This is a genomic window from Patescibacteria group bacterium, assembly GCA_028716665.1.
Classification (GTDB): Bacteria; Patescibacteriota; Patescibacteriia; order UBA2591; family JAQUPP01; genus JAQUPP01.
In genome coordinates this window covers 461,372-519,042 of sequence record JAQUPP010000001.1, presented here as the reverse complement: position 1 = coordinate 519,042, position 57,671 = coordinate 461,372, and the positions used below count along the sequence as shown (strand labels likewise).

Genomic DNA, 57,671 nt, shown 5'->3' with positions numbered 1-57,671 from the left:
CTGTATTCTTCGTCCAATTCCAATAACGCATCCACATCAGCTTTTTGCGGATCCATTTTCCGATTAATAATATTCTGCTTGATTTTTTCTTTATTTTCTCTGATGAATTTAATATCTAACATAATGAATTAAATTACTCAATTAACGGATTATTTTTCCGACTTAGGTCGCAAAATTGGAAACAAAATTACTTCCCGAATGTTGCAAGTATTGGTTAAAATAAGAGCTAAACGATCAATGCCAATTCCTTCGCCGGCTGTAGGCGGCATGCCGTATTTTAAAGCTTTAACAAAATCTTCATCAAGACCTTGTGCTTCTTGATCCCCTTTTTCGCGTAATTTATCTTGCTCATTAAATCTTGATTCTTGATCCAAAGGATCGTTTAATTCGGAAAAAGCATTGCAAATTTCCATTCCGGCCACCAATAATTGAAATCTTTCCACATAATTCGGATTATCCGGACATTTTTTGGCCAAGGGTGAAAGTTCAATCGGGTGATGAATTAAAAAAGTTGGATTAATGAGTTTTGGCCTGACGCGCTCTTTAAAAAGTTCGTCCAAAATTTTGCCTCTATCCCATGATTTTTCAACTGTTATGCCAAGTTTTTTCACTTGTTCAATCAATCCTTTTAAATCTCGATATTCTTCAATATCAAGACCTGTTTCATTTTTAATCGCTTGTCTGAATTCCAATCGCGGATAAGGCGATTTGAAATTCAAAGTATTATTTTGATATTCAATGGTTAATTTTCCTTCCAAATTTGATAATAAATATTCAAATAATTCTTCGGTTAGTCTCATCAGAACATTATAATCGGCATATGATTGATAAAATTCTATTTGAGTAAATTCGGGATTATGAGAAGCATCAATGCCCTCATTGCGAAAACATTTGGCAATTTCATAAACTCTTTCAAATCCGCCGATAATCAATCTTTTTAAATAAAGTTCGGGCGCAATTCTTAAATATAAATCAATATCCAAAGCGTGATTATGAGTGACAAACGGTCGGGCAATTGCTCCGCCGGCTATTCCTTGGAGAACAGGCGTGCTGACTTCCATATAATCTCGGAGATTGAAAAAATCTCTGATTAATTTTATCATTTTTGTCCGTTTAACGAAAATATCTTTTACTTCTTGATTGGCGATTAAATCCAAATATCTTTGGCGATATCTGGTTTCCACATCAGACAAACCGTGCCATTTTTCCGGAAGCGGTAGAAGAGCCTTGGATAAAAGTTTCCAACTTGTCGCTTTAATGGTTTTTTCGCCTCTTTTGGTAATAAAAAGATGACCCTTTATTTCCAAAAAATCTCCGACATCAATATTTTCCGTAAAGAATTGATATTCTTTTTCTCCAACATTGTCTTGGGCGAAAAAAATCTGAAAACGGCCCGTTCCATCTTCCAAATTGGCAAAACACGCCTTACCATGCAGACGCAATAAAACCAAACGTCCAACCAAGATTACCAAAGTTTCTTTTTCCGATAATTTATCAAAATCATCAATCGCTTGTTTTACAGTATGAGACCTCTCGGATAAAGCCGGATATGGATTGACTTGGCTTGATTTGATTTTTTCTAATTTTTCTATTCTTGATTGTTCTTCGTTAATCATAGATTTGCGACTAAATTTAATAAAATAATTATAACATTATTTTAAAAATAAACAATCCCCTAATATTGTTGTTAAATTAATAGGGCTCTGTTTTTACAGAAGCCCTATTTTAGGAACCCCAGATTAAAATGTTAACATACCAATAAGCAAACCAGATTGCCAAAACCACACATACTGCCAAATCGCCAACCAACATCGGCATAAAACAACTCATTATCTCAAATCCGAGACATTGAGTTACTATGCTTGGGATAACTGCAATTTGGCAAAGTCCAAAACCGATAAGGTAAAATACTCCCATCAATATTGTTACCCCGAATATGATTATTATCATACTCGAAAAGTAATTAAATCTCAATGGTTCCTTCATTTTTCACCTCCTTTTTATCACTTATATCATTATAGCATATTTATAAAATGTTATCCACAATTAAAAAAGACCTTTTGAGAAGGTCTTTTTTATTGATAAATAATTATTTTATTTAATTTCAATAATCGTAAAAGTTGTAGAACCGCTTGGAACCTGAAATTCAATTTTTTCATTAAGTCTCTTATTTAAAAGAGCTTGTCCCATAGGAGATTCATAGGAAATTCTGCCTTGCGCCGGATCAGATTCTTCGCTGTCCACAATCATAAAGGTCTTAAAATCATCTTTAATTTTAATTTTAACCGTTGAACCTATTCTGACCACATCTTTATTTTTCTGGTGGTTATCTATAATTTCAACATTTCTCAATAAATTTTCCAATCTTATTATTTCATTTTCAATCCATCCCTGTTCTTCTTTGGCTGTCGTATATTCCGCATTTTCACTTAAATCCCCCAATTCTTTGGCAGCACGAATCCGGTCCGCAACTTGCGGCCTTCTTACGCTTCTTAATTCTTCCAATTCTTGTTCAATTTTTTTTCGCCCTTCAGGCGTTAAGAAAAATGTCATAAATAAATTAAAAAAACACCGAGTTAATTGGTATTAGTTCATATCATTGTAGCAGGTATTTAGTAAAAGTCAAATCCCCTTGTGGAAAACTTTCCAAGGTTATCAAAAATTGCGAGTTCAAAAAAATGAAGCAATTTTTGCTATAACCTTGAGAATCCCGCTTCAAATCTCTGAATAAAATCAATTTAAAATTAGAAGAAGCCGAAGTCCCGAGCTTGTCGAGGAACGAAGGCGCTTCCGTGAACTAAACTATTTTTTTATACAAACCCTCTTCGGATTTGAGGCGTGGATAAAATTTATATTCCGGATAGTTATCTATTTAATTATTTTAGTATATTGGCTCATTATCCAGCCTGTTTTATTAACACTATAATTTATTTTATACCAACCGGTTTGTTCTTCAATCACTTGATATTCTTTTCCGCTCTTAACTGAAGTAATAATTTTTCCACTCGCATTAGGTAAACTTCTGACTCGCAAACTTGGGACATTAATCTTTATTTTAATACCTTGATTTTTTGGCACTATATTTATTGCTTCTGAAATTGTTAATTCTGAGCCCGTAGGATAAACATTTAATATATTCGCATCAACGTCAATTATATTTTTCCATTTATAACCTCTGCCCAGAAATACCGCAGCGCTCTTAATGGGGCGTTTTTGGTTATTATAGATTAAATAAACACCGGCCGTACCTTTTATTCTGGCCAATGTTCCGTCCGAAAGTGAACCGATATTTTCTTGTTTTTCTGGCGATGTATAAATACATGATTGTGTAGTTGCAGGCGACAATACGCCTCCATCGCAATTTAAAATTTTATTGCATATTCTAGTTTGAGTACCATTTGAAGAACAACTAGACCAATTACCACAAGACCAATTATTAGCTATACAGGTAGGAATATAAGTACAGGTTTGATTTAATATGGGATTTCCACCTATACAATTTGCTGGAGAAGAAGAAAATACTGTCCTTGATTGCACACCGCTTAAACCGCACGCACTCCAATCATTGTATATGAAATCAGTACAAGTAAGTGCTTGATAATTACAACTAATTGTTTCTGTAGATGGATGAGTAACCCCTTCTTGGCATTGTCCTATTTTATACCATGTTTTTGTTTGTTGACTGTTATTTGGACAGGCCGTTGGAGTTAGAATAGACGTCCAGTCGTTTTCTGAACAGGCTGGTGTAAGACTACAAGTTTGTATTAATATAGGATTACCGCCAATACAGCTTGTAGGCTGTGACGATATCATTGTTCTGCTTTGTTGATTATTAATACAAGCACTCCAATTAGAATATGTCCACGAAGTACAAGTTGGTGGAGTATAAATATATGTGCAAGATTGAGTCAATATTGGATTTCCATTAGAGCAACCACTTGGAGAAGAATAAATTATAGACCTATTTTGCATATTATTAGATTGACAAACAGACCAATCGGAATAAATCCATGAAATACAGGTTGACGGAATATAAATACAAGACTGAGTTAATATAGGATTACCGCCAATACAGTCGAGAGGGAAAGAAGAAACAACTGTTCTTCTTTGTTGGCCATCAGTGGAGCAGGTGCTCCAGTCTGAGTATGTCCAAGAAGTACAAGTCGGCGAAGTATATGTGCAGGATTGTGTCAACACTGGATTACCGCCTGTACAACTAGAGGGGGAAGATGAAATTACGGTTCTGGTTTGTATGCCATTAGATTGGCAAGTAGACCAGTCGCTATATACAAAAGATGTACAAGCGACTATAGGTGCGGAACTAAATGCATCTGTTCCGTCGAATTTTAGTTCAGATAGGCCATAAGGTTCATAATTTACTTTACCCAAAGAAATATCATCATAATAATCATAAATTTTTGAATTAATAGAAGAAATGTCTGTTGTCCCCCACCAATTTTTAGTCATGTCTATCTCGCTGAATACACCACAATTTTGTAAAAAAATATTATAATTATTGCTAAAAATATTATTATTATTTATCTTTGGTGGATTGGGATATAAACAAGTAGAAATCCCATAATTATTGTCGTATATACTGTTTGAAGTAATAATAGGATTTGCTCCATTATAAAAATGGATTCCTGAGTTATTATTGCTAAATATTTTATTATTTTTGATTGTGGGCGAATCATAAATAATGGTTATCCCAGCCGTATTATTGCTAATAACATTATTTGTAATTTGAGCAAAAGAATGCATAGCCCAAATAGCTTCAGAGAGATTGTCGACTATTGTATTTTTGCTAATAAAGGGGGAAGCACTATCAATATCAATAGCATACCTCTTCCCAACTACAGTAGAATAATATCCTGCTTTTTCTATATTGCTATATTCTATAATACTTCCGTTTTTATAATTTCCATTTTCGTCAAAAACAGCGTCTATACTTGAGTCTAAAAATTTAACTCCACCCCAATTTAGACTTTGATTGGGCATAAAATTAATAATATTTATTTGAGTTCCTCTCGCTATTAACTCTCCGCCAACATTTAACCCCGTACCTTCATTAAACTTAATCGTAGCCCCTGGTTCAATCGTAAGCCTAACGCCTCCCAAAACCTGCGCAGTGGCAGTTACAATATAAGGACTATTTGCCAACGTCCAAGTAGTATCCGTCGTGATATTACCCGAAACTTCAGTTTCAGCACAAGCTTGTTTAATTAATACAAAATTTAATATCACACAAATAGCTAGAATTGATAAAATTTTAAATTGTTTTTTCATATAATTCAAATTAAAATATTAAAACTAACTTGAGATAAATATTTCTGGTCCCTTATTAAGTTCGTAGTCACATAAATCCGGAAGACCTTTTAAATTATCAACTTGGGACTTATAGATATCGTGGATGATATCTCTTTTTATTTTTAATATTGCATTATTTAATTCAATATTTTCTCTTTTTTTGTAGGTGATTTTATTTTCATTGTGCTTAGGATAAAAAAAATCCCAAACATTAGAAAATAAACTTTTTATAATTAAATGTAGCTCTTTATGATCTATATGACCATATTCGCCTCTTTCGTTGTGAGTTATTACAATGTCTGGATTAAAATTACATTGTTCAATTTCGGTTTTCCATTTTAATCTTAGGGTATTGTTTCCTGATTCTATAACCCTTTTTTCTGCTTCGCTCATTTCCTTTTTTGTTTTCTTAAATTTTTCCTGCCCAAGCCATAAGTATGAAATAATATTGACTCCTAATTTTTTAAATTTTTCTATGGCCTTTTCGAATTCTTCACGCGGAGCATTTCCTGGTCCATCGGTCATACAAACCACCGCCCATTGGCAATAGGGATAAAGAAGCATTGTACCGCCACAAAAAATAGTTTCATCATCGGGATGAGCTACTAACAGAAGAACTCTTGTATTTTTATTTGATAAAATATCAAAACCCATATTTATTTTAAATTATATCACATTTTACAAAAATATTATTTTTTCTTTTGCTCTGCCCACCAGGATAAAATTTCTTTGGCTGCCGGCGCGGCAAAAGATGAGCCCTCGCCTCCATTTTCCACTAAAATAGTTAGAGCTATTTCCGGATTTTCATAAGGCGCGAAACAAGTAAACCAAGCGTGATTGCCTTTTCCTTCCACCTGGGCTGTGCCTGTTTTACCGGCTACTTGAATCGGCAAAGTATTTAAACTGCGCGCGCTGCCCACAGTTATTGTTTGACGCATTCCTTCTCTGACTAATTCCAAATATTTTGGATCAATAAAATTTTCTCTGATAATTTGCGGCTGAATTATTATTTTTTGGCCGGTTTCCGAATTGTCAATTTCCTTGACCAAACGAGGTTGAAAAAGAGTTTTGCCATTGGCAATGGCCGCCGTATAATTCGCCACTTGAATCGGCGTTACTAAAATATTGCTCTGGCCGATGGATAAATGATAAGTATCACCGATATACCACGGCTGTTTTTGAACATTTTCTTTGTAAGCAGGTGTTAATAAAAAACCCGATGACTCGCCTTTTAAATCAACCCCTGTTTTGCTGTTTAAACCGAAAAGTTCGGCATACTGAATAATTTTTTCCGGTCCAAGGCCTTTAAAATTTCCAAATCCTCCGCCGATATAATAAAAAAAAGTATTTACCGATTCGGCCAAAGCTTTTCTAAAATCAGTAATACCATGTCCTTCTGTTTTCCAATCACCGAAAAACCATTGTCCGATTCTCACTCCTCCGGTTGAAAGAATTGTTGTTTTCTCGTTAATAATGCCTTCGGCAAAAGCGGCAGCTATTTCAATCGGCTTAAAAATTGAACCTGACGGATATTGACCGCTGATTGCCCTGAAGAATAATGGTTTGAAAGAATCTTCTATTAAAGTTTTAAAATCACTGGCGCTTGCTTGAATAAAAATATTATTATCAAAAGTCGGCCAACTGACAATGGCCAGAATCTCGCCGTTTCGTGGATCTATTGCTACGGCTGATCCGGCGCGAGCGCCGGCCGCTTTAATATAATGACTCAAAACGTCAGTAACTTTTTTTTGCAAACCAGCGTCAATGGTTAAAATCAAATCTTGTCCGGTTTGAGGTGTTTTTTGACTGGCGATTCTTTTTTCTCTTCCAAGCGAATCAACTTCAATATTTGTTTCTCCATTTTCTCCTTTTAAAATATTTTCATAATTTAATTCCAATCCGGTTTTACCAAGAGAATCTGTTCTTGAATATCCTTTATTATCAGTCAATTCTTCGGGTGTAATTTTACCCATATAACCGATAACGTGCGAAAAATAAGTAGGATCCAAATATTGCCTTTTTGGTTCTACAATTACGGAGATGCCTGGTATTTCTTCCAATTTTAACTTCATCGCTTCTTCATAACTCAAACTATCTTTTAAAACAACGGGGTATACTGATTGATTGGGCTGATCAGCCGTAAGCTTAGACAATTCCTCTTTAATTGAATCTTCTAATGATTTCCCCAAAAAAGATGAAATTTTATTAACAATTTCTATCCTTGTTTCTTTATTTTTAGGCAAATCCACAGGTATTATTATTAAAGAAAAATTTGGCATATTTTTAACAAGCGGAGTCTGATAGCGATCATAGATAAGCCCTCTATCCGCCTTAATCGTTTCAACACGGATTCTATTGCCCTCGGCCATATTCCTAAATTCCTGTCCGGAAAAAACTTGAAGCCAAAAAATTCTGCCGAATACAATCGTCAAAACCGCGATCATTAAAAAAATAAAAACATTAAGAGATTTTTTCTCCATAGGCAAAACTATCGGCCCGGCCCAATTTTCTTCCGGCGGCCAATAATTTCCCGTATATCGTCGCTGATTAAATCCTTCTAAATTTCCATCTCTGATATTCTTATCTTCTTGTTGAATTTTAAATGGATCGTCCATAAGAAATATTTCTTATCATTGTTTTATTTTTGACGTAAAGTTTTAATAATTGAATATCCCATGATTATTGCCATGCTGTTTACTAAAACAGACCAGCCAAAATTAAACCAATAGAATCTGTCTGTCACCACCATAAAATCTTGAAAATTTAAAAAATAAGCAAGCCAAACAATAATTAAAATAATAATTTGATAAACTATATTACTTAAAATAGCCACAATTAAAACACTGTTCGTCGACATCTGACTGAATTCTTTGATAATTTTATAAGAGATAATCAAAGTCAATAAAAATGTCAGAAAAAAAACTCCCGGCTTAAAAATAGAGTATAAATCCAATAGAACACCGCTCGTTAACACAGCCAAAATAGCAAATTTAAATTTATTAAAAATTAGCAAAAGAATTATTAAAATCAGAGCAAGATTCAAATACCTTAGAACCGAAGATTTAAATAAAAAAGAAATCTGTAAAATATTTAAACAGATTATTGAAAAAAATAATAATATAAGTTTCAATTTGGCCATATTAGAATACAAAAATCTAAAAATTTAAAAATCATTTTTATATTTTAAAACTTTATGGGGTATTTTTTAAAATTATTGACGCGATTCTTAAATCCAAGAGAGACTTAGGTGATTTAATAGTTGCTTCCTGAAAAACTGCATTTGGTTTTTTGCTAATCTCCGCCACCTCGCCAATTATCAATCCCCTCCTGATATTTTCTTCCAATCCCGAAGTAATGATAATATCTCCGGTTTTTATCGGTTTATCAAGCGGGATATAATTCATTTTCATAGTCAAGCCGTATTCTCCCTGCACTATCCCTGAGACAGAATTAGGGCTCTCTCCCTTTATGATAATATCAGCGGTAATTTGCGAATGACTGTCAAAAACCGGCTGTAAAAATGAAATATAATCTTCAACTTTTATTATCGTGCCAACCAATATTCCATTTTCATCAACAACTGCCAGATCAATATTCACACCGTCTTTTTTACCTTTATCAAGTAAAAACCAAGTATAACCTGCTTCTATTCTTTTACCTATAACATTAGTTATGACAAATGAATCCTTGGAGGTTTCTAAAAAATTTAAATGATTTTTTAAAACTTGATTTTCCGTTTGATATATTTGAAATTTGGTATTTTCGGTTTTAAGATTATTTATTTCTTTTTCCAACGCCAATTTATCATTTTGCCAATTTTGACATTCAATATAATTTTTCGGATGACCCGAAATTTTATAAGATAATTTTTCGAAAGGTTTCAATAAAAAAAATAGAGTATTTTTTCCTCCATTGGAAAAAGCAAAAAAAAGTAAAACTATTACTATAAAAAAAATAACCACTCTTTTTTTAATGATTAAATCAGCCGTTGACATATATTATATTTAAAGATTATTATTATGATTCATTTTCATCAATGATAGAACCATCCAAAAAAGTTTCATCCGCTGAAATTTCTATCACATTTTCCCATTTATAACCTAATTTTTCAAAAATTTCTCCTGATTTAAAAACTCTTTTACTGCCGTTTTCAATCAAATAAACCATGGCGCTGTCCGGATATTTTATTAAAGTTCCATCAGGCCTTGATGAAACGGGTGAGGACGGAATGATGAATTGAAAGCTGTTAATTAACATTTTAAAAGTAGCCTTGAAATTCGCCTCTTTTTCAGTGCCGACATTATATGAAACCGTATAGACATTTTCATCTTTGGCAATATAAATTGTCAAATGATCCGAACTCCAAAGAGCAGGTTGATTATTAACCGTAATATTAGTCAATAAATTTCTTTCTGTTGTCGGCGATTGTTTTAAATACCAATCAATCAAAGACAATTGGTCGGGATTTTTTTCCACCGTCGCGCTGAAAAATTCTCCGGTATTGGTAATCACCAAAACTTCTTCGTTGTTAGTTTCCGGAATCGCCCTGGTTATCCAAGAAGATGGATAGAAAAAACTGTAGGAAAAAGTGGAGTTGGTATAAATATTAACCAAACCGGCGGCCGAAAGCTTATTCTCCCCCGCTTGCAACGGATCGGTTAAATTAACTATTTCTTGACCGTCACTTATGCCATCGCCATCAGTATCAGGATTATTAATACCCGTACGATAAATCGTTTCTTCAGTGTCGGTTAGACTGTCTTGATCAGAATCAATCGTGGAAGAAATTTGCGGAGCCACTTGAAATGTTTCTATTTTAGGCGTTGCTTTATTTTTTGAAACAATCAAAGCAAATGTATCGGAGGGCAGAAGGTCTAATTGAACAGTGACTAAATTATTTTCCGCATCTTGCGTGCTTGATAAGGGAGTCCAAATATTATCTTTTAAATAACCCAAGGCAATATCGCTTTCCCAATTGCTTTCAATAATTTTATTATGATAAAAAGCTCTTAAGGTTGCGGATTTTTGCAAAACAAGATTAGTGGATTGAATTTTATAAATTCCTCCAATAACCTTATAATCATTATATGTATCATTATTGGTTGTCGGTTCTGAAGTTAATTCAATTTTTAAATTTGAATCGACCGCTCCGGCAGGTAAATAGAATTCCAACCAAGAGACAGATTCTCCTGATTGATCTTTTATTTCCGCTTTTAGAGTCTGTTCAATTGAAGTATTTGCGACCGGGACAGAAGAAGAATTATTTTCATCCGGTTGAGTAATGGCCGGAATTTGAGTGATAACCGGAATATTCGGATGATAATTTTTTATCCAAAAATAAAATCCCAATCCTCCGCCGATAATAATAATTAAAAGACACAAAATTAAAATAAGAGATTTATTTTTATCTTTTTTTGATAGCTTGCGCTGAGCTTTACGAAATTTTTCCGGCATAACGTAAATCATCTCTCCGGTAGTCCCGTATTGAGTCACTTCTTCTGTAATCTCCCTTTTCGCCGCCGCCGGAGGATTAGAAAAAATATCCTGCACCGCGGAAGTATTTGTTTTTTGTGGTTCCGGTTGAATTGGTGTTTCTTCTGGCATATACCAAATTTTTTAAAATTTTTAAGTTATTTATAAAGATTATTAAATCTGTGTTGCCTGCGCTTGCTCGAAAAAGAAAATAAATTTTCTTTTCCCTCGCTCGCTTGGCAATAACGCGAAAAATTTTATTAATAATTTGAGTACCCCCTCCTTTTAGATGCTTTTGATTATTTTTTTAGATTTGCGAAAAACCAATATATGGTTTTTTTGTAATTTTATGAAATAGAACGTAATACATAAATTTAAAAGCACTCAAAAGGAGGGGGTAAAGGTTTTGTAATGATAATTTATTCGGCTTTCAGCCTCTAAATTTTCAACAAAACTCTTTACTTTAATTTATCAATTTCTTTTTGTAAATCCAATAATTTGGCGTTTGGGTTTGAATTATTCGGATCAGTATTATTTTTAATTTCCTGACTGTCTTTAATGCCGTCTCCGTCAGTATCAAGTTTTAAGGGATTTGTTAAATAAACTTTAACTTCTTCTCGGTCGGAAAGACCATCGTTATCAGTGTCAGATTTATTTTTATCAGTGCCCAGTGTGATTTCTTCTTCATCCGTCAAGCCGTCACCATCCGCATCAGGAGCCATTTCAATCGGCTTAATAATGATTATCGGCGCCGTCTTGTCTTCCGAATTTGCTTGAGGCTGCCCGGTCTGATTGAGTTTTTTTATTTTTGCCTGTTCCATTAAATTTTTTATTTTCGGCAAAGCGTAATAATAAACTCCCGCCCCGACAATCGCGATAATGATAATAATAAAAACAACACGGACAAAATTCTTATTGAATTTCTTGCGATTTGACGATGAATTGTCGGAATTTTTATTTTCATCAGAAATAAAATTCTTACGCTCAACATCCTCAAAAATATCTTCCACTCCCCCATCTTGATTGGCAAAATCCGCATCTAAATTTTTTATTTCATCTGGCATAATTATATTTTATCAATTTATAAAATTTATTATTGCTGATAATTAGTATTCATTCCGCTAATAGATCCATATGAATCTATTATTGTTTTCCCAATAACCGGACCATAGACAGAATCAAAACATTTGTAAATATCTGAGCTATAACCGAATAATTTTGACTGACATTTATTGGCCGCCCAACCGCATAAATAATGAATTTCACAGTTGGATTGATCCATGCCGCTGCAACTTTTCTGCCATTTCAAAGAATCTGTCTCAAAATTCAAATACAAACTATAATCCGCCCCTCCATCTTTAACCATGTATTGATAAACGTGCGAACCGACCGGACACTCGTATTTACTCGTACTTTGATTATAACATGTTCCATCGCATTGGCTAGCATTATTGCAACCGGCGCAATAACCGCTTGTCGGGTTTAAGAATTGATTAATCGGATCATTCGGCATACTGGAAATAAATTGCCCTTGAGGATTTTTCCAAGAAGGCCATTTGGAATCGGTTATTCCTTTCATAAAACTGCCCGACTCAAGTTTTGGATAATAATCATAATTTGATTTATAATCCGCCAATTTTTGGCTCATTGTTCTTAAATCATAAAGTCGGAACAAATCCCGTTGGATCAGTTGTTTATCAACAGTTTTATTTGTATTAAATTGCCAATCTTCAACTAATTTATTAAAAATATCAATTGTTTCCGGCTTGGCGTTATCAGAATATGAGATGAGATAAATCAGACCTTCAATTATTTCATTATTATCAACATTTGTCGCGCCGACATAAACCGTTCTTCCTTCTTTAACCGCCTGATAACCATTAACAATTAATGAAGTCGGTGAACCGGGATTGGGTACATTTTTCTTATACCATTCAAAAGGAGTGAGATAATCAGGATTTTTTAAAACCTTGAGACCAATCACGTCATTATTAACACTATTGGTAAAAATAAATTCTTTAACTACGCTTGATTTCGTAGTCTCGGTTGCGACAAGATACGGTAAGGATGGAAAATCCTGATATTCACTTGGTTGTTTACCTTCTTCCAATTGGAGATTATCGAACCAAACTACGCGCGGACACGCACTGGCATCACAAGGTTTTCCTGAAGAATTTCCACAATTACAAGCTTGGGCCGGGTTGCAAACGCCTCCCACGCCTTGGAGGGATATATATTGAATTTTATCATTCGATCCGGAATTAAAAGTAAAATAAATTCGTTTGTAACTATCTTTATCCAAAACACCGGAAAAACTGCAATTTATATCAGCCTTATCTACTCCACCATTATACCAAGCGCAATTATTGGAAAATTGATGAGGATCTTCGGAAATATCATGATAAAATCTTATATCTATGCGCGGCGCATATATATTTTCACCCTTAACATAAGCTGAAAACGTATAAAAAGTATTTGGTTTTATAGTAATGTCATATTGCATAACAGATGAATCACTGGGTTGGCACCATGAATAACCCGGCTTGATAGCCGCTTTACCGGAATAACTATTTTTACCATCAGTACTATATTCTTTACCATGATTTAACCAATTATCGGGAATGCCATCTTTGGTTTTATCTATTTCAAAACTTCCATTAGAAACCAAATTTTTCTTTAAATCTCCCTGGCAATATTGCAATCTGAAATTAGTATAAGGCTCTTTCGTCTCCGCTTGACCGAGTTTATCTTCAAAAATCCATGGAACTTCACAAAGGAAAACTTTAATTGACGCACTATTGGAAATTTTTTCTTTCCCCCCCGTTATTTCAGCCGTGGCCGTAATTTGGGCTGAACCATTTTTATTTTTCACCGTAGCAACAGCATTATTAACTGTGTTAGAAATAGTCGCCACATTTGTATCAGAAGATTTCCATGACCAAGCCAACTGATAACCGGTCACGCTTTGAATTTCTTCTCCTCTATTATTTTTGGCAATAGCTTTAAAATTAACTGTTGAATTTTCCTTGGAACATTCTGCCGATTTTTTATCCGCGCCAACCGTACATTTTTCAGAATTGCCGGTTATGGATGTTTTTACCTCACTCAATTTACAAATTTCCTTGCCGGTGATAAACGTCCAAGATTTATCTGCTGTCATCCCAATGCCATATTTACTTTTTACGCCATTCTCTCCCCCAAGAATTTCTATTTTATAAGTACTCTTTTCATCTAATAAATCAATGTTTAAATAAACTTTAGTTTGTTTTGCATCATCAACCACGGAAATATTAATTTTTTCCGCCGCTTCAGTTTTCTTTAGAAAAACATTTTTTAAATTATTAAAAAATCTAACCAAAATATTTTTATTAATATTTTGGTTAAATGAAAGCGGAGATCCTTCTTCTTCTTCATCCAAATCGGGAACTACTTTATAAAATTTAATTGTCTTTGAATTAAGCGTGGATCCATCCATTAATTGGTCAAAAGTAGCGGAGATTGAAGTATTAAGACAAATATTAGTACTGCCAACCGCTGGATAATTTATTGCTGTTGGCCTAGTAGCAACAATCAAATGGGTCTTATTTGATAATTTAATTTCTTTAGTGGCATCAGAAGGATCCGGCTGAGTTGTTGTTACGGTTATATCTGTTTCTCCCAAATCAACTCCTGTCGCAGTTGTCTGATTGTTAACCGAACTGCCGACTGTGGCAAATTCAGATTTTGTCGAGGTCCAAGTCCATGAAAAACTGGCGGATTTTAGAATTTGACAATTTGGACCAAAAGCTTGAGCAAAATAATTTCTAGTTCCTGGTTTAATAATTATTCCCGCTTTTTCACCGACTAGTACTGTTTCAGATATTTTAACTTTCTCGGGCGAACAAAGATTTGATCCTGTTTTAAAATGCCAAAAATAATTATCCTCGCCGTCTTGAATATTATTTTTATTGCCATCCAAAGAATAATTATTAAGATTTTTAATTCCGGTGGAACCGCTTTTTAACGTAATCTGATACCAATAATTCGCGTCTAAATTATTAGTTGGCGTAAAAATAAAACCTTGACTATTAAAACTGTCTAAAGAAATACTACCTGCCACGTCGGCAGTACAATTTTGAGAGTTAAAATTATCTGAACCATTATTGCATTTTTGAACTAGAATATTTAAAGGAGTCAAACCGCTCACTTTTTGATTAAAACGCGCACTGATAACGGCATTAGAGCAAACAGCGGATAGATCCGCAGCCGGTGAAGGACTCGGAAGATTAGTTTCGCAATTGGCATCTCCAATTACTTGAGGTAAGCCCAACTGACCTGCTCCCTGGCAAGCATAACGATAAATATAAGCCGGAGTGCAATGACAATAGCCCGAACATTGGTCGCACTTATTATCGGCATTCCTACGGTCAACCAAGTCGCCCAACCAAACTTTATTATTAACCCAATCATATTGTCCGGAAATAATATCCGTATTTTTACCTTGCGGATTATTAAGTTGTTTTTGTTCACTCGTCCACTCGGCAATTACTTTACCGGTTAGAGCCTCCATCTTTCTAATCAGATAACCTCCGCCTCCTGCGGTGCCCCATTGAATCGCATAAATATAGTCTCCGTCAGCAATAATACCGTCAGTATAAAAAGATGGAATATAACTGCCCGAACCAATTGAAGTCCATTCTTTCACTAATTGCCAATTTTTATTCGGGTCAAAAATTTTAACTCTAAAACCATTATAATAAGAGCCATTAATACCATGAGCTAAATTATAAACATATTTCCCGTCAGAAGTGATTAAAAGATCTTCATATAATTCAGTTAAATCTCGTCCGGTTTCCCGATTCATTAAAGGCGTTGACGATGGAATCTCAACATAATCAACCGCACCAGTGATCACATTCACTCTTTCTAAATTATGTCCATTATTAGTATAACCGTTATAAAGCCAATCATCAGGAAAATAAGTCATTGTAAGACTGTGATTGACTGTTGCCAAATCTTTTTTATAAATTTTACCGGACACAGTTCCTTGATAACCGGTACCGATTTTACTAATCATATTATCTTCACAGCCGCTGCCATTAGTACATCCGTAAACTCCATTTGGCCATTGATCATAACCTGACCAACTTTTTGTGTAAAGATATTTTCCGTCAGTAGCGAGCGTTCCTACACTTTGGCTGTCAAAAGGATTAACAGGCGGATATTCATTCTCTTTTTCGCCAACTAAAATCGGATCCCTGTCTCGAGTATCCAAAGTGCCGAAAATACCGCAACCACCCAAAGGAACAATATTAAAATGAAGAGGATTACTGGTCATTTTAATTTCATCCCAAACCGTTTGCTTTTTACCAAAACACTTTCCGCCAAAAGAAATACCGATACATTTTTGACGGCTGTTGGTCTGAATTGTTTTTGTGACCACTACATTGCCGCTGGTTGCGTCTTGCGGAACAGCGATATTGTTTATCGCGCCATCAGTTGACCAAGTTAAAATTGCCGCTTCCTTGTCTTTATTAAAGACAAGACTTCGGGCGGATTCGCCACTGGCTAAATTAAATCTTTCACCCTGAATCGTAACCGGACTAAATCCCGGCCAGCCATTGGACGGATTAATCGAGCAAAGCGCCGGACCCAATAATTTTTTATTAAGTGTCCATTTAACCGACTGACTGGCTATTCCATAATCGGTATCAACCTCAATTTGAAGATTATAAGAATCTTGATCAGTCGCCACGTCCGGCAAAATTTGCGGCGCTTCAACTATAATTTGCGTATCGCTCCAAGACGATCCGCAGTAAGTTGGTAAATCAGCAGCTGAATAATTAGTATTATTATATTTAAAAGAAACTACACCCTTCACAGAGCCGAAATTATAACCATGAATTGTTATCCATGTTTTTTTCGGACCATCACCGGGCGTAATACTCGTAATTATCGGGGCTTTGTGAAATGTTACGGGATTGCTAATTTTTAAAGGATTACCGGCTTCAATCGGCGAAGGAACCGAGACAGTCACCTCAGCTTCATTTTGAGCAACTTCAGGCATTTTTATTTTTATTTCCTGATTAGACCAAGATAAAATATTAGGATTAGATTTATTATTTACCGTTTTCACTAATTCTACTCCCCCATTTAAAGGATCTCCAATAATAATTTTACCGTTATTAGCCATCGTATCTCCAAAATTTTTTCCATTTATAGAAACAATGTCGCCCGTTTTACCGAAATTCGGTTGAAGCTTGCAAATCGCCGGATGAAAAGAATCTTGCACCTTAAAACCCACCTGATTACTCGCTCCCTGATCTGATTGAAAAATTGTCACTTGATTTAACCCTTTATCTAAACTTGGCGGCACAATGGCGACAATACTCTTGTCAGACCAATTCTGACAAGCAATATCCGCAGTCACATTACCAAACATTATTTTACTTTCGCCTTGACTTGAACCAAAATTTATTCCGGTAATTGTCACATAAGTTGGAATAATTGGATTATTAGTGCCTTCCTCCGGACTAATACTCGTAATCACCGGTGAAATTAAATCAACTTCAAGATTTGCCAAGCCATTTTTTCCGGCAGTAAACGCAGAAACTCCGGTTGCTCCTTCAGCTTGCGCCTGAACGTTTGCTTCAATAGCAGGATTCATTAAAACCTTTTTTAGATTTCTAGCGCAACTGGGTCCTTGAGAATTAATACAATCACAATTAGCAGGACTGCATGATTCTATATAATTTGCCACATTTATATCATCGGGAAAACCCCAAATAAATCCAGGAACACAAATTGAATTATTTTCTGTATCTTTGGCCTGAGCAGTAAATTTTTTTATTTCTTTAAAACTCTTAATTATAGTTGAAACTGGTGAAACCTTAATTTGATCCACGTCGCAAAAATTATATTTATTTCCGGTAGTAAACGTAAATTCCTTGTCCTTTATGGAAACACCTGATTTGCTTATTATTCCTTTTCCGTTAATCCCCCCTCTGATTGTCACTTTATAAAGAGTCTCTTCTTCCAGCCTACACTCTGATGGATAAAAAACAGTTTCAGTATGATCAGAAACATAATAAGCACAAGAATCTTTATCTTTTTTTACCGTGCAAACTATTTTATTACCATTTTTGCAGTCACATCCTTTGTCTTTATCACAATTCAAAGTAGCCAATTTACATATTTCTTCTCTCTGAACATCTGAATTAATAATTCTTCCCTGAACAGGAATATGCTCATAATTACACTCTTTATTATTTTTATTGACTGTGCATACTGTCGCATTCTTAACTTGACAATTACAACTTGTTTCTTGTTCGCAAATTTTATCAAGTTTGCAAATTCCCGCTGTTTCTTCAAAAATTTTAATATTTTCTTCTTTTAAACTTCCATAATTCATTAGATCACTGAAAATTATGGAAATAGCCGTATTGTTGCCAATCTTTTTTGAAGGATTTTGAGGATTAGAGCAGGCAGAAATCTTAACAGTTGGCTGATTATAGCAGCAACGATTTGAGTCAAGCATCCCGCAACCGGCGCCGGCGCCGCATTGATCATCTCCCGTACAACCGCAACAAAGACCACGTGGATTGATTGCGCTAGTGCTGTTACAACTACCTTGATCAGCTAAACAATGAAGTGGTGAAGCGCATAAATCATTTTTTGGATCACAACAACAGCGGCAAGTGTCAGTACTTTCATTTTTACATTGATATGGAGCCGTACAAGTATTCAATGGATTAGAAGGACACTCGCTGGCTCGACATAAAGATCCTGCCGATCCGACATGCGGTAAAACTGTAAAGGGTATTCCATTACTGGTACCTGCATCATTAATAATCGCGACATTACCGGTCACAGCATCCGTTGGAACCAAAGTTTTTTCTATCAGGTTATCTGACCAAGTTTTAAAAGAAGCTGATTGATTATTATAAAATTTAACTTGTTGCGTGGTTTGACCTGAAGCAGGGCCAAAACGCAAACCGCTTAAATTAACTGAAGTTTCACTTGGATAACCGCTGGAAGGATTAATTGACCAAAGACAAGGACCGGTAGCTGTTTCATCGCTATCAACAGTAAATTCGGATGGATTGCTAACTAATTCTTCTCCTCCAGTTCTATATTTAATTGTCACTTGAACTTGGGGTTGATCGCTTTTTATATAATCTGAGGGGACAACGGTAGTAATATAATTTTTATCTTTTCCGCCAATTGTTGCCGGTTTAGAAACACTATTTAAGATAAATTCAATTTTCGGATCAGCAGATTGTAAATCAGTACCAGTAAAACAGGCGCCGCTAATAGTCAAACATTGGCCATTTGAACCTTGTTCGGGATTCAAAGAAGAAATCCAAGGAGAACACAAACAAGTTTCCGGCGTAGCGGTCGTAAAATTCCATTCGCGAGCTAAAAGAGCGCCTTTTTGGTCAATTACCAAATCAGTATTAATTTTTATCGTATACTTCGTATTGCTTTTTAAATTATTAGTCGGCTCAAAAGTAAAAATCCTAAATCCGTTATCAATCGGATCTTTAGGATTGTCCACTTTAAAAATTCCGCCTGTAATCACTTTTTGATATGGCACCCCGATAACGCTTGGCGTCATATTCGTAGTAAAAGTATCGACACCATCACTAATTTCTATGTCTATATTATTGTCATACATTTGAGTATTGAAGACAATACTAATATTAGAATCAAGACAAACTTTATTACCTTCCGGATAGACAGATGATATTCCGGGTGCCCGATCATTGGTTTGGAACTCCCATTCCATTGCCGCGGCCATTTTATTTGAACAAAGGTCTTTAATATCGCTGACATGAATTCTATACCATGTAAACGGTTTTAATAAATTTGCATCGCTTAAATTTAATCTAAATCCATTATCACTCATATTTACTGTAAATTCTTCGGGGAGTAAAGTTTCTTTAATTATGCCACCTTGTTTGTCTATTTCAGCCAGCCAAATATTATCTGAAATCGGATTAACACTATCTTCTTCTATAACTGTAGTGGCGTCAATCGCTTCCGAAAAATTCACTTCAATCGCCGGCTTAAGGGAGACATTTTGATCCGGATAATGTTTATTTGTTTGGTCTAAAATCGGATAAACGGAAGTAATGGTCGGAGCAACTTTGTCCGTGGTGGTACCGGTTGTAAAGTTCCAAATAAAATAGCTTCCATTCTCTATACATTTTCCGTTAGCCGTTCCGCTAGCCAAACAATCTTGCAAGGTTTTACTGCTTGTATTCAGAATCGCTTTGGGCAAATAAGTTGTATATTCGGTATTTTCGTTAAATAAATCCTGATGCTTGAATATAATAATGCCATCCCTGGTTTGCCATTCGCCATTTATTTTATTGCCTCCTGTTGTTGTTTCAACTCTTAAATCATTCTGAGCCAAATCTTTAATTGCCTCCGCATTAATCCAATTATTAAACATCGGTTGGACAGCCGAACATAAATAAACATCTTGATGATAATCTGTCTGCAAAGAGCCTGCCTTCAAAGAACTGCCGTGGGTGCTCTCAATTCTTTTAACTTTAAAAACATCTACCGGTAGAGGGTTATATGGATTATTAAGACAAGAACTTCCCACACAAGGAGGTGGAGGAGGAGTTACGCTCATAAGTTTGCCGATAATAAAACTGGAAATAGCGTAAGCTAAAACAATAATTAAAATGCCGACAATGCCGGCCATCATTAATTTCTTGGCTTCAGAAATTTTATTTTCATCTCCGCCCGAAGTCATCCATTTAAAACCACCCATAATGACAATAACTGTTGCCGCCAATCCGAGTACACCCAAAACAATTTTCATTATTCTTCCCATCGCCGTCGGCAAATCAGTATTGGCATAATTTGCCGCACTGCGGAAATTTTCCAAACCATTATTCATTTCTTGCGCTTTTGTCATGACCGGACTTAAAATAAAAAATAAAAATCCGGACACCATCAATAAACATAAAAAACCTAAAAATATATTTTTTTTCAATTGTTTTTTGTTCGCTGTTTGGCGAATTATTTCAATTTTCATAAAAAAAATTTTAGGTTTAAATTTTAGATATTGTTTAATTGTTCTTTGACTATTTGGCTGACTTGATTGCCGTCCGCTTTTCCCTTGGTTTGTTTAGACACTGAACCCATCACCTTGCCGAAATCCGAAGGACCGGCGGCATTAATTTCTTTAATAACATTTAAAACCATTTCTTTCACTTGATCACCAGATAATTGTTCAGGCATATATTTGAAAAGTATTTCCAATTCTTTTTTTTCTTTGGCGGCTAATTCCGGCCGATTACCTTTTTCGTATAATTCTATCGCTTCTCTGCGTTTTTTAATTTCTCCTCCGACAATATCAACAGCCACCTCGTCCGTCAATTCTTGTTTTTTAGGTCTCAACTCAATGGCCTTATACGCCAAAGCTGATTTTAACATACGCAAAACAGCCTTCGTGTCTCCCTCTCCTTCACGCAAGGCTTGTTTAAAATCTTTTTCAATTCTTTCTAACAGCATACTAAAAAATTAATTAATAAATTAAATTTAGAAACCGAGAAAGTTTTGACAAAACTCTTTATTTAATTTTACCAAGTTTTCTTAAATATTCCATTTTCTCGCGAGACGTTTTCCTGCACAAAGCGCTTGCTCTGCGAAGAAGCTTACTTTGCGGTTTAACATAAAATTGACCCTTTTTGGCAAGGTCAAGTACGCCGCTTCTTTTAATACGTTCGCTGAATCTTCTTAAAAAGATATTTAAGGATTCATTTGGTTTTCTTTTAAGTTCAATACTCATATATTATTATTATAACATTTGGCTTAAATATGGTCAAGACATTGATAGATAAGATGAGTTATTTTATAAAACGGGAATAATTTAAAATTTAAAAATCAAAATGTAAAATGACAATGTAAAATTAAAAATAGAAAGAAATAATTTTAACATTTTGAATTGTCATTTTGATTTTTGATATTTACATTTTGCATTTTTATCCCTGATGTTTTTGATAATATTTCGCCATATTGGCGCAATGAGTGGACACCCCTCCCAGATTAACCAGAATATCATTGAAAATAGGCCCGTCCGCCGCATTGCACTCCCGTTGATAGAATCTCTCCAAATGTTTTTCTTTTGCCGTAATTATCATTTCTCTTATTTCTTCATTACCTTTTAAAATTTTCTCCGCCAACTCTTGATCGGGCATTTCAATTAAAATAATCAAATCTTTAATAATTTTATTCAAAACTATTTTTATATCTTCTATTTCTTGCTTGGCCGCTTTGGAAAATTTTACATTACATTGAACGCGATATTTTGCCAGTTCAACCAAATTTATAATGTGATCGCCGACTCTTTCTATGTCGTCAACCATACTTGAACATTGAATCAGTTGAGCGGCATTTTTCGGAGTTAATTTATTCTTGGGTATTCTGTCTATAAAATTCATTACTTCTTTTTGAAGATTATCAATGACCAATTCCAAATAATTTAAACTTCTATATCCCCTGTCGCTAAAAGTAGAAATTATTTCAAAAGCTTTTTTAAACATTTCTTCGGTTAACTGCACTCCTCTTTTTAATTCTTTTTGAATCGCTCCTAACGCCAATGATGGTTCTTTTAAATATCGATTGTCTAAAAATTCCGACCAAAGCGGCAATATTTTTTCTTGGCCGGGAATTATTTTTTCCAATAATTTGGCAAATGGTTTTATTAAAAAAATAAACAAGCAAGCTACTAAAATACTAAAAAAGAAATGGCTGTTCACGATTTGCTGAGCAATACTGGGAGTTGAATGTTTTATAAAATTGATGTAATAACCAAGAAACGGAAAAAGAATAATAACGGTTATGGATTTGAAAAATATATTGGCGATGCCTGTTCTTCTGGCATTTATTCCTCCACCCAAACTGAATAAAAATGGAATTATTGTCGCGCCGATATTGGCGCCCAAAATTAAAGGTAAACCGACTTCAAGAGTTATTAAAGATTGCTGTCCCAAAAGAACAAGAATACTGGTAATAATAGAACTTGATTGAACCAAAACTGTCGCTGCGAATCCGATTAATATGCCTAAAATAGGATTTTTTATGCTTTGAAAAAAATTCAAAAAATCTTGGTTTCCTTTTAAAGGAATAATTGCATTATTAATCAAACCTAATCCGAAAAATATAAGTCCGAAATAAAAAAACACTTTACCGATATTTTTTAATTTTTCCGCAGACGCGGCAAGCCAAAGTATCATACCGATAATCAAAAAAATCGGCGCGATATTCATAATTTTAAAAGCAACTAATTGTGCGGTAAGGACCGTGCCGATATTGGCGCCTAAAATTATGCCCAATGAATTTCCGACATTAATCACTCCGGCGCTGACCAAACCGATGGTAATAAAAATAATAGTCGCGCTGCATTGAAAAATCGCCGTAGAGATGGCGCCGAGCCCCACTCCGTAAATCGGTTTTTGAGACAGATATTTAATGTATTGGCGAATTCTGGAATTAAAAACCATTTGCATCCGATAACTTAATCGGATCATACCAAATAACACAAACATTAAACCCGTCAAAAATAAAATGATTTCTTGAGCCATAATAAAATTTATTTTGCAACAATATATTTGCTGATTTTATCCAAAATATCGGTCAAGTGAACATTGGATTTAATCAAATAATCCACTGCGCCAAGTGATTTACCCTTGACCACTTCTTTATCCTGTCCGAGATTGGAAAGAATAACTACCGGAATTGTGCTGCCGACCGGGTCATATTTTAATTTTTCTAAAACTTCAAAACCGTTCATTTTCGGCATTGAAAGGTCAAGTAAAATTAAATCCGGTTTTTCTTTAATCGCCAAATTGAGCGCTCGCTCGCCGTCTTCGGCTTGAACCACATTATAACCGGCGCTTTCAATCATGCTGGCCAAAATGCCGCGCATGTCCGGTTCGTCTTCGGCAATTAAAATTTTTTTAATTGTTTCTGTCATAATTTAAAATTAATTAATTAATATATTTTATTTACCCCGTTGGAAGTTCCAACGGTTATTAATGTTATCAAATAATTTTATTTGAAATTTATATTTAAGAAACTTCTAACGGGGTGAACTAATCGGCAAGGTGAAATAAAAAGTTGTGCCTTTATTTTCTTCACTCTCAAACCAAATTTTTCCGCCGCTTACTTCCACTAAACCTTTGGCCAAATAAAGCCCGAGGCCGGTTCCCGGTTTTTGACTGACATTATCAGCTCTAAAAAATCTGGAAAAAATTTTCTCTTGCTGTGATTTCGGTATGCCTACGCCCTGATCGGAAGTTTGATAAAGTATTTCTTCTCCTTTTTGTTCAATTTTTATTTTTATTTCCGAATTATCAGGAGAATATTTAATGGCGTTATCCAATAAAATAATAATCACTTGGCGAATTTTTTCTGAATCAATATTAACTTTTGGCAAAAGAATCGGCGGTTTTTCCACATTTAATTTTATATTTTTCTTTTCCAAATATAACTTATATTCATCAAAAATAGAATCAAGTAATTCTTCCAATTGTTTTGTTTCTGTTTTAAAAACCAATCGACCGGCATCAAGCCGCGAAACATTAAGCAGGTCATTAACCAATTCCACCATTCTCTCGCTTCCGCGACAAATTCTCTGGACTTCTTCTTTTTCTTTATCATCCAGTTTCCCGCCTAATTTTTGAAGTAAAATTTCCGCCCCCCATTTAATAATGGTTGCAGGGGTTCTAAGTTGATGAGAAGCCAAAGAAATAAATTGAGATTTAAGTTTGTCAATTTCTCTCTCCCGGGTAATGTCGTGTAGAATAACCACTCCTCCGATAATTTGACCATTCTCATCTTTTAAAGGCGCGGCTGAACTGGCAATCGGAACCTCCTTCCCGTCACCGGTTAATAAAACAGAAGGATCGACTAAACCGGTTAATTTTCCATTTATTAAAGCTTGATTGATAAAATCTTTATTTTCCGTTCTATCTTCTTCTTTGATAATTTTAAAAACCTGATCATAAGGCTTGCCTAAACAATCTTTCTCCGTAAAACATGCAATTCGCGTAATAGCCGGATTAATAAGAGCCAATCTTTTTTCCGAATCAATCACGAAAACTCCGTCACCGATGCTGATTAAAATTGTTTCCAATCTGTTTTTTTCTTGTTCGATTTCCGCCTTGGCTATTCTCAATTCTTCGGTTCTTTCTTTCACTTTTTGTTCCAAAGTTTCATAATAAGCTTTCAGTTTTAAAGTCATTTGATTGAAACTGTCAGCCAATTGTTCAATTTCGTCATGAGTATTAATTTTTATTTGATAGAATAAATTTCCTTTACTGATTTCTTCCGCTCCTCTGGTTAATTTTTTAATCGGCGCGCTGACCATTTTGGAACTTAAAAAAGCCAGAATGATTAAAATGATAGCCAAAACCAATAAAACGATAAAAATAAAATTTTTGGTATTCTGAGCGCTGGCGATAACTTCATTTACCGGAACCACTAATCCCAAACTCCAGCCCGTATCCTTGATTGGATAATAAGCAATATATTTCTCCGATTGATTGAATTTAATTGTTTCAATGCCGTTCTTGCCTTTAATCATGGACATTACCGCGTATTTCAAATCGGAATTGGAAGTTTCCAGCAAGCTTGATTTTCTGATTTCAGAAATTCCTAATTGCTCTTCTTCTATCCCCAAATCAGACTGGGCTCGCACCGGTAAACTGATTAATCTTGCTTCTTTGTCAATCATAAAAGCATAACCTGTCTTCCATAATTTAATATTCAAAATACGATTAGTTATGTCTTCCAGGGTTAAATCAACGCCGGTTAACATTTTCATTTTATCATTTTGATAAACCGGGGCCAAGGCCGAGATCATCAAACCATGTCCTGTTATATCAACATATGGCGGTGTCCACTTGGCAAGTTTATTAGGATTATTGATTTCGGTTAAATCATCCCAGAACGGAGCGGCTACGCCATTTTTATTGGCATCAGCCGGCAAAACATCCATGGCAAAACCGCCTTGATTATCAGGATTGGGATCGGAGTTCGGATAAAGACGATACCAACAATATTTATTGCCGATAATATAAATATTATCAGTATTCGGATTTTCATTTTTTATTGTCGGAAAAATAAAATCCAAATCAGCTGATAAATTCAAATCATTTTTTGCTTGATCATCAAGCGAACACCAATTAAAAACAATGACCGATGAAACTTCCTTGGCTGAATTTCCATATTGCCCTTCCGGCCCTCTGAATAAACTGTCGGCTGACCAATAATCCGGATGATAAAAAAGATCAGGATTATTAAAAACATTGGTGGCAAAATCAGCCAAATTTTTGCTGGCCGAACTTACTTTTGACAATGACAAATTGATTTTATCAGCTTCGCTTTGGGAAAGACTTTTTAAGCGATTAGTGGCTTCATTCTCCAGCTCCGTTGTTGTTCTGGAAATTGAAATAAAACCGATCAAAGCAATCGGCAATAAAGCAAAAAGAGTAAATATTAAAATCAATTTAACATTAAGCCCGAATCTAAATTTCTCTTTCATATCCTAATATTATACAATAATTAATCTAATTGTTCAATCCATTATAAAGCAAAAAGAGCCCGTTGATTAAGAGCTCTTTTTTTCTGAAAAATGTTTTGATACTTTGCCCGCAATATATGACAAAATTATTATTCCGCCAAAATACGCCAATGCATACGGCAATAGATGAATAAATCGCTCAAACATTTTAACCTCCTTTTTTTATATTCAAAATAGCTAATTTAAAGTATGAAGATTTTTAAAAAAATGTCAATATAAAAACGGCTATTAAATTATTTAATAGCCGTTGATTTGTGACTTATTGACGATAAGCCGCTCTAATCTCCCTTCTATGATATGAAAGCTTTTCCTTAACTCTAATTTCAATCTGGCGGATTCTCTCTCTGGAGAGATTAAAAATTACGCCAATTTCGTCCAAAGTCATCTGCTGTTTATTCCCGAGCGGATACCTTAATACGAAAGTTTTATATTCTATCATTGAGACTTTCTTCTCTTCTCTCAGTCTCTCGAGTATTTCCATAGCCTTTTCCGCCGCCCAAGTATTATGAAGATGAGTCATACTTTCGTCTTCATACTTTTGCGGAATTAAATCCCCTATAGTTGCCCCTTCACCATCGATTGGACTCTCTATTGAGACGACCATATTCTTATGAATCAAAGTTACTATCTCTTTTACTCTTTCAGGAGAAACCTTCATTATCTTGGCAATCTTTTTGAGATCTCTTCCCACCGGATCTATGTCTCTTCCCAATTTACTTTTCAATTCTTTCTCGATAAGATTGAAATGTCTTATATCAACCTGCAAATTAACCGGCAAACACAATGAGGTTCCCTGTTGGTTGATTAATGTTATCATTTCTTGTCTAATCCACCAAGTGGCATAAGTAGAAAATTTAAATTTTCTTCTATAGTCAAAAGTGGTTATTGCTCTTCTTAACCCATTGTTCCCAACGGAAATCAGGTCGGAAAGTTCAACCCCTCTATCTTTATACTTTTTCGCCATATAAACGGATAATCTGAGATTGCCCTCTAACATTATTTCCGTGGCACTTTTGATTATCTGTCTAAGATTATCAATCTCTCTAAGATTTTCAAGAAGGACATCTCTGCTTAAACCGGTTTTTCTCATTATTTTTTCGTCTTCTTTTATTTCCATTAATTTCCTGAATCTCCCTTCAATCTCGTTAATATAACGATATTGTAAATCAAATTCCACTATTTGCCGAGTAAGAGAATTTCTCTCTTCCAAATTCAGCTCTCTTGTCTTATAGACCTGTTTCATGATTAACCTTAATTTTTCTTTCCCTTGGACAATAACATCTTTGGAAAATGAAGTGCCTATTCTAATGAATTTTTCAATCTCAATTATCTTTGATTTCTTAAAGAGCTTTCTGAACTCACTAAGACCAAAATCGTTAGAAAAAAGAATTTTTGCCATCTCAAAATAGGCATTCTCTATGGTTTTGGAAATCTGAATTTCTTCCTCTTGAGAAAGCAAGGTTTTATTACTTCCCCCTATATCTTTAAGATACAGACGAAGCGAATTTGTCCTTTGTTTATTACTAATCTCTTCGGGGTATAAAAATTCTTCCTTTTCTACTTCATCTCCTAAAATTAAAGTTTTCATCTTATCCTCCTTGTCTACTAATGATAGACGGATTTTTTGTTCAAGAACTGTCATTATTTAAGCAAATTTTTATGTTTTTGTCAAGAGTCCCCAAAAGTCAAAAAGAGTGATTTATTAATGAATAAATCACTCTTTTATTTAAAACTTTATAATAATCTATTGGGCATTTTCTTCGTCTGTAGTCGAATCGGTCTTCTGAGTGCCGAATTTTTTGTCTATCAATTGATTAAGCTTGTCTATTTTTGTTTGAATGGCCGGATCTATATTTGTTCTGTTTTTGGTGGCATAACTCATTACCTTGTTCAATTCATTGCGAACATCATTGATACTCTGGCAAGCATCTCGATAATCCTGGTTTTCAATGGATTCTTTGATCGGGTCAATAATATCCTGGATGGATTGTTTAATTTCCGGATCTTTTACTTTTGTAAACTGTTTATTAATATCTCTGAAAGAAGTCACTACGCAATAAATATCGCCCGGGTGCATCCCCTCCCGCATTGGTGTTAAAGCATCTATCGCATCTTCTATTTCCCCGGCTTTATATTTAGTATTAGCTTCGGTCAAGGCGGTTCTAACTTCAACAACATCAGCTTTAATTTTCACCATATCCAAACCGATTGACTGATAATTTTTGTTAGCCACTAATTTTTCCGTCTTTTTAAGCTGAGTTTCTATTTGTTTTGTTTCTTTCGGAAATTCAATTTTCATCCTTATTTCATTAAGAGTTTCCCAAAGTTGGGCGTCATAAAATTCTTGCATTACTTCGCGCTGAGTCATATCTGTTGGCGGAGTTTTAATATTTTTTGTGAAAGTATCTAATTGGCTGTTTATTTCTTGCAAATTAGCCGATTCTTCGGTTAAATTCGGTAATTTTTTTAAAGCAGTAGTTAAAGTTTTAATCTGTTTTTTCATATCTTTTATCTGCTTGGTCACTCCTTTGATTTCTTGGGGGTCTACAAAATCATTTTGATCTTGTTCTTCTTCGTTCTGATCTTGATCTTGATTTTGATTCATCTGAACCTGTTTTGGTTTGGTTTGATTCGGTTTAATTTGATTTGATTGAGTGCCGTTCATCGGCGGATTCATTTGTTGGTCTTGCATGGGTTGCCCTGGCTGAAAAGTTTTCTGACCTTCGCCTCCTGATGTTGTCTGTCCTGGCTGATTTCCATTTTGATCAAAATTCATTCCCGGCTGTTGCGTGCCGTTCATTGGCTGATTAATTTGTTGGCCTGGCATGGGTTGTCCTGGCTGAAAATTTTGCTGATTTTCATTTCCCGGTAAAATTTGTCCTTGCTGATTTTGCATCGGTTGATTAATAATCATTTGCTGCTCCTGATTTATTGGAGGTAAGGGCGATAAAATTTCAGAATTTTGAGCAATAGTTCGACTGATTAAAACCGCTCCGGCGGCCACTGAGGCCAAGCCGATCAATAAAGGAATTTGAACAAAAGCTTTGTTGTTGATTTTCATAAATTTATTATTATTTAATATATTTAAAAACCTTTCCTATATTTAATAATAGACCAAAATATAACATCTGACAAGTGGATAAGGGTGGGCTAATTTTAAAACTAAAATCTCGATTTTTTGTTCGCCATAATTATAATTCATTCCCGCTCTTTTATCAAAATTTTTAACAAAGTAGATAAATCTTTATTAATACATCAAAAAAAATCAGGGCGCGAATTTATCGCGCCCTTTTTTATTTCTTCCACAAATTACAGCAAAACTCTAACAACCACTATTCCCTTATCTTTAAATTCCTTATTGAGCAATTCTGTAATTTTAATCTGAACTTTACTTTTTGAAAAATAGAAATCTTCTCTTTTCATTTGACTCATTACATCTTTAATTGAAGTAGAAATAATAGGGATAACCATTCGACTGGTATATTTTGACCCCCAATCTTCATATACTCGAGTCGCCGAAGTCAATCTGATCCAAATTGTTGCTTCAAAATCTTCGATAAGACTGTCTTTTGTCATGATCCGGAGATTGATAAATCCTTTAGATTTATCACTTGAAGAAACAGTGAAAGATTGGATTTGATTATCCATAAAAACAATTCTTGTAAGTGGCGAAACGAATATAACCCCTCTCTTTTCTACACTGTAAACCATGCCCAATTTAACCTTTATTGCGATTTTTCCCACCGGGACAACCTGAAAACATGAAAAAAACAAAAACAATACAGCCAAGATACCGAAAAATCTTATGATAAAAGAATTTTTTTTGAGACTGTCTCTGTCATCCTCGTCAACATTACTAAATTCAATCTTCCGATAAATAAATGCAATAATGGCTACCACTAAACATACACCTGCTATAATTCGTAGTGTAAGCATTTTTCCTCCTTGTCTGCCGAGGGGGCAGACTTTTTTAAAAGAACCAAATCATTTAAACATATGATAACATGTCCTTGTAAACTGGCAATAGACTAAAGCCCTGACTTTTTAATTAAGTCAGGGCTTTAAAATTAATATCCTATTCTAACCTTTTATTTCATTGCTAAAAATTTCGGCGTAACCAAATTTTCGGCAAAATCAGAAATCGTTCCGCCGTCAGAATAAGTTTCAGCCTTGGAAATAATCATTACCGGCGCTTTGCTGTAACCATTATTGGTTAAAGCCTTGGTGGATAATTTATATTTCTTGCCGTCTTGAATCAAATAAATCTGACTAGTACCCGTGTATTTAACCAATGTTCCGTTAGGATGTTTGGTTGTGGAATCAATCGTATTGCCCAAAGGATAATTGAATTTGGATAATAAATCATCAGGCACCCAAGTCACCAATTTCCATTTCGGATCATTGAAAAGTTTCTGATAAATCGCCGAAGATTTTACCGGTCTTAATTTACCATCCGAAACCATGAATACCGCTGAAGCGCTTAAACCATGGAGCGATGTGGTCTTGCCTCTGAATAATGAACCGTCGCGGAATGTCATTGCTACGCCTTCGGAATATTTCGCCAATTCTTCAGGAGTGACTTTTTTGACCGTTGAGAAATTGGACGGATAGCCCCAAGAGAGATAAACATTAAGATGCGGGAAGACGTGTTTCTCGCCATTCAAAATCATATAAACCGCGCCTGATTGAACAGTGCAAGTCGGACAAATAACCAAGTCTCTATTTTTGAGATTATAAGTTATGATATCGGTTTCTTCTGATTCAGAAATAATTATTGAAGAAATTATTGAAGAAAGATTAAAATCTTTATCTCTGAAACGCATATAAACAGACTTCTCTCCTTTGCCGATTGTTAACAACCAAGAACGGGTAGCTTGATATGGTTCCCAATTTATACCTGTAAAATCAATTGTATTACTAACCATCATTTCCGCGGCATTGGTTGCAGTAATATTTAAAGTAACCGTTCTGGAAGAAGTTTTTGCGGCACCACTATTTATCTTTAAAGATAAATTCGTCGGGCCGACTACGCCGGCATTACCGCTGCCTCCCGTACTTCCACCTGTTGGGGTGTCACCACCATCATCCTCCTCGCCGGCCGTAACAAATTTTCCCCCGGTAATACCGCCGGGCGTAAAGTGGTTTGTTGTGACAATTATTACATTATTAGTCGCATCGCGAACCACTGATTTATAATTTTCCCATGTATTCGTGGTATCATCAAAATATTTTGGCGTAATATCTTCCTCTGTATATCCATTATCGGTAATCAATTCCGGATCATAAGGGAAAGTAATTTTCACATCGCTGTCAAACTGAGTAATTTCTTGACCGTTGGAATCTTTGGCCACAAAATCATAGTTAACGCCAAGTGGTTTATCTTTAGCATCAGGTTTAACTGATACCGTAGTTTGATTTTCCTCGCCAACAGTCGGTGTGATAGTTACGGTCACTGTACCGCTACTGGCTAAAGCTCCGGCCGGAATTTCAAGTTTTAAACCATTTGTAAGTTCAATAGTTTTACTGTCAGTAGCGCTAAAGGTTGTAGTCTTTGATTCAGGAACAGCAACACCCGTAGTGACAAGAATTAAATTCTGAGTTTGAGCGCCAACTACAGTTACAACTTCGGTCGCGGCGCTTTCATAAAGAATTCCTTCAATTTTGGCCGTGGCTTTTACATTCCATGTTTCACCGGACTTAACCTTTAAAGTATAAGTGCCATCAGAAGCCATTGTACCGGTTCCTTTATCATCAGACCAAGCTTGTATCATGGCCTGTTCTTTAGTACCACCTAAAGTAACTTCACCGGTGATAGTGGCATCTGACAAACTGAATTGAAGATCTTTGCCAGTTACATTAGTATCACCAACCGTTACGCTAAGTAAAGGCGGATTAATCAAATCTCTCGCATCCCATGGCGGAATACCGGCGCCAATTTTGAAAGTACCACTGGTAACATTTAAAGTATAAGTACCGTCATTGCTCGTAAAAGTACCAACACCTAAACCGCCCGGACCCTTGAAATCATCTTTGGTTGTTTCATCGCCGAAATCAGCATAGACCCAAACTCCGCTCATACCAACATCATCCGGATCCGTAATTGTACCGCTGATTGTTTTATCAAGTTTTTTAAGTTGGAAATTTCGAGTGATTGGATCTGCGTCATCTTCAGCATCTCCAGCGCTAACGATTGTTTTTATATCTTCGGCTACTATTTTATATTTATCATTCTCTGCACCAAAATTCATCATTGGATCAATAAATGCGTCAACGTACCAACTGCCTGCCGAAACTTTTAATGAATATTTATCTGTAACGCTATTTGGAGCAAATTCTGTTTGCGACCAGCCGCCATTTTCTTTATCACCATTGATAAAAGCACGAACTCCGGTCACAACCGTATCTGTTCCTGCGGTATAAGAACCGTCGCTGTTGGTATCAAGATAAAATTTACCTTCAATCGTGGCATTATTCGGCGCCACCACTAAAGTAATTTCTTTGCATCCGGTTGTTTCATCTGTACAAGTATCATCTTCACCGACGACAACAGTCTTGGTCGCAGTTAAAGTATATTTGGAACCCGGAGGTGTATTTAAACCCAGTTCATAACTGCCAAGTGGAACTTTAATTTCAGTATAACCATTGGCTAATCCTCCGCCGGCAAAACCGCCTTTATCCATACCAGCTCCCATTGCTCCGCCACCACTGCCTGCCGTACCACCGGCTCCCGCATCGCCGCTTCCGCCTTGCATCATTTTCGGATCACCGAAATCAATAAAATCATTAACTGTCGGATCCGTATCTTTAACCCAAACACCACCCCAAATATCAGAAATACGATTATCTTCGGCATCTACTATATTTATTTTAAGCAAACCATCAGCTACTTTTAATAAAAAGTCATTATTATCAGAAGTTTGATTGGCGGTTATTGTTACTTGTTGCGGACCGCCTTGATAAATATATTGAGTTGACATTGGCATAATCATTACACCCCAATTTCCTTCACTGACTATTAAATCAAATCTGCCCGTATTGGAATCTGTTTGTGTGTTAGCCCAGCCCGGTCCGTTCATCTGCCAAGCATTAACCATTACACTGCCAATCGCATTACCGGCTGAATCAGTGACAGTTCCCTTAATATGTGAATTTTTTGCTGTCAAAATAAGTGTACCCGCATCAGTTGTTTGTTCGGAGATGGCTTTGATTTTAACCGGAGTGGAACCGCCATAACTTTGGCCCTGTTCACCCCAGTTCGGATTTGCCACTAAATCATAAGTGCCTGCCGGAACTTTAAAAGTAAAGCGTCCGTCAGAATCAGTATTAGTACCATTGCCTCCACCCATCATGCCGCCGCTATTAGCCATTACCCAAGAATTGGCAATCGCCGTAGCTCCGGTTGGATCTTTAACCAAACCGGTAATAATAGCATCAGCCACTTTAACTTCAAAATCTAAACCAACATCAAGTATGGTTGCGCCTCCCGGACAAGTTGCTTCTGTACCGCGGCATTCTGCGATGCTATCTTCGGTAAAAGTAATTTTCTTTTGCGCTTCATTATAAACCCAATCCGGCTGACCCATGCTCCAATCCGGATTCACTCCCAACCACCAACCGCCGCCGGCAAGTTTTAAAGTATATGTACCATTCGCATCAGTTAATGTTTCAAAAAATCCACCACCCATATCGCGGTTAGCTTGAACACGCGCGTTAGCTACTACCGCACCACTGCCTTTTTTAGTTACTGTACCGGTTAAAGTTTTTGTCGGAGTGGTTAAAGTAACTAAATTATTCGCCTGAGTCACGTTGGATAATTTGACCGTGCCTACATCATTAACAATATCAACCGTTAAACCGCTTGGTTGGATCCAAGCTTTATCGCCACCTGAAGGCAAGTTAATTTCCATGGATAATCCGGTGGCATCATCCAAACCGCCGATTCGAAAATAACCCTGATCATCAGTTGAAGAACCACCCTGATTTTGCCACATTTGATCATGAATCATAATCCAAGACCATTGAACCGGTTGATCATCTGCGGTTTCGGCAATACCGTCCGCACCCGGATTCATTACTCTTCCTGTAACTTGCGGCGTGCCGAGAATAAGTTTTCCATCAGTTCCATAAGTCGTGCCCAAATCTAAACTATCAGTTCCGGCCGCCACCGCGGAAGAAATTGTAATATTAGAATATTTTTTTGTTGAATAATTTCGATAAACAGCCTGTTCTTCGGCTGAACCCCAACGAGGAGCTTCAATTTCCAAAGCATAGGTTCCGGCAGCTACACCGCCAAAAGAGAATTGACCGTTTTGATTAGTGTTTGTGCCATACCAACCACCGGTAGTACCGCCCTGCATTGGTCCTTCAATATGAAAATTAATCCAAGCATTAGCCACTGTTGTGCTGGTATTTGGAATAACAACCGTACCGGTAATATTCGGAGTGCTTAAAATTATATTTTTTCTTCTACTTGCTTGAGAGCTGGTAACTGTAACATTTTGAACAAGTTTTCTCCCGCAATTAATACTGCCGCAACCATTCCAAGGATTTGCTTCTATTTCATAAGTTCCAACTGCCACGCCGCCAATAGCATAATTACCACTAGCATCTGTTTGTGACCATTGAGAACCTGACATTGAACCTTGTGATCGCATATTAATACCAACATTAGTTGCGCCAATATCAGGATAACCAGCTGGATCATCGCATTCGGCTTGAGTCACAGCTGAATTATCATCATGTTTTGGTTTACAAACACGACCGGTTAAACCATTAACTGACGGATCGCTTAATAAAATAAGTAAACTATTGTTAGCAATTGTTAAAGCAGTGCCCGGATCTGATGTCTCAGTAATAGTAGTGCCGGCAACAGTTATTACCATGCCTTGCGGCGCAGCATAAAGACTGCCGTATTGAATGTTAACATTTAAATCCCAATTGCCAGATGGAACGTTTGAACTGAATGTTCCGTCACTTTGCGTGTTGGCGCCATAGCACATACCTGGTATTTGATGAGGACAAAAATTAATCCAAACTCCGCTTTGTCCGGTTGTATTGGTTGGATCTTTAATTACACCTGTCACATTGGGTGCTGATAAAGTAAACGCGTCATCGTCAACACCATCAAGAGTATCAGCTTGATCTTTCAAATCATTAGATGTAGTTGAAGTAATGGAAACGGAAAAATTTCCGCTGGCGCAAGTACTGCCGCTTGCCGGTTGAATTTGGAGATTGTAAGTACCAATCGCCACGCCGCCAAGAGAGAAATTACCGCTATCATCAGTATTTACACCATACCAAGAACCATCTTTATTCATATTTATCCAAGCGACTGTTGCTACGCCCCCGCATTTTACTTTTCCAAAAACATTTGGCAAAGCAAAAGTTTTAACTCCCAAATCAGTGATTTGTCCATCCGTAACATCAATGGCAAATTCCGCAGTTCTTGTTCTTGGATAACTTCTGAAATCACCGCTATATGGCGGCTCAAGTTCTAAAATATAATGAGTACTATCAGTTGCTCCCCCAAAATAAGCCACACCGTCAGCATCAGCTTGAACCCATTGTTGATAACTCCAATCCATGGTATGAAGACCAACACTGGCATAAGGCACCGGCAAACCCGGCTGAGGATTACTTGCCGTAGGAGTATCGCCTAAAGTACCCGGAGCTTTAATCGTTACCTTAACATTTTGAGCAGATAAATTAATATTAATACCTGTTGCTGTTTGACCTGAAGTTAAACATTGAGTAGTTCTGACGCTTTTATATTGTAAAACCCTGTCTTGATAATCTTTAGGTCTGGCTTCAATTTCATAACATTGGCTGCTTGTATCATTTGGTACATAAAGTTTCCATGTTCCGTTTGGACCGGTTGTTGTTCTTTGTTCATAATCCCATGTAAAAGGACGCGCCACCACTTCTACGCCTTCCAATAGTGTTGCGCCACTGGGAGATTTAACTGTACCCGAAAGAGTGGCGGCTCTAAAAGCTTGAGTGGTCAATTGCGTTACTGAGCCGACAGTGGCAGTTTGACTGCTTAACTTGGATGGCGCCACATAAGTCGCGCCGGCCGGTGTGCCAAATTGTATATTATAACTTCCTGTCGTATTTAAAACCAAGGCATATTTTCCATTGGAATGAGTTTCGCCCGGTACGACATTTCCCATTTGTCCGGGAACAAAAGCTTCAACTTGAACACGATCTATGTCAGTAGATGTATCTGAAGTAAGATTGCCGATTAATACGGCTTGCGTATTATTCCAAATCATAAACGGCCTGGAGTCAGCCGAAAAACGATGCGTATTTAAATCGCTAATCACCATATCCACTTTACCATTTAACCCGGTTGGAATTGTAGTGGTGAGCTCAGTAGCTGAAGCGGTTGCGGGAGTGGATGTTACGCTTCCTCCATTAAAATTCCAAAAAATTTCTGTCGCATCAGTGGAGGTGGCAAAATTAGAACCAATAATTGTTACTTCATCACCGACGTTGCCGCAAGGATAATTATAACAAGAATCAGCGGTAACATTATTTATTATATAATTGATAGTCGGATCAATAGAAGCAGTGACAGTATTATTGGCCGTAAAATCTTCTATAGTTTGAGTTCCAGCTAAATTTTTAATATCTCCGGCTGTCATCTGCCAAGCTTGTCCTTCACTTAATTTCAAACTTTCCAAACCGTAAACTCTCAAACGATAATCATTTTCACCCGCCTGAAAATTTTGAGTTGACATATCATAAGGACTAAATCGACTTAATGTTCTGTCTGTCAGTCCTGCTCCTGTTTCAAAAATAAAATTACGCAAATCTGTCGCGTAATTGGTTACACTTCCTAATTCAGTTGTTGAGGATGGACTTGTCTCTGCGGAAAATTGTCCGTTAAATGTAATTTCCGCGGAAGTTGTTGAGACCGTAATGTTGGTTACGGCTATGGGTACTAATGCCCCTGCTAATGTTGGCAGCCCCATTGACCACAAAATGGTTGTGGCTGTCACGAAAATTGAAAAAAACTTTTTTGTGTTGCTCATAGTTTTTCTAAAAAATAAATTTAATAAAAATATATATAAAATTTCTAATTAGTAAAACTCCCCCTGAATTTAAATAACCTTGTTTTATTTTATAAATGAATGAAAGAAAAACAAAATTAATTTGCTTTTCCAAATAAATAAAATATAAAGTTTAATGTCCTTTTATTATAGCACTTTAAAAATGAGAGGGTGGGGACAATTGTGGATAACTCTGAGTAGTCAAAATCATAAATTCAAAAGGGTTGACAAAAATCAAAAAATATGTTTTTATTAAGACAGTTCTTGAAAAAAATAGGAGGAAAAAATGGATACTAATCCAAAATTAGTTGGTTCAAATTTAATTGAATGTATTCCCCAAACCGGTAAATGCCCCAATAAATGCCCTGAATGTTTTTATAATGGCGCATTTTACCGCCCCCTTGACACGCCACTGATACCGACGAAAAAAGAGGCAATATTCAAACTTGTCCGCGTTAATTCCGGACACGATTCCAATATCCAGAGAGAATTGGTTATCAGGAAAACTAAAGATTTCCCCAATAAATTCTACAATACCTCAATTCCTAAATTTGATTTTCCCGGACCGGTTGTTTTCACCTGTAATGGTCATAAATTAATTTTGGTTGATTCCCCTCCCCCAAACATAATGTTTGTCCGTTTTCGTTTGGCCACCAATAATTTGGAAGAGGCCGATGAAGCGGTTAAATATTATTGGGTAAAACACCAAATTCCGGTAGTGATGACTTTTATGCGTTATTACAACAAAGAAAATGTTCCTGATTTGAAAAAATACAAACTGAATAAGCATATTCTAAACCACTGTTACGTGCTTAAACCGGAATTCATGATAGAAATAATGAGTCGCTGGAATAAAATGAATCCGCCGATTCTGGGAGTAAGAATGTGTGGCACTCCCTACAGTTCATTTTGCGCTGATTGCCGAAACTGTGAATTCCTTTACGTCGACCATATGAATAGACGTTGCTTTGCTCTTATGTTAAGAATTGAAAGCTTAATTTCTTAAAAAACACAAAACCCTGCAAAAAAATTGCAGGGTTTTTAATTCATTTGCCAAAAATTATTTTATAAATTCTAAATATAAAGTCTTGACAAAAATTTATAATATGATAATATTTATATTATAAAAATCTATCAAATTAAAAAAGGAGGGAGAAATGGGTATATCAGCCTATGTCCAGATAAAGGCGCCAACGGTGTCCGAAGAGGCGCAAGAAAAGGTATTAAAAGCATTACGCCTTATCGAGGGAGTAAGGGAGGCACATTTAACAAGTGGCATTTATGATTTTATCGCCAAAGTTGAAGGTGAAAATATAGGGATAATAGGACAGCTTATAGCGGAGAAGATTCATAGCATAGAAAACATAAAATCATCTGTTACCTCGTTTATTTTGAAATAAACGCAAACACAAAACCTTGCAAAAAAATTGCAGGGTTTTTAATTTTATCTAATTTTATTTTTATGGCTGTAAAATGTCTTCAATTCGGCCGTCAATGGAAATAACCACGTTTTTAACAGTCGGAAATTGTTTTAATGTTTCAACAATTTGGGCTCTGATGGCTGATACCCGACAAGAACCGCCAACTTGAAATTCCAATTGCTTGTCAAAATCAATTTTTGCCGTTCCATTATCAATGATTAATTTTTGAATTTTTACGCCCGAATTGATACTGGAAAAAAATCCTTGCGCTTTTTCCTCTTCAGTCGCCCCTTTTAACAATTCTTCCAAAGCAGCGCGTCCGATTGCTTCTGTTTTAATAATTTTTCTTTCAACCGAAAAAACTTTATTGCAGGAAATTTCCGGATCTAATTTATTATTATTGAAATAAACTCTGATTGTCGTCATTTCAGTTGAAGCGATAATAACCGGCACTCGCAGCTCATCGGCATTTTCCGGCAAACCCGAAGGATTATCTTTTTCCAAAATTAAAATTCCTTTGGTTTCAACAGGTACGTTAAACTGTAAGGTGGCGGTAAAGGGCACAAAATCTTCCGTCATCCAGTCGCTTTTAGCTTGAGCAATTCCTTTGGCAATTTCCGCGCCCGAAGAATCCAAAAGTTTGACTGGAAAACTTGCTTCAAAAAACCAAGTTCCCCGCGCCTCGCCTTCAATTTCCAAAGGACTGGAAATAATTTCATTGGGCTGAGGTTTTGTCACTTTTATGTCAGTAATTTTATTTTCTGTCTGTTGATTATTTTTTAAAGCATCGCCGCACGATTGAGTCGGCATTGACGCTGACGGATTTCCGTGTTTCACCCACCCGCCATTTGAACAAATCCAATTATCTTCCGGTCCGCCGATTAAAAATCTCAAAATTAAAATAATAACCACCAAAATTAACGGACTTAATATTATTAATCTTTTTTTGAACATACTTATCAGCTTATCTACTTATTAACTTATCTACTTCCCCCAAAAAACATCTGCTTCTTTTTCCATTTTATCCAACCTGGTGTAATAATCTGGAAATTCATTTAAATGCGCCAAGGCAATTTTACCGGTTGTAAACAAATCATCATTAGTCACATTGGTGTGATCATCTTGCAAGCCGTGTTCCAACTCCACATCCATTCCCATTCTAAATTGCTCAACATCAAATTTAGTCCAATCAATTCCCAATGATTCGCCTATTTGTTTGGCTTCTTCAATTGAAATATATTTTTTTGATTCCATGTCTTTATCTTACATTAAAAATCAACAACAGTCAATTTTTCAAAAATACAAAGAGCGAGTCTATGACTCGCTCTTTGCTAAACGAATTTACGTTCTGTGGACTAATTGTCTCTGCCGTATCCGCCTCTGCTGCTTCCACCGCCGTATCCACCGCGGCTTCCACCACCATATCCGCCTCTGCTTCCACCACTGGTTCTTGGTCTTTCTTCTCTTGGTCTAGCTTCGCTAACCTTGAGACTGCGACCGTCCATTTCTTTATTGTTAAACATTTCGATAGCTTTTGCGGCTTCGTCTTCTGTGGACATTTCCACAAAACCGAATCCTTTGCTTCTACCAGAATATTTATCGGTAATAATACTCGCTGAGACAACTGTTCCGGCCTGGCCGAAAGTTTCTTTCAATTGATCTTCAGTAAGATTATATGATAAATTTCCGATGTAAAGTTTCTTTTCCATATAACTCTAACATTTTATGCGCGGGTAAGTTTTAACACTTATAAGCGCAACTCTTTTAAATTAATTTCCCTGAACTCGACCGCGCATCATATATAGATGCGTAATATTAAATTATATTAACTACAGGGCTACTTTTTCAATATATACCTTTTTCGATAATTGTCAAAAAAGTTATTAACAGCTTTTGCATCATTTATTTGTACACTTATTTCACACGGCCGTGTGAAATAAGTGTATATTTTTAAAAAATAAAAAAGAGTAGTTTTTGTCTACTCTTTAAAATATAAAAAACATTAAATTTACTCATAACGCAGGGCTTCAATCGGATTTTTCAAAGATGCTCGGCGAGCCGGATAAATTCCAAAAACTAAACCGACAAAGGCCGAGACCCCCAAACCGAGTAAAGCGCCGGAAACAGGAAAAGCGAAAGTCCAATTCAAAGCCATTATTTTTGACAAAATCAATGAAATCAAAAACGAAAAACCCGCTCCCAAAAGAATGCCGATAATTCCACCGATGATTGTCAGCATCATAGATTCTATCAAAAACTGACTTAAAATATCCTGATTGGTCGCGCCCAATGCTTTTCGCAAACCAATTTCATGAGTTCTTTCCGTAACCGAAACCAACATTATATTCATAATCCCGACCCCGCCGACAACCAAAGAAATAGCAGCCATGGCTGTCAAGAAAAGAGTTAAAGTATTCATTACCGTTCCAACCATTTCCATTACTTGAGCTTGCGTTTCAAGAAAAAAATCGTCTTTGTCCGGATCGGTAATATTGTGATTATTGCGCAATGTTATTTTAATATCTTCAATTGTCCGATCAACATTCTTTTCTTCGTCAACTTCCACAACAAGACGATTATAATATTTAATGCCGAAAATATATTGCTGAGCGGTTGAATAAGGAACGATTAAAGCATCATCAAAACTGATAAAAGAAAATTGTCCTTTTTTGGGCAGAACTCCGATAATGCGCAAATTCTGATTTTTAACTTTTATTTTTTGGCCTAAAACTTGTTCGTCGGTTTCAAATAATTTTTCTTTGATTTTTGAGCCGATAATCACCACGGCTGATTTGGAAGCGATTTCTTCGTCGGTAAAAATGCGTCCTTCTTCCGGATAAATATCATAAATTTGAGTGAAAAAATTATTAACACCGAAAATCGTAGTTTGGTGAATTTTATTTTCCCGAGTGGCCGATTCCGAACCGAAAACTATGGGCATAATTTTAGCCAAATGCGGCACATTGGATTTTTTTTGCAAATCTTCCACATCTTTATTTTTCAACGAATCGGTGAAAGTGTTAAGCGAATCAGTCATACCGCTGGGTTGGCGGCCCGGAGCAATGGCAATTGTTTTTGAACCCATGCTCTGAATCTGTCCCAAAATTAAATTTTGCGCTCCCCTTCCCAAAGACATAACCAAAATAATAGCCGTGATACCGATAACAATACCCAAAATAGTCAAGAATGATCTTGATTTATTTGTTTTCAATCCGGTTAAAGATGTTTTAATGCTGTATTTTATGTTCATGATTAAAAATGTAAAATGTAAATATCAAAAATTAAAATGACAAATCAAAATGTTAAAATGTTTTTGAAAATTAAAATTTTAAATTTTACATTGTCATTTTACACTTTGATTTTTGAATTTTAAATTACTTAATAAAACTATCTTGGGCTGTCCTGCGATTTTCTACATTTCTGTCGCTGTCAATTTGTCCGTCCAACATATGAATAATTCTTTGAGCATGTTCAGCCGTATTGGTTTCATGAGTGATTAAAATAATTGTTTTGCCTTCTTTCTCGTTTAATCGCTGAATGATTTCCATGATAATTTGTCCTGATTTTGAATCAAGATTACCGGTCGGTTCATCGGCAAAAATAACTTGCGGATTATTAATCAAAGCTCTGGCAATGGCCACTCTTTGTTTTTCTCCGCCGGAAAGCTGCGAAGGCAAATGATTGATTCTATGCGAAAGTCCGACTGACTCAATCGCCTTTTTCGCCATTTCATTCCAAAGCGATTCTTTAATATCAGAATAAAGAAGCGGCAATTTTACATTTTCCAAAACACTAGTTCGGCTGAGTAAATTAAAAGTCTGAAAAATAAATCCCATTTTTTTATTTCTGACCATAGCTATTTCTTTTTGTGAATAATCACTGAGTGATTTCCCGTCAAAATAATATTCGCCGCCGGTCGGTTCATCCAAAAATCCCAAAATATGAAGCAAGGTTGATTTCCCGGAACCTGACGGCCCCATGATTGCCACAAATTCTCCTTTTTCTATCTTAAAAGAAGTATCAATCAAGGCAGGCGTTTCCACGCTGTCCGTATGATAAATTTTTTCCAAATTTTTAACTTCAATTAAAGCCATAATGAAATTTAAAATGTAAATATCAAAAATTAAAATGACATTTCAAAATGTTAAAATGTTTAAAAAAATTAATTTTAATTTTGAATTTTACATTGTCATTTTGCATTTTGATTTTTTAATTTTGATTTTAATTACTTCTACTTCTTAGAAGTAATGACTTTATCTCCTTCATTAAGTCCTTTGAGAATTTCTATTTCTCCTTCCGAACCGCGCATTCCGGTTTCCACTTCCACTTCTTTAAATCCGTCGCCGTCAACAATTTTCACCATTCTCTTGCCGTCTTTATCAGTAATCGCTCTTTGAGGAACAGAAATCACATTATCATGCTGGGCGGCAATAATATCAATATTGGCCGTCATCCCGGATTTAATTCTTTCATCTTCATTTTTAAATTGAAAAGTTGTTTTGTAAGTTGAAACTCCCTCAATCATTGTTTCCGACGGATCAATTTTTACCAATTCAGCTTGCCAAACAACGCTTGAACCATAAGCATCAAGAGTTACATTGGCCAGATTTCCGATTTTAACTTTGGCAATATCCGCTTCGGGAATATTTGTTTCCATCTCAAAATTTTTATCGCTCATTATTCCGACCATTATCGTATTGGCGGTAACAAATTCTCCCACTTTGGCTTCTTGTTTGGTGACAACGCCGGAAATCGGCGAACGCAAAATCAATTTTTCCATTTGAACTCTGGTGTTTTCCACACTCGCTTCGGCTTGATTAATTTTTGCTTGCTGCGAAACAACATTGGCCTCGGCTTGTTTTATTTGAAATTTTTGAGAATCAATTTGTTCCTTGACTGTCCCCGCCTTGCTCAAAATAAGTTCTTGTTCTACCAAACTGAGATTTGATTGAGCGGTTTTAATTCCTTCCTCCGCGGCGCTCAAATTGACAACCGCCGTATTCATATTTGTTCTGGCAATTGAAGTATTTGATTTATGAGTGTCAATCGTCGTCTGAGAGAGACCCGACATCGTCGGCATTAAACCGTTGACCACATTGGCGATTTGTTCCAAAAAAGAATTAATTTGGTCTAAATTTTTTTCAGCCTGAGATGAATAAATATTTAAATCGCTTGAAGCGGAAATTTTACTCAAAGAATTATTCCAATCGGCCAGCATACTTTCAATTGACATTCTGTCTTGTTCAAGCTCTATTTCCAAACTGAAATTATTCAATGAAAAATTAAATTGCGGATCCGCGGAAGTTGGATTATTAAACATTTGATCGATTTTATTTTTAATCGAATCATCTGATTTTGTGTAAGCATCTTTCAATTTATCAATCAAGTCGTTTTTGGCGTTTGTTAAAGATATCTTGGCATTTGCCACTTTGATTTCTTGAACCTGAATTTCTTCTATTCTCGTGCCGCTTTCCATTTCAGTCAGTTTTGATTTTTGAGAGTCAAGCGCGGCTTGATATTGATTAAGCTGAGCCTTGGCGCTTTCCAAATTAGCTTGATTTTGACGAAGCTCTGTTAAAACTTCCGTATTGTCAAGTTTAACCAATACTTTTCCTTTTTCTATCTTATCGCCGATTTTCACATTAACTTCAGTCACTTTGCCATTTTTTTCAAAAGCCAGATCAACTGTTTCCACGGGCTTGATATGACCGGTGACACTGACTTCTTGGATAATATTTCGCTTGCTCAGTGTTATGGATTCAAACTGTAATTTTTGCGGCCGACGAGAAATAATAAAACCGCCGATCGCCAAAATAATAATGATTATCAAAATGATTAATTTTTTGTTAAATTTGGGTAAACGCATATTTTATTTATTTATTATTTAATTAATTCTGTTAATTTATCAAGTTTTTTATGGAACACGGAAACAATCTTGCCGAATTTATTGCTCGGAATAAGAATTATTGTTTCTGCCGGAGTTAAAAAAGCCACCATTTTATCGCCGCTTTTCATTTTTAATTTTTTGCGGATTTCGGCCGGGACTACAATCTGTCCCCGCTCGCCAACCGTGGCAGTATCAAAACAAATTATGCTTTCAAAAAAATCTTTTTTCATAAATTTTTCTTTAAAATAATATGATTTATATGATATTTCATACAAATCATATTATAATCCATCCATAATCTTCGTCAAGAAGTTAGGGGGTGAATAAAAAAGAGTCCTTGTTTTATTATAAACAAGGACTCTGAATATTTATCATGTTGGTATTATCTGGCTTGCCAGGCCTACTCCCTCTAAACGAACACTCTTTTCATATTTATATATCCGAATATTTGTCGGTCTGGGATTACCGATGTAAACGCAATTGCCATATCTGTCTATATCGTAGACCCTCAGAAGCCGATGCTTAAACAGTCTTTCCCCTAAAATACTGAATGCCACTATGGCATTTACGAATTCTTGCGCTGTCGGCACTTTCTCATTTTCGCGAAGCAATGACATTTGATCGCTCCAAGATTTATTGATAGAACCCGGAATTTCTGTCTTCCTTATTAAATTCCATCCTATCTTTCCCGGGTTTTTGGCAAATTCTTCGGAATTATACCAGGCGTTTTTGCTGCCATAAAAAAATTGTGGACTTAAATCTCTCTGATCAATAATTGATTCGCCATAATTAACAACCAGAATATGGCTATCTTTAAAAACTCTTAATACTTTTTCTGAATATGGTACTTGCGATAAAATCGCAAGATCTTCGTCGGTTGGATGAAGATGGAAATGTTTTATCACCTCTTCAATGCCGAAAATATTTCTCTTCATAATCTCGCGTGCTACAGCCGGATATACATACTTGGGCTCAAAATCTTTCACTCTTTTTAAATCTTTTACCCTTCTTGAATTTTTCATTAAGACCTCCTTTTAAAGAACTATATCTTATTTATAATTTAATCAAAAAAATCTATTTTTGTCAACCCCGTTAAAAGTTCATCTATAAATTATTGATATAGAAAAGCTTAAGGCGAAGCCGCTTTGCGGTTATGACTATTTAAAATATAAAGACTTGCGCCAAACTTCTGACGGGGTCAACCCCGTTAAAACAAATAAAATGGCCGAGAGTAATTTCTCTCGGCCCCATTATTTTTTTGTTTTTAAGGTGGCGTTCCCTTATTTCGAGACATTCTAATCACCTCCTTTTTTATAGTTTCAAAAAATATTTCATTACTTATTTAGTATCTGTTTTAACGTCTGCTTTAACACTCTGTTGGTTAACATCGAGAAATGGTATAACCCCGCCTGTTACATTCGGCAATTGTCCATTCCATTTTCCTACAGCTGCAAGTTGAACTTCAATGGCCAAACGCTGAACTTCAATTTTACGCAATGCGATTAATTCCGGCGTCACTTGTTGTTTCTGAAGTCTTAGTGCTTCTGCTTCTGCTTGTGCTTGCGCCACTTTTTGATCCGCCTCTATTTTTATTTTTTCTAAATTATTTTGGGCGGTTAAAACATCTTGCGCGGCTCTTACCTTATTTTCAATACTTTCGGAAAATTTAGGCGAAAATTTAAAATCCGTGATTGAAACAGCATCCATTATTATCCCATGAATAGCGATTCTTTCTTTTAAAAATGATTCAATTTTTTCTTTTACAAGCGGTCTTTTGGTAATTAATTCAGTCGCGTCAAACTGAGCAGTTGAAGATTTCACGGCTTCTTGAATAGCGGGTGAAATAATACGAGTCTGATAATCATATCCCAGAGTTTGATATGTCCTGCCCACTACTCTTGATTCAAGAAAATAATTCAAAGTAATTTTGGCATTGACATCTTGAAGGTCTTTTGAGGCAGCTTCTACTTGCACCTCGTATGCTTCTACTTTCACGGACATTAATTTTACCGTCTCTGTAAAAGGATGAACCGTATAAATTCCTTCACCTAAAACACGACCGGTAACAGCTCCGAATTTCAGTACTACGCCTCTGTATCCGGCCGGAATCGCTCCAATCGCCGGCAATATGATAAGAGCTAAAAAGAACAAAGCTATTCCCAAAATTAATCCTTTTGGCTTTATTCCGACACCCTCAAACTCTTTTGTGCCAAATTTTTTATTTTCCTTAAAGTTAAATTTGACACTTAAAAAGATACAGAATACGAATACCGCCAAAAAAATCAAAAATTTCAGAAGACCCAACATCTGATACCTCCTTTTCTTGTTTTAATTTGCAAATCCGCTCTAATCCTTCCTCGGGATTTGGCCGGGATCGCTTAAGCCATTTTAAAGAACCATTACTTAATCACCTCCTGGTTTATGTGAATAAATATAGCAAATTTTAGAAAATTGTCAAGAGTAAAATAATAAATAAAATGGCCGAGATTGCTCTCGGCCTGAAGTCCTATTTGTTATTTTAAGGCGGTAAGCCCGTGTGGGACATTTAACCTCCTTTATTGGCAATTTTAGGGATAGCGCTCAAATTTAATCCATTTTCAGGATCTGGCTAGCGCTCACAGCCAGTGCTTTCATACATAAAAACCACCCCCTTTATTATGTAATAAATAATAGCATATTTTCAGAATTTGTCAAGTCTTTTATTGTGGATTATTTTCCCGGCACCTTTTCCAAAACAATTTTTTGCAAAATGCATTTGCGATGCTTAGTGCAATTCCGCTGATTAAATAATAAATCCTTGGTTAAAATCTTTTTTGAAATATCAAAAGGGCAAATGATTTTTTCTTTATCGGGGAAAATATTTCCAAAACGGCATTTATGAAATTTCATAAAATTCTGTTTTTTTGTTACAACAACGCCTCTTGTCGCCAAATGAAGTTTTTTGATATTGCCTGAATATTTATTGACAAACTCCTGAATAATTTCAGCATATTCGTCCATAGGAATCGTTTCCGGAGTATCTTTCCAAAAATCATCGGTAACGGCAATATCTCTGATGCTGGAAATATAAAAATTATCGCAATTGAAATTTTTTTCCGCCATTTCGGCCGTTTCCATTAATTCATTAATATTGTCTTTTCTTAACATATAAACAATGGTCATTGGCAAATCAATTTTATCTATTTTAGACAACGGTTTTTCACTGGAATAAGATCCGTAAACTCCGACCCTGATTTGAACATTATCAAAATTCTTACCCTTGAATTGCTCTAAATTAAAACCATTGGAATAAATCGTGGTTTTCAGGCCATATTGATTGTTAAACTTAAGCATTTGCGGCAGATTTTTATGCATCGTCGGCTCTCCTCCTAAAAGAATTACTTTTTGAATTTCTGGCAAATATTTCAAAATGTAATCCTGATACTCTCTTAAACTCATTTCCTTGGCGCCTAATTTATGGGCGTAGAAACATCCTTTGCAACGAAGGTTGCATCGGTTGGTGATAAAAAGCTGGAGAGTGTTCACCGGCACCACCTCTCTCCGTGTATTTGGCGGTGTCGTACTTCAAAATAAAGTCTTCCATAATTTTAAATTTTAAATTAATTAAATTATCCTAAAAGAAAAAGAGGCGGGTTTTAACCCGTCTCTTTTTTATTAATCAGAGCTTTGAATGAAAATAAATTTTTTCTTCCGCCTGTAAAACATAAACTAAAATTTTTAAACTATAGAGTATATGATAACTGATATCAAAATATCAGTCAATACTTAAAAACAAAAAGGCTGAGAGAATTTTCTCTCAGCCTGATTTTTAATAATTTTCTAACTTATCGTCGATAATCTTTTTATATTTACCGTTAATAACGGTAAATACTTCTATATCCGAAAAATTTTTAATCGAGTATATCGTATTCCACGTGTTATCTAAATTAAAAACACCCTCTTTCATCACTATGTTCAAGCTTTTTTCATCCTTAGAATTAAAATATGTAAGGATGCCATTTTTAATAATTACTTTCTTTTCCGTAATATTGAATATTATGCTGTCAGCGATAATACAACATTTCGGGCTTGTTATGGAATCAATATTGGTTGACTGTGTTATAGTCATTGCATTTGGGACATTTACTTCTGCTCTGACTTGATTGGTCAGAAAAATACTGCAAAAGATAAATCCCAAGACAACCAACACTCCCAGCTTCAAAAAATTTCTCATTTTCTCCTCCTTGTCTGCCAATAGACAGACTTTTTTTAAGGTACCATGCCCTTAAGTCTGTTTTTGATTATAACAAAAAAATAAAATCTGTCAACCCCACCACCTAGAAATTATATTTTAAAAATGCGAGGTATAAAATTAAATTTATAATTTATTAAACCTTTCTGATTAAAAAATATTTTTAAATCAGAAAATATAAAATTGAGCATTATAATTTCAAGGTGGTGGGGTCAAGAAATAAATAATAAAAAAATGGGCGCGGATTTTTCCGCGCCCTCAATAATTCTTATTTGCAAGCCAATTCTATCGGCTTGGCCATTTCTTTGTTTCTTTTGTCGAGCTCTTTCTTGGCTCGAGAAACGGCAGTATCTCCATTATTCTCAATCCCTACTTTTTGTAGAGACAGAACTTGGTAATTTGAAAAAACCTTTTCGCTGCGTATCGCAGTATTTTTTATCTTGGGTAATCCCAAGTCAATTTGATCTTGAACTTTTTTTACCGGTGGCACAAGGTTCTGTGCGATCAATATAATTGCAGATCTTTTTACAAATTCATTTGCCGTATTTATCTCTTCTGCCGGATTAACTGACAATATGTTGACCTGATTTTCCGGCATAACCACTACGGTTTTTTGAACCGGTACAAACTTGTTTTCCAAGGTTGGCGGTTCGCCATACGCTTCGGCAAATAATGTCATTAATACGGCTACAACAAAAATTTTGTTTAGTTTTTTCATTTTTCCCCCTTTTTCTTTCTACTATTATGCGATCCATTTTTGATCTTTTGAGAGATCTAGCCCGGATCGCTTTAGCTATGTAAAGAACTATTGTGTTATATATAATAGCATATTTTTGAAATTTGTCAACCCCCTCACATGTGGAAAACCATAAAGGGTATACTGTCTTTCATTTTTTTATATATACAATGATTTTATCTTATCTAAATGATTATTTTTAACTTTATGCCTATTAAACTGTAATTTCTAAGGAAGACAATGGTTTTCCTTGTGAGGGGGTCAACCCCCTTTTTGGGGATAAGTTAAAGGGGCGACTTTTTGTCGCCCCCTATTATTGGCTTATTTCTTACCAAATTGTTTAATCCATTTTTCAATGGATTCGCAAACATTCGGAAAATCCATGAAAGTTTTCCCCCATGGACAACGAATAATGATAATATTCGTATATTCGAGAGCGAGATCCAATTCCGGAAAAATTAAGACGCATACGTGCTCGTTGCCGTTAAAAAGTTTTATATCAAGATCTTTAATATTCCTGAAAATCGCATTCGTGCAAAGCTTGTTATCTTTAAAAGAATACGCGCAAAATCTTCCATCTCTTAGAAACACTTCTTCGTCTTCTTCTCTATTCACCTCTAAAACCGGTAAATCAATATTCGTATCATCGGAAATGCGATGAATAATCAAACTCCATATATCTACTTTTTTCAAAATATTGATATCTTCAGAAAGATTGATATCAAGAACAAGCGGTAAAATTTCCCAAATTGCCTTTACTTCAACTTCTTCGTCGGTATCCTCAAAGCTAGGACTGCATCCGGCGATTATCCGATCTTTCTTTATTTCCATTTTTTCCTCCCTGTCTGCCGATAAGCAAGACTTTTTTCTTTTTATTTGAATGAACTATATCCTTTATATGTTTTAATAATAGCATATTTCTGAATTTTGTCAATATAAAAAGAAGGCGCGATTATTACGCCTTCTTATCCATACAAGTCAATATTAGTTCCCGTCTTTTCTTCTTTTGGTTTATCCGCGCTGGAACAAGCGGAAATCGGTTCTATCGGCTGAGTCTCCAGTCTCTTTTTGGCTTGTTCAATCTCTTTTATTGTCTTATCAATTTCGTCAGTTTCAATCACTTTATTGGGATTGGTCGCAATTTGCTGATAGCCTTGATGACCTACATTATTTATTGCATCCATTGTTGCCTCCTTATTAAAAGCATAGCATAAAAATTAGAAAAAGTCAATAGGTAAATTCCATTAAATTTATTATTCAACGAGAGGGTCTTGCGAGGGACTTGACAAAAAACACAGATATGCTTAAATATATATAAATTTAAACCATAAAGGTTTAACGCATCTTAAAAAGGAGGAGAAATGAGTAAAAAGTACAACAATCGATTGCTTAAGGCACTCGAAGAACTGGGCTACAGGGATAGAAAAATCATTTATAATAGTGGAGAAATAAGGACTACTATTCCACTAAAAACCGGTAAAAACAATTTTAATTTGAAAGCTACTTTCGTGGTCAATCCTCGCAAGGTATATGTTGATTTCAAATATAAAATTAAATCTCTGAGTGAAAAAATAAATGAAGAAATCTTGAAGGAAAGGTTCGAAAAAATAAACAATCCTGATAAAAGTAGAAGTCCGATTTTTAAAATCAAAGACAAACAAACCCTGGTGATGGGATTAACGCCGAAATCGAATTCTCTGACAATAGTTGCTATTATCACTTCTGAGCACATAATGTCTCAGGAGTTTATCAGAGAAGGATTAAGATCAACAATCGGATCTATCACCCAGTCCTGGCCATTAAGATAAAAATAAAAAAGAGGCGGATATAATTTCCGCCTCTTTTACTTTATAATTGATAATTTATTTATTCATTTTATTGATCAAATCTTCAATTAATTCTATTGGCAATCCCTCGACGCTGTCTAATGTTCCTTCTATATAATCAATATACGGAATTAATAAAGGATCTTCCGCGGAAAATGATCCGGCTTGTGAAAAAATATCTCCCTTGGAAATCAATTGATCAATGATTGTTTCCGGAATCTGTTTGAATTTTATCTTGGATATTTCCAATTTTACCATTCTCTCTTTTGTCTCAGTATTCACAATCGCGATTCCGTTAACCGCCTCGGCCGGATAATCAGCATAGCTTCGCAAATATTCTCTGGCTTGTTTTTCATCAATGGGTTTTTCTCTGATTTCATTATTGCAAACCACCACTTGATCCGCGGTTATTAAAAAAGCTTTTTCTTTAATTTTCGGCAGAATCGCATCGGCTTTGGCACTAGCAAGAGCCATCACCAAATCTTTGGGGTCATCAAAACGAATCGCCTTTTCGTCAATATCAGCGGTTATTATGGTAAATTTCCAACCAGCCCTTTCCATGACTCGTTTTCGTGATTTTGAAGCTGAACCTAAAATTATATTCATATTGATTATTCAAAATAATAACACATTTTTATCCACTTGAGCCCCCCACATAGAGGGATTATTAAAATTACTGTCTTTCGTTTCTTATATCCACTCTAATTTTATCTTAATTAAACATTTATTTTAGTCAACCTTATTAAATCATAATTTTTAAGAAAGACAATAATCCCCATGTGGGGGGCTTGACAAAAATCGAAAAATGTGATATTTTAGATGTATAGTAAATTGATAATTTAAAAACCAAAAAAAGTAGAAAGAAGGAAGGAGGTGAAGTATGTTTACATTTTTAATGATGTTGGTGGCTGCTCCTTTAAACCTAAATATGCAATGTGGACTAACGGGGGGGCCGGATTTCCTTGGAGGAAAGATCGTATTAACAAACGGTCCATGGGGTTGCCAATATACCTTAAGCGGACTTCCGCAGCCTGCTAATCACAGCAAAATACTGTGGCAAAACAGGTGGGAGGCGGTATACCTCATTAATTCTGGAACTGATAAAAATATCAGTTATCTCTTTGGAGGTATTGGTAAATCCAATATAGACGGTGGTCCTACAGGGGTCTTTGCCTCATTTGGTGGTGGCAGTGATATCTGTGCCCATTTAAAATTTGAAGTGGGACTAGGCCATCGACTTGCAGGAGATACACCAGGATCAAAGTTGGTAAATCCGTACAACACTTATGAGAATTCTCCTTGGATAATTCTCGGCGGATTTTTCGCTTACTTCTGATGATAATTTTTTCAAAATAATAGGGTTTGATTGAGAACAATCAAACCCTATTTTATTTTATCCAAAATATTTTATTTATTTCCCATCACCCATTTATTGAAATACATAAAAGGTATATTAACCAACCCCACCAGCCATTTAACTACGATCTGACCCAAGATTAACGGCCAAATCGGCGAAACTCCCAGAAAAGCGATGGTTATAAAAAGAATTGAGTCCAAGGCGAGTGCCGGCAAAGAACTGAATGCGTTTCTCATCCACAAATATTTTCCTTTTGTTTTTGCTTTAAAATATGAAAAAATAATGGCATCAATATTTTCACTAATTAAAAAGGCAATCCAGCTTGCCGCCACGATCCGCGGTACCAATCCGAATATCTGTTTCCAAACATCTTGCATCTGCCAAAAAGGCGCGGCCGGAAATATCACTCCCAGCCAAAAGAAAAACACCATCGCCACCTGAGAAATAAAAGCGATTAAAATCATTTTTTGGACTTCCCTTCTGCCGAATTTTTCATTCACGATATCCGTCAAAAGATAAGTGATGGAAAAAACAAGAATTCCGCTTGGCGCAAAAAATGTCTTGAATCCCAAATCAAAAGCGGAAATTTTTACCGCCAATATCTGGGCGACCAAAATAAAGGTCACGTAAAGCGCGATTAACAAATCGGGCTTATTGTATTTTTTGACATACCAACTGCCCAATAGCGTAAAACTCGTTATTCCGATAATCCACAAAATTAAAATCAACATAATTTAAATTATAAATCAAATATTGTATATAATATAATAAATCCCGGTTAAAATAAATATTGATGCCACGCTGTAACGCATTATCTTCTCAATTTTCTGCACAATTTTAAATGCCTTTGCTACTTTTTGTACGCCAAAAGCGATAAAAAAAGAAAAAATTATCACCGGCAAACCTGTGCCAAGAGCAAATAACAAAGGCAAAAATATTCCGCCGGTTGATTTAAGAACCAGCGGTATTAACGCGCCAAAAAACAATACTCCGCTGTATGGACAAAAAGCCAAAGCAAATAATACGCCCAAAAGTAGAGAGCCTAAATAACCTTTACTGGAAAGCCACTGTTCTAATTTTTCTGTTTTTTTATTCTGACCTACGAAATTTATCTTAATTATTCCGAACATAATAAGGCCGATAATTATCAAAATCGGACCCAAAACTTTATCTCCCCAACCTTGAAAAATTTTTGATATTTGGAAAGATGATAAACCAAAATATATAAGTAATCCTAAAAGTGTATAACTGATCCCTCGACCCATGGTATAAAATAAACCATTCAAAAGAGTATTTTTGACGGTTTTCAGTTCACGAGAAATGTAAGCAATAGCGGTAATATTGGTAGCCAATGGGCAAGGGCTGATAGAAGTCAGAATGCCCAATAAAAAAGCAGTTAAAAGCGGAATATTATAATTATCAATTAAACTATTAATCCAATCCATATTATTTTCCCAAGAAATTATTTATTTTGTCTTTTAAATAACTTTTAAATTGAACTTCATTCTGGGTTAAACGCCAAACATTCACATCTTCGGTAATGTTATTTCCTCCATTAGAAATAACATTAATAAATAACGATGAACCACTGGCCTGAAATTTTTGCGCCAATTCTTTGTTTTCCGGCAAATCAATATTGATCTCTCTAAATTCAATTTTGCCGTCTCTAAGTTCCGGCTGAAAATACTCGTTAACCGTTTCGCCCGCCAATTGACCAATCGCAATACAAGTCGCACAACGTCGAGTTGTATGAAAAAGAAAAACTTCAACCTTATCAGCTGATTGTTTTTGCGGTTGATTTTGAATAACTGAAACAGTTTTTGATTTAGGTGAGCCCAAACTAACAACCCATAAAACTATTATTATTCCAAAAGTAATTAATAATCCAATAACAATCTTTTTATTCATAAATTATTATTTCAAAATAGCATTAAATAAATACCCGGTAAAAATAATACCCATACCAACAATTGAGGCAAAAATAATTATCAATTTTGTTTTCATCACCTTTTTTAAAATCATAAATTCAGGCAATGATAAGGCGGTTACAGCCATCATAAAGGCCAGTGTTGTGCCAATGGCCACGCCTTTTTCGGTTAAAGCACTTACCAAAGGAATAACACCGGCGGCATTAGAATATAAAGGAATACCAATAATTACAGCCAAGGGTACGGCGTACCATTTATCCGCTCCGGCATATTTTGCCAAAAAATCAGCCGGCACATAACCATGGATCCAAGAGCCGACACCAACCCCAATTAAAATATACAGCCAAACTTTTTTAACTATGTCCCTAGTATAACTCTTGGCATAATTACATCTTTGAGACCAATTCATTTTCGGCAATTGCAAATTGTTTTTGGCCTGATTTTTACGCACAAAATCGGCGAGTAAATGTTCAACCGGCAGCTTGCTTATCACTAAACCTGAGATAACGGCAATTGCAAGACCGCTGACTACATAAATACCGGCGATTTTCCAGCCAAACATACCGAGCAATAAAACTAAAGCAACCTCGTTAATCATAGGTGATGACACTAAAAAAGAAAAAGTAACTCCAAGCGGCACTCCTGCTTCCACAAAACCCAAAAACAAAGGCACAGCCGAGCAAGAACAAAATGGAGTGATAATACCGAATAATGCGGCTAAAATATTACCGACAAATTTATGTTTGTGAGATAAAATATTGCGAATTTTTTCAGGTGGTAAGAAAGATCTGATTATTGAAACAACAAAAATAATTATTGTTAGCAAAATAAAAATTTTAATCGTATCAAAAATAAAAAAATTAACCGCTCCGGCCAATAATGTTTTCGGTGTGATGCCAAAAATATCATAAGTTAGCCAATCGGCCAATAATTGTATCGGATAAAATATACTCATATAATTAACATTTGCCTCCGCATTTACACCCGCAATTGCAACCACCTGTTTTTGATGCGGAATTATTATCGAAAGGTTTAATTATTTCCGGGTTGACCAACATCGCTTTAATTTCGGCAACATCAGGAATACGGCCATAACTTACCACTTGTTCATTAATTACCAAAGCCGGAGTGCTTATTATCCCATAACTCATAATTAAATCCATGTCAGTTACTTTCTCAATTACGGCTCCCAAATTTAATTCCTCCACTGCTTTTTGCGCATTAGCTTCCAATCTTTTACAATTGGGACAGCCGGAACCAAGAACTTTAATTTTTATATTTTTGTTTTCCATAATATTTTATACTTTTAGTATAACAAATTTAAAGAAAAAATACAGCAGCTTGCTCTGAATAAATTTAAAATGAGGAAAAGCTTTTGCCTTTCCTCATTTATTTTTTATAAAATTCTAATCTTCACATTGGGGAACAATGATTCTATGATTGATTTAATGACGCGGCATTGAAAATCCACTGCCACCAACCGGAACGGTTTCTCTTCTTGAACCATTACTTCTAAAATACTGAAAATACTACGAATCAGACTTCGGCGCGATATTTCATCTTTCTTTACTTTCTCAAGCTCCCACAGGTAGTCCTGAAGCCCTAACTTACAACTCATTACTAACCCATCTATCTTGGCAGGTTGATCCGAATACTTAACCGCTTGCAGAGCCTTGAATATTTGTTCCAGGGTGTTCTCTTGAACTTGTACGGCATAGAAAGTGCCATCTTCTTTGGCTAATCTCAGTGTATCCTGTTCTTTTTTTAAAATCTCCTTGACTTGTTCCCATTCTTTTTGGTAAAGAACTTTTTCTTTCATTTTAATCCCCCCCCTTTTTTTTTAATTATTTAAAATATATCATAATTTTACAATTCCGTCAAGACATTTTTAAAAAAATATCCATTATTATATTTATATCATAGCATCTCTTCTCTCTTTTACAAATCCTATCCGCTTATTTTGCGCTGTCATTTTTATAAAATGAGCGAGTGTTTTTTTGTACACATCCATATCGTACCCTTTGCGATCCTCAATGTACGCAATTCTGATGCGCCGATAAGAAAGCGGAAATTTTTGAAAATATTTCCAAGCATTCTTGTTTGCCCGCAATGCCTTATAAATATCTTTGGAAATTACGAATTTATTGGATTCATCTATTTTCGGATTGAATGCATGCGCAATGGCCTTGAATCCCCATTTTGTCATCTTTTTTTCTTTTATGAGTTCGTATATGCGTTCTCTATTCATTTGCGAAAGACCGCTTTTTGGTTGACGCGGTGAAAAACGTTGCGCGAAACGCTCTTTATCAATCTTTTTGACAGTACTGTCAATCCACCCATAACAAAGAGCTTCCAGGACCGCATTGTCATATGAAATACGAGGTTTTCCGGTTTCTTTGCGATAATATATAAGCCAAACTTCTTTCTGATTTTTATGATTTTTTATCAGCCATTTTCGCCAATTATTTCTATTGATTACGTAAAGTGTATTTTTAATTTCCATATTCTTATAATATCATTTTTTATTCAAAAGTACCATATTTATAAAAAAATCAAAAGTAAATTTTCGTTAGACTACTCCCCTTTTTTAAAAAAATTCTACTAATCCATGATGGGGCATAAAAAAATAACCTCTTAAATAAAGGGTTATTTTTTTGGCTGCGGGAGATGGATTCGAACCATCATAGCCAGCTCCAAAGGCTGGAGTCCTACCATTAGACGATCCCGCATTATTTATTATATTATTTTGTTTTTAATTATTTTTTTACCTTTAGCGGTTTTATAAAATCTTTCCATTCTATAAGCTTCATATTTATCAGGGTAATTTTCAAAATAAATTAACTTCATTGGCAACCTATTGCGAGTAGAAAAA

General features: G+C 35.5%; 48 protein-coding genes and 1 tRNA gene (2 of these 49 running past the window's edge). 4 read left to right on the top strand and 45 right to left on the bottom strand.

Annotated features, from left to right (window positions below; translation table 11 throughout):
* The 21 genes from serS to PHF10_02490 all read right to left on the bottom strand — a co-directional run.
* Positions 1-122 carry the 5' end (the start) of a serine--tRNA ligase gene (serS, locus tag PHF10_02590; protein MDD5534617.1) on the bottom strand. 1,207 nt of this gene lie to the left of the window's left edge, so the window shows 122 of its 1,329 coding nt (coding positions 1-122); the start codon lies at positions 120-122; the stop codon falls past the left edge of the window.
* Between the two features lie 27 nt (positions 123-149).
* Positions 150-1,616, bottom strand: a complete 1,467-nt coding sequence (lysS, locus tag PHF10_02585) for a lysine--tRNA ligase (GenBank protein MDD5534616.1) — start codon at positions 1,614-1,616, stop codon at positions 150-152.
* A 109-nt stretch (positions 1,617-1,725) separates the two neighbouring features.
* Positions 1,726-1,950 (bottom strand): hypothetical protein, encoded by a 225-nt coding sequence (locus PHF10_02580; GenBank protein ID MDD5534615.1) that lies wholly within the window; start codon positions 1,948-1,950, stop codon positions 1,726-1,728.
* A gap of 144 nt (positions 1,951-2,094) precedes the next feature.
* On the bottom strand, positions 2,095-2,553 hold the full coding sequence (greA, locus tag PHF10_02575) for a transcription elongation factor GreA (protein MDD5534614.1): 459 nt from the start codon (positions 2,551-2,553) through the stop codon (positions 2,095-2,097).
* A 315-nt stretch (positions 2,554-2,868) separates the two neighbouring features.
* Positions 2,869-5,286 carry a NosD domain-containing protein gene (locus PHF10_02570; protein ID MDD5534613.1) on the bottom strand — a complete coding sequence of 806 codons (2,418 nt, stop codon included), beginning with the start codon at positions 5,284-5,286 and terminating at the stop codon, positions 2,869-2,871.
* A gap of 24 nt (positions 5,287-5,310) precedes the next feature.
* Positions 5,311-5,961, bottom strand: coding sequence for a PIG-L family deacetylase (locus PHF10_02565; GenBank protein MDD5534612.1), 651 nt, complete (start codon positions 5,959-5,961; stop codon positions 5,311-5,313).
* A gap of 35 nt (positions 5,962-5,996) precedes the next feature.
* Complete coding sequence (gene mrdA / locus PHF10_02560; GenBank protein ID MDD5534611.1) at positions 5,997-7,922, bottom strand: penicillin-binding protein 2; 1,926 nt, start codon at positions 7,920-7,922, stop codon at positions 5,997-5,999.
* A 23-nt stretch (positions 7,923-7,945) separates the two neighbouring features.
* Positions 7,946-8,287: a hypothetical protein gene (locus PHF10_02555; GenBank protein MDD5534610.1), complete on the bottom strand. Its 342-nt coding sequence runs from the start codon at positions 8,285-8,287 to the stop codon at positions 7,946-7,948.
* A 211-nt stretch (positions 8,288-8,498) separates the two neighbouring features.
* Positions 8,499-9,302 (bottom strand): rod shape-determining protein MreC, encoded by an 804-nt coding sequence (gene mreC / locus PHF10_02550; protein ID MDD5534609.1) that lies wholly within the window; start codon positions 9,300-9,302, stop codon positions 8,499-8,501.
* A 22-nt stretch (positions 9,303-9,324) separates the two neighbouring features.
* Positions 9,325-10,911: a hypothetical protein gene (locus tag PHF10_02545; GenBank protein ID MDD5534608.1), complete on the bottom strand. Its 1,587-nt coding sequence runs from the start codon at positions 10,909-10,911 to the stop codon at positions 9,325-9,327.
* 326 nt (positions 10,912-11,237) lie between these two features.
* Positions 11,238-11,843, bottom strand: coding sequence for a hypothetical protein (locus PHF10_02540; protein ID MDD5534607.1), 606 nt, complete (start codon positions 11,841-11,843; stop codon positions 11,238-11,240).
* A 29-nt stretch (positions 11,844-11,872) separates the two neighbouring features.
* The gene (locus PHF10_02535) at positions 11,873-20,809 is read right to left on the bottom strand and encodes an Ig-like domain-containing protein (protein MDD5534606.1); all 8,937 of its coding nucleotides are present in this window, start codon (positions 20,807-20,809) and stop codon (positions 11,873-11,875) included.
* Positions 20,810-20,832: 23 nt separating this feature from the next.
* Positions 20,833-21,288, bottom strand: coding sequence for a GatB/YqeY domain-containing protein (locus PHF10_02530; GenBank protein MDD5534605.1), 456 nt, complete (start codon positions 21,286-21,288; stop codon positions 20,833-20,835).
* A gap of 58 nt (positions 21,289-21,346) precedes the next feature.
* A complete protein-coding gene (rpsU, locus tag PHF10_02525) occupies positions 21,347-21,565 on the bottom strand; it encodes a 30S ribosomal protein S21 (GenBank protein ID MDD5534604.1) in 219 nt (72 codons plus the stop codon).
* A 193-nt stretch (positions 21,566-21,758) separates the two neighbouring features.
* Entirely contained in the window at positions 21,759-23,360 is a 1,602-nt protein-coding gene (locus PHF10_02520) for a Na/Pi cotransporter family protein (GenBank protein MDD5534603.1), read from the bottom strand.
* Positions 23,361-23,368: 8 nt separating this feature from the next.
* Positions 23,369-23,752: a response regulator gene (locus tag PHF10_02515; GenBank protein ID MDD5534602.1), complete on the bottom strand. Its 384-nt coding sequence runs from the start codon at positions 23,750-23,752 to the stop codon at positions 23,369-23,371.
* 105 nt (positions 23,753-23,857) lie between these two features.
* A complete protein-coding gene (locus PHF10_02510) occupies positions 23,858-26,323 on the bottom strand; it encodes an ATP-binding protein (protein ID MDD5534601.1) in 2,466 nt (821 codons plus the stop codon).
* A 298-nt stretch (positions 26,324-26,621) separates the two neighbouring features.
* A complete protein-coding gene (locus PHF10_02505; GenBank protein MDD5534600.1) occupies positions 26,622-27,950 on the bottom strand; it encodes a sigma-70 family RNA polymerase sigma factor in 1,329 nt (442 codons plus the stop codon).
* 156 nt (positions 27,951-28,106) lie between these two features.
* Positions 28,107-29,423: a hypothetical protein gene (locus tag PHF10_02500; protein ID MDD5534599.1), complete on the bottom strand. Its 1,317-nt coding sequence runs from the start codon at positions 29,421-29,423 to the stop codon at positions 28,107-28,109.
* Between the two features lie 248 nt (positions 29,424-29,671).
* Positions 29,672-30,298, bottom strand: coding sequence for an SPFH domain-containing protein (locus PHF10_02495; protein MDD5534598.1), 627 nt, complete (start codon positions 30,296-30,298; stop codon positions 29,672-29,674).
* A gap of 152 nt (positions 30,299-30,450) precedes the next feature.
* Positions 30,451-37,395, bottom strand: coding sequence for a hypothetical protein (locus tag PHF10_02490; GenBank protein ID MDD5534597.1), 6,945 nt, complete (start codon positions 37,393-37,395; stop codon positions 30,451-30,453).
* Positions 37,396-37,699: 304 nt separating this feature from the next.
* Between PHF10_02490 and PHF10_02485 the strand changes: the two genes are divergently transcribed.
* Together PHF10_02485 and PHF10_02480 are read left to right on the top strand one after the other, a co-directional pair.
* A complete protein-coding gene (locus PHF10_02485; protein ID MDD5534596.1) occupies positions 37,700-38,419 on the top strand; it encodes a hypothetical protein in 720 nt (239 codons plus the stop codon).
* Between the two features lie 151 nt (positions 38,420-38,570).
* On the top strand, positions 38,571-38,813 hold the full coding sequence (locus PHF10_02480; GenBank protein ID MDD5534595.1) for an Lrp/AsnC ligand binding domain-containing protein: 243 nt from the start codon (positions 38,571-38,573) through the stop codon (positions 38,811-38,813).
* Positions 38,814-38,873: 60 nt separating this feature from the next.
* Here the strand turns inward: PHF10_02480 and PHF10_02475 are convergent, their stop codons facing one another.
* The 14 genes from PHF10_02475 to PHF10_02410 all read right to left on the bottom strand — a co-directional run bounded on the left by PHF10_02475 (position 38,874) and on the right by PHF10_02410 (position 50,872).
* Positions 38,874-39,788, bottom strand: coding sequence for a GerMN domain-containing protein (locus tag PHF10_02475; protein MDD5534594.1), 915 nt, complete (start codon positions 39,786-39,788; stop codon positions 38,874-38,876).
* A gap of 30 nt (positions 39,789-39,818) precedes the next feature.
* The gene (locus tag PHF10_02470; protein ID MDD5534593.1) at positions 39,819-40,088 is read right to left on the bottom strand and encodes a hypothetical protein; all 270 of its coding nucleotides are present in this window, start codon (positions 40,086-40,088) and stop codon (positions 39,819-39,821) included.
* 101 nt (positions 40,089-40,189) lie between these two features.
* Complete coding sequence (locus PHF10_02465; GenBank protein MDD5534592.1) at positions 40,190-40,543, bottom strand: RNA-binding protein; 354 nt, start codon at positions 40,541-40,543, stop codon at positions 40,190-40,192.
* A gap of 299 nt (positions 40,544-40,842) precedes the next feature.
* Positions 40,843-42,084, bottom strand: a complete 1,242-nt coding sequence (locus PHF10_02460) for an ABC transporter permease (protein ID MDD5534591.1) — start codon at positions 42,082-42,084, stop codon at positions 40,843-40,845.
* Between the two features lie 124 nt (positions 42,085-42,208).
* Positions 42,209-42,928, bottom strand: a complete 720-nt coding sequence (locus PHF10_02455) for an ABC transporter ATP-binding protein (GenBank protein ID MDD5534590.1) — start codon at positions 42,926-42,928, stop codon at positions 42,209-42,211.
* Between the two features lie 137 nt (positions 42,929-43,065).
* Positions 43,066-44,700 (bottom strand): efflux RND transporter periplasmic adaptor subunit, encoded by a 1,635-nt coding sequence (locus PHF10_02450; GenBank protein ID MDD5534589.1) that lies wholly within the window; start codon positions 44,698-44,700, stop codon positions 43,066-43,068.
* A gap of 14 nt (positions 44,701-44,714) precedes the next feature.
* Entirely contained in the window at positions 44,715-44,951 is a 237-nt protein-coding gene (locus PHF10_02445) for an AbrB/MazE/SpoVT family DNA-binding domain-containing protein (protein ID MDD5534588.1), read from the bottom strand.
* Positions 44,952-45,092: 141 nt separating this feature from the next.
* Entirely contained in the window at positions 45,093-45,743 is a 651-nt protein-coding gene (locus tag PHF10_02440) for a hypothetical protein (protein MDD5534587.1), read from the bottom strand.
* Positions 45,744-46,059: 316 nt separating this feature from the next.
* Positions 46,060-47,028: a prohibitin family protein gene (locus PHF10_02435; GenBank protein ID MDD5534586.1), complete on the bottom strand. Its 969-nt coding sequence runs from the start codon at positions 47,026-47,028 to the stop codon at positions 46,060-46,062.
* 402 nt (positions 47,029-47,430) lie between these two features.
* Positions 47,431-48,255, bottom strand: coding sequence for a radical SAM protein (locus PHF10_02430; protein MDD5534585.1), 825 nt, complete (start codon positions 48,253-48,255; stop codon positions 47,431-47,433).
* Between the two features lie 274 nt (positions 48,256-48,529).
* Entirely contained in the window at positions 48,530-48,934 is a 405-nt protein-coding gene (locus tag PHF10_02425) for a hypothetical protein (GenBank protein MDD5534584.1), read from the bottom strand.
* A 286-nt stretch (positions 48,935-49,220) separates the two neighbouring features.
* On the bottom strand, positions 49,221-49,670 hold the full coding sequence (locus PHF10_02420; protein MDD5534583.1) for a hypothetical protein: 450 nt from the start codon (positions 49,668-49,670) through the stop codon (positions 49,221-49,223).
* 339 nt (positions 49,671-50,009) lie between these two features.
* Positions 50,010-50,519, bottom strand: a complete 510-nt coding sequence (locus PHF10_02415; GenBank protein MDD5534582.1) for a hypothetical protein — start codon at positions 50,517-50,519, stop codon at positions 50,010-50,012.
* Positions 50,520-50,653: 134 nt separating this feature from the next.
* Positions 50,654-50,872 (bottom strand): hypothetical protein, encoded by a 219-nt coding sequence (locus PHF10_02410; GenBank protein MDD5534581.1) that lies wholly within the window; start codon positions 50,870-50,872, stop codon positions 50,654-50,656.
* A gap of 177 nt (positions 50,873-51,049) precedes the next feature.
* Between PHF10_02410 and PHF10_02405 the strand changes: the two genes are divergently transcribed.
* On the top strand, positions 51,050-51,496 hold the full coding sequence (locus PHF10_02405; GenBank protein ID MDD5534580.1) for a hypothetical protein: 447 nt from the start codon (positions 51,050-51,052) through the stop codon (positions 51,494-51,496).
* Positions 51,497-51,550: 54 nt separating this feature from the next.
* Here the strand turns inward: PHF10_02405 and PHF10_02400 are convergent, their stop codons facing one another.
* Complete coding sequence (locus PHF10_02400; GenBank protein ID MDD5534579.1) at positions 51,551-52,120, bottom strand: Maf family protein; 570 nt, start codon at positions 52,118-52,120, stop codon at positions 51,551-51,553.
* Positions 52,121-52,394: 274 nt separating this feature from the next.
* On the opposite strand from PHF10_02400, the gene PHF10_02395 reads away from it, so the two are divergent.
* Complete coding sequence (locus tag PHF10_02395) at positions 52,395-52,850, top strand: hypothetical protein (protein MDD5534578.1); 456 nt, start codon at positions 52,395-52,397, stop codon at positions 52,848-52,850.
* Positions 52,851-52,921: 71 nt separating this feature from the next.
* Here the strand turns inward: PHF10_02395 and PHF10_02390 are convergent, their stop codons facing one another.
* From PHF10_02390 to PHF10_02350, 9 genes are all read right to left on the bottom strand, one after another.
* Entirely contained in the window at positions 52,922-53,602 is a 681-nt protein-coding gene (locus tag PHF10_02390; protein ID MDD5534577.1) for a queuosine precursor transporter, read from the bottom strand.
* Between the two features lie 15 nt (positions 53,603-53,617).
* On the bottom strand, positions 53,618-54,316 hold the full coding sequence (locus tag PHF10_02385) for an aromatic aminobenezylarsenical efflux permease ArsG family transporter (GenBank protein ID MDD5534576.1): 699 nt from the start codon (positions 54,314-54,316) through the stop codon (positions 53,618-53,620).
* Position 54,317: 1 nt separating this feature from the next.
* The gene (locus tag PHF10_02380) at positions 54,318-54,779 is read right to left on the bottom strand and encodes a nitrophenyl compound nitroreductase subunit ArsF family protein (protein ID MDD5534575.1); all 462 of its coding nucleotides are present in this window, start codon (positions 54,777-54,779) and stop codon (positions 54,318-54,320) included.
* Positions 54,780-54,785: 6 nt separating this feature from the next.
* A complete protein-coding gene (locus PHF10_02375) occupies positions 54,786-55,754 on the bottom strand; it encodes a permease (GenBank protein MDD5534574.1) in 969 nt (322 codons plus the stop codon).
* A 4-nt stretch (positions 55,755-55,758) separates the two neighbouring features.
* Entirely contained in the window at positions 55,759-56,076 is a 318-nt protein-coding gene (locus PHF10_02370; protein ID MDD5534573.1) for a thioredoxin family protein, read from the bottom strand.
* Between the two features lie 119 nt (positions 56,077-56,195).
* Entirely contained in the window at positions 56,196-56,618 is a 423-nt protein-coding gene (locus tag PHF10_02365; protein MDD5534572.1) for a hypothetical protein, read from the bottom strand.
* Between the two features lie 93 nt (positions 56,619-56,711).
* Positions 56,712-57,302: a YdeI/OmpD-associated family protein gene (locus PHF10_02360; protein ID MDD5534571.1), complete on the bottom strand. Its 591-nt coding sequence runs from the start codon at positions 57,300-57,302 to the stop codon at positions 56,712-56,714.
* A gap of 152 nt (positions 57,303-57,454) precedes the next feature.
* Positions 57,455-57,528, bottom strand: a tRNA-Gln gene (locus PHF10_02355).
* 7 nt (positions 57,529-57,535) lie between these two features.
* Positions 57,536-57,671 carry the 3' portion of a GIY-YIG nuclease family protein gene (locus tag PHF10_02350; protein MDD5534570.1) on the bottom strand. 119 nt of this gene lie beyond the right edge of the window, so only the last 136 of its 255 coding nucleotides appear in the window; the start codon falls outside the window, past its right edge — the gene reads right to left on this strand; the stop codon is at positions 57,536-57,538.

What these genes read in the sequence shown, in the direction of transcription:
- PHF10_02540 (MDD5534607.1), bottom strand. Translation starts at nt 11,843, where the DNA reads ATGCCAGATGAAATAAAAAATTTAGATGCGGATTTTGCCAATCAAGAT.
- PHF10_02480 (MDD5534595.1), top strand. Translation starts at nt 38,571, where the DNA reads ATGGGTATATCAGCCTATGTCCAGATAAAGGCGCCAACGGTGTCCGAA.
- PHF10_02565 (MDD5534612.1), bottom strand. Translation starts at nt 5,961, where the DNA reads ATGGGTTTTGATATTTTATCAAATAAAAATACAAGAGTTCTTCTGTTA.
- PHF10_02500 (MDD5534599.1), bottom strand. Translation starts at nt 29,423, where the DNA reads ATGAAAATCAACAACAAAGCTTTTGTTCAAATTCCTTTATTGATCGGC.
- PHF10_02410 (MDD5534581.1), bottom strand. Translation starts at nt 50,872, where the DNA reads ATGGATGCAATAAATAATGTAGGTCATCAAGGCTATCAGCAAATTGCG.
- PHF10_02405 (MDD5534580.1), top strand. Translation starts at nt 51,050, where the DNA reads ATGAGTAAAAAGTACAACAATCGATTGCTTAAGGCACTCGAAGAACTG.
- PHF10_02365 (MDD5534572.1), bottom strand. Translation starts at nt 56,618, where the DNA reads ATGAAAGAAAAAGTTCTTTACCAAAAAGAATGGGAACAAGTCAAGGAG.
- PHF10_02465 (MDD5534592.1), bottom strand. Translation starts at nt 40,543, where the DNA reads ATGGAAAAGAAACTTTACATCGGAAATTTATCATATAATCTTACTGAA.
- rpsU (MDD5534604.1), bottom strand. Translation starts at nt 21,565, where the DNA reads ATGAGTATTGAACTTAAAAGAAAACCAAATGAATCCTTAAATATCTTT.
- PHF10_02520 (MDD5534603.1), bottom strand. Translation starts at nt 23,360, where the DNA reads ATGGCTCAAGAAATCATTTTATTTTTGACGGGTTTAATGTTTGTGTTA.
- lysS (MDD5534616.1), bottom strand. Translation starts at nt 1,616, where the DNA reads ATGATTAACGAAGAACAATCAAGAATAGAAAAATTAGAAAAAATCAAA.
- PHF10_02515 (MDD5534602.1), bottom strand. Translation starts at nt 23,752, where the DNA reads ATGACAGAAACAATTAAAAAAATTTTAATTGCCGAAGACGAACCGGAC.
- PHF10_02425 (MDD5534584.1), bottom strand. Translation starts at nt 48,934, where the DNA reads ATGAGAAATTTTTTGAAGCTGGGAGTGTTGGTTGTCTTGGGATTTATC.
- PHF10_02390 (MDD5534577.1), bottom strand. Translation starts at nt 53,602, where the DNA reads ATGTTGATTTTAATTTTGTGGATTATCGGAATAACGAGTTTTACGCTA.
- PHF10_02380 (MDD5534575.1), bottom strand. Translation starts at nt 54,779, where the DNA reads ATGAATAAAAAGATTGTTATTGGATTATTAATTACTTTTGGAATAATA.
- PHF10_02510 (MDD5534601.1), bottom strand. Translation starts at nt 26,323, where the DNA reads ATGAAAGAGAAATTTAGATTCGGGCTTAATGTTAAATTGATTTTAATA.
- PHF10_02460 (MDD5534591.1), bottom strand. Translation starts at nt 42,084, where the DNA reads ATGAACATAAAATACAGCATTAAAACATCTTTAACCGGATTGAAAACA.
- PHF10_02435 (MDD5534586.1), bottom strand. Translation starts at nt 47,028, where the DNA reads ATGTTGGGTCTTCTGAAATTTTTGATTTTTTTGGCGGTATTCGTATTC.
- mreC (MDD5534609.1), bottom strand. Translation starts at nt 9,302, where the DNA reads ATGTCAACGGCTGATTTAATCATTAAAAAAAGAGTGGTTATTTTTTTT.
- PHF10_02385 (MDD5534576.1), bottom strand. Translation starts at nt 54,316, where the DNA reads ATGGATTGGATTAATAGTTTAATTGATAATTATAATATTCCGCTTTTA.
- PHF10_02360 (MDD5534571.1), bottom strand. Translation starts at nt 57,302, where the DNA reads ATGGAAATTAAAAATACACTTTACGTAATCAATAGAAATAATTGGCGA.
- PHF10_02415 (MDD5534582.1), bottom strand. Translation starts at nt 50,519, where the DNA reads ATGGAAATAAAGAAAGATCGGATAATCGCCGGATGCAGTCCTAGCTTT.
- PHF10_02495 (MDD5534598.1), bottom strand. Translation starts at nt 30,298, where the DNA reads ATGCTTACACTACGAATTATAGCAGGTGTATGTTTAGTGGTAGCCATT.
- PHF10_02570 (MDD5534613.1), bottom strand. Translation starts at nt 5,286, where the DNA reads ATGAAAAAACAATTTAAAATTTTATCAATTCTAGCTATTTGTGTGATA.
- PHF10_02455 (MDD5534590.1), bottom strand. Translation starts at nt 42,928, where the DNA reads ATGGCTTTAATTGAAGTTAAAAATTTGGAAAAAATTTATCATACGGAC.
- PHF10_02375 (MDD5534574.1), bottom strand. Translation starts at nt 55,754, where the DNA reads ATGAGTATATTTTATCCGATACAATTATTGGCCGATTGGCTAACTTAT.
- PHF10_02505 (MDD5534600.1), bottom strand. Translation starts at nt 27,950, where the DNA reads ATGAAAACTTTAATTTTAGGAGATGAAGTAGAAAAGGAAGAATTTTTA.
- PHF10_02400 (MDD5534579.1), bottom strand. Translation starts at nt 52,120, where the DNA reads ATGAATATAATTTTAGGTTCAGCTTCAAAATCACGAAAACGAGTCATG.
- PHF10_02580 (MDD5534615.1), bottom strand. Translation starts at nt 1,950, where the DNA reads ATGATAATAATCATATTCGGGGTAACAATATTGATGGGAGTATTTTAC.
- mrdA (MDD5534611.1), bottom strand. Translation starts at nt 7,922, where the DNA reads ATGGACGATCCATTTAAAATTCAACAAGAAGATAAGAATATCAGAGAT.
- PHF10_02395 (MDD5534578.1), top strand. Translation starts at nt 52,395, where the DNA reads ATGTTTACATTTTTAATGATGTTGGTGGCTGCTCCTTTAAACCTAAAT.
- PHF10_02420 (MDD5534583.1), bottom strand. Translation starts at nt 49,670, where the DNA reads ATGAAAAAACTAAACAAAATTTTTGTTGTAGCCGTATTAATGACATTA.
- PHF10_02450 (MDD5534589.1), bottom strand. Translation starts at nt 44,700, where the DNA reads ATGCGTTTACCCAAATTTAACAAAAAATTAATCATTTTGATAATCATT.
- PHF10_02440 (MDD5534587.1), bottom strand. Translation starts at nt 45,743, where the DNA reads ATGAAAAATTCAAGAAGGGTAAAAGATTTAAAAAGAGTGAAAGATTTT.
- PHF10_02485 (MDD5534596.1), top strand. Translation starts at nt 37,700, where the DNA reads ATGGATACTAATCCAAAATTAGTTGGTTCAAATTTAATTGAATGTATT.
- PHF10_02535 (MDD5534606.1), bottom strand. Translation starts at nt 20,809, where the DNA reads ATGAAAATTGAAATAATTCGCCAAACAGCGAACAAAAAACAATTGAAA.
- greA (MDD5534614.1), bottom strand. Translation starts at nt 2,553, where the DNA reads ATGACATTTTTCTTAACGCCTGAAGGGCGAAAAAAAATTGAACAAGAA.
- PHF10_02490 (MDD5534597.1), bottom strand. Translation starts at nt 37,395, where the DNA reads ATGAGCAACACAAAAAAGTTTTTTTCAATTTTCGTGACAGCCACAACC.
- PHF10_02530 (MDD5534605.1), bottom strand. Translation starts at nt 21,288, where the DNA reads ATGCTGTTAGAAAGAATTGAAAAAGATTTTAAACAAGCCTTGCGTGAA.
- PHF10_02470 (MDD5534593.1), bottom strand. Translation starts at nt 40,088, where the DNA reads ATGGAATCAAAAAAATATATTTCAATTGAAGAAGCCAAACAAATAGGC.
- PHF10_02545 (MDD5534608.1), bottom strand. Translation starts at nt 10,911, where the DNA reads ATGCCAGAAGAAACACCAATTCAACCGGAACCACAAAAAACAAATACT.
- PHF10_02445 (MDD5534588.1), bottom strand. Translation starts at nt 44,951, where the DNA reads ATGAAAAAAGATTTTTTTGAAAGCATAATTTGTTTTGATACTGCCACG.
- PHF10_02475 (MDD5534594.1), bottom strand. Translation starts at nt 39,788, where the DNA reads ATGTTCAAAAAAAGATTAATAATATTAAGTCCGTTAATTTTGGTGGTT.